Annotated in this window: 48 protein-coding genes, 1 other RNA gene, 1 pseudogene and 1 riboswitch (2 of these 51 only partly in view); of the genes and pseudogenes, 36 read left to right on the top strand and 14 right to left on the bottom strand. The window is 71.6% G+C overall.

Annotated elements, in window-relative coordinates; genetic code table 11:
* A protein-coding gene (locus PSEJ35_RS0103005) for an MlaE family lipid ABC transporter permease subunit (RefSeq protein ID WP_028916501.1) crosses the window boundary here: on the bottom strand, positions 1–617 show its 5' portion. It extends 502 nt beyond the left edge of the window; the window shows 617 of its 1,119 coding nt (coding positions 1–617); the start codon lies at positions 615–617; its stop codon lies off the left edge, out of view.
* Positions 618–724: 107 nt separating this feature from the next.
* On the opposite strand from PSEJ35_RS0103005, the gene PSEJ35_RS0103000 reads away from it, so the two are divergent.
* Positions 725–1,972: a threonine/serine exporter family protein gene (locus PSEJ35_RS0103000; RefSeq protein ID WP_028916500.1), complete on the top strand. Its 1,248-nt coding sequence runs from the start codon at positions 725–727 to the stop codon at positions 1,970–1,972.
* 112 nt (positions 1,973–2,084) lie between these two features.
* On the opposite strand, the gene PSEJ35_RS0102995 is transcribed toward PSEJ35_RS0103000, so the two are convergent.
* The 4 genes from PSEJ35_RS0102995 to PSEJ35_RS0102980 form a co-directional block, all read right to left on the bottom strand.
* Positions 2,085–2,495 (bottom strand): H-NS histone family protein, encoded by a 411-nt coding sequence (locus tag PSEJ35_RS0102995; RefSeq protein ID WP_028916499.1) that lies wholly within the window; start codon positions 2,493–2,495, stop codon positions 2,085–2,087.
* Between the two features lie 180 nt (positions 2,496–2,675).
* Positions 2,676–4,373 carry a proline--tRNA ligase gene (locus PSEJ35_RS0102990; RefSeq protein ID WP_028916498.1) on the bottom strand — a complete coding sequence of 566 codons (1,698 nt, stop codon included), beginning with the start codon at positions 4,371–4,373 and terminating at the stop codon, positions 2,676–2,678.
* A gap of 105 nt (positions 4,374–4,478) precedes the next feature.
* The gene (locus PSEJ35_RS0102985) at positions 4,479–4,754 is read right to left on the bottom strand and encodes a DUF4124 domain-containing protein (RefSeq protein ID WP_028916497.1); all 276 of its coding nucleotides are present in this window, start codon (positions 4,752–4,754) and stop codon (positions 4,479–4,481) included.
* A complete protein-coding gene (locus PSEJ35_RS0102980; protein ID WP_028916496.1) occupies positions 4,754–5,134 on the bottom strand; it encodes a DUF4124 domain-containing protein in 381 nt (126 codons plus the stop codon). Before PSEJ35_RS0102980 ends, PSEJ35_RS0102985 begins: the two co-directional genes overlap by 1 nt.
* A 108-nt stretch (positions 5,135–5,242) precedes the next feature.
* On the opposite strand from PSEJ35_RS0102980, the gene pssA reads away from it, so the two are divergent.
* The 3 genes from pssA to rimI are packed head-to-tail and all read left to right on the top strand — an operon-like array spanning position 5,243 to position 6,986.
* On the top strand, positions 5,243–6,019 hold the full coding sequence (gene pssA, locus PSEJ35_RS0102975) for a CDP-diacylglycerol--serine O-phosphatidyltransferase (protein WP_028916495.1): 777 nt from the start codon (positions 5,243–5,245) through the stop codon (positions 6,017–6,019).
* Entirely contained in the window at positions 6,016–6,486 is a 471-nt protein-coding gene (locus PSEJ35_RS0102970; protein WP_028916494.1) for a hypothetical protein, read from the top strand. The genes pssA and PSEJ35_RS0102970 overlap by 4 nt, the downstream gene beginning before the upstream one ends.
* Complete coding sequence (gene rimI, locus PSEJ35_RS0102965; protein WP_037082160.1) at positions 6,483–6,986, top strand: ribosomal protein S18-alanine N-acetyltransferase; 504 nt, start codon at positions 6,483–6,485, stop codon at positions 6,984–6,986. Before PSEJ35_RS0102970 ends, rimI begins: the two co-directional genes overlap by 4 nt.
* A gap of 701 nt (positions 6,987–7,687) precedes the next feature.
* Here the strand turns inward: rimI and PSEJ35_RS0102960 are convergent.
* The 3 genes from PSEJ35_RS0102960 to PSEJ35_RS0102950 form a co-directional block, all read right to left on the bottom strand.
* The gene (locus tag PSEJ35_RS0102960; protein WP_028916492.1) at positions 7,688–10,510 is read right to left on the bottom strand and encodes a valine--tRNA ligase; all 2,823 of its coding nucleotides are present in this window, start codon (positions 10,508–10,510) and stop codon (positions 7,688–7,690) included.
* Between the two features lie 129 nt (positions 10,511–10,639).
* Complete coding sequence (locus PSEJ35_RS0102955; protein ID WP_028916491.1) at positions 10,640–11,065, bottom strand: DNA polymerase III subunit chi; 426 nt, start codon at positions 11,063–11,065, stop codon at positions 10,640–10,642.
* 55 nt (positions 11,066–11,120) lie between these two features.
* Positions 11,121–12,596 (bottom strand): leucyl aminopeptidase, encoded by a 1,476-nt coding sequence (locus PSEJ35_RS0102950; protein ID WP_028916490.1) that lies wholly within the window; start codon positions 12,594–12,596, stop codon positions 11,121–11,123.
* 122 nt (positions 12,597–12,718) lie between these two features.
* On the opposite strand from PSEJ35_RS0102950, the gene lptF reads away from it, so the two are divergent.
* Both lptF and lptG read left to right on the top strand, forming a co-directional pair.
* Entirely contained in the window at positions 12,719–13,804 is a 1,086-nt protein-coding gene (gene lptF / locus PSEJ35_RS0102945) for an LPS export ABC transporter permease LptF (protein WP_028916489.1), read from the top strand.
* A complete protein-coding gene (lptG, locus tag PSEJ35_RS0102940; RefSeq protein ID WP_198014134.1) occupies positions 13,801–14,910 on the top strand; it encodes an LPS export ABC transporter permease LptG in 1,110 nt (369 codons plus the stop codon). Before lptF ends, lptG begins: the two co-directional genes overlap by 4 nt.
* Positions 14,911–15,061: 151 nt before the next feature.
* Here the strand turns inward: lptG and PSEJ35_RS0102935 are convergent, their stop codons facing one another.
* Entirely contained in the window at positions 15,062–15,559 is a 498-nt protein-coding gene (locus tag PSEJ35_RS0102935; RefSeq protein ID WP_028916487.1) for an RDD family protein, read from the bottom strand.
* A gap of 41 nt (positions 15,560–15,600) precedes the next feature.
* On the opposite strand from PSEJ35_RS0102935, the gene xerD reads away from it, so the two are divergent.
* From xerD to PSEJ35_RS0102845, 18 genes and pseudogenes are all read left to right on the top strand, one after another.
* On the top strand, positions 15,601–16,584 hold the full coding sequence (xerD, locus tag PSEJ35_RS0102930; RefSeq protein WP_028916486.1) for a site-specific tyrosine recombinase XerD: 984 nt from the start codon (positions 15,601–15,603) through the stop codon (positions 16,582–16,584).
* Positions 16,585–17,418: 834 nt separating this feature from the next.
* The gene (locus tag PSEJ35_RS0102925) at positions 17,419–18,219 is read left to right on the top strand and encodes a DsbC family protein (protein WP_028916485.1); all 801 of its coding nucleotides are present in this window, start codon (positions 17,419–17,421) and stop codon (positions 18,217–18,219) included.
* Between the two features lie 136 nt (positions 18,220–18,355).
* A complete protein-coding gene (purL, locus tag PSEJ35_RS0102920; protein WP_028916484.1) occupies positions 18,356–22,234 on the top strand; it encodes a phosphoribosylformylglycinamidine synthase in 3,879 nt (1,292 codons plus the stop codon).
* A gap of 149 nt (positions 22,235–22,383) precedes the next feature.
* Positions 22,384–23,235: a glycosyltransferase gene (locus PSEJ35_RS0102915; protein ID WP_028916483.1), complete on the top strand. Its 852-nt coding sequence runs from the start codon at positions 22,384–22,386 to the stop codon at positions 23,233–23,235.
* Complete coding sequence (locus PSEJ35_RS0102910; protein WP_051412443.1) at positions 23,232–24,092, top strand: glycosyltransferase family 2 protein; 861 nt, start codon at positions 23,232–23,234, stop codon at positions 24,090–24,092. The genes PSEJ35_RS0102915 and PSEJ35_RS0102910 overlap by 4 nt, the downstream gene beginning before the upstream one ends.
* Positions 24,093–24,109: 17 nt before the next feature.
* Positions 24,110–25,303: a nicotinate phosphoribosyltransferase gene (gene pncB, locus PSEJ35_RS0102905; RefSeq protein ID WP_028916481.1), complete on the top strand. Its 1,194-nt coding sequence runs from the start codon at positions 24,110–24,112 to the stop codon at positions 25,301–25,303.
* Between the two features lie 752 nt (positions 25,304–26,055).
* A complete protein-coding gene (locus PSEJ35_RS0102900; RefSeq protein ID WP_028916480.1) occupies positions 26,056–29,250 on the top strand; it encodes a TonB-dependent receptor in 3,195 nt (1,064 codons plus the stop codon).
* A gap of 195 nt (positions 29,251–29,445) precedes the next feature.
* Positions 29,446–30,198, top strand: coding sequence for a SapC family protein (locus PSEJ35_RS0102895; RefSeq protein ID WP_028916479.1), 753 nt, complete (start codon positions 29,446–29,448; stop codon positions 30,196–30,198).
* A 1-nt stretch (position 30,199) separates the two neighbouring features.
* Positions 30,200–31,222: a cupin-like domain-containing protein gene (locus tag PSEJ35_RS0102890; RefSeq protein WP_028916478.1), complete on the top strand. Its 1,023-nt coding sequence runs from the start codon at positions 30,200–30,202 to the stop codon at positions 31,220–31,222.
* A gap of 112 nt (positions 31,223–31,334) precedes the next feature.
* Positions 31,335–32,963, top strand: coding sequence for a tryptophan halogenase family protein (locus PSEJ35_RS15220; protein ID WP_051412442.1), 1,629 nt, complete (start codon positions 31,335–31,337; stop codon positions 32,961–32,963).
* Between the two features lie 7 nt (positions 32,964–32,970).
* Positions 32,971–33,672, top strand: coding sequence for a DUF6445 family protein (locus PSEJ35_RS0102880; RefSeq protein WP_028916477.1), 702 nt, complete (start codon positions 32,971–32,973; stop codon positions 33,670–33,672).
* Positions 33,673–33,990: 318 nt separating this feature from the next.
* Entirely contained in the window at positions 33,991–34,452 is a 462-nt protein-coding gene (locus tag PSEJ35_RS0102875; RefSeq protein WP_028916476.1) for a cellulose biosynthesis protein BcsD, read from the top strand.
* Entirely contained in the window at positions 34,452–34,931 is a 480-nt protein-coding gene (locus tag PSEJ35_RS0102870) for a hypothetical protein (RefSeq protein WP_028916475.1), read from the top strand. Before PSEJ35_RS0102875 ends, PSEJ35_RS0102870 begins: the two co-directional genes overlap by 1 nt.
* A gap of 106 nt (positions 34,932–35,037) precedes the next feature.
* A pseudogene (locus PSEJ35_RS15215) lies at positions 35,038–35,823 on the top strand (glycosyltransferase); the annotation flags it as partial.
* Complete coding sequence (locus tag PSEJ35_RS17555) at positions 35,715–36,038, top strand: cellulose synthase subunit BcsC-related outer membrane protein (RefSeq protein WP_232207564.1); 324 nt, start codon at positions 35,715–35,717, stop codon at positions 36,036–36,038. The pseudogene PSEJ35_RS15215 and the gene PSEJ35_RS17555, both read left to right, overlap by 109 nt.
* Before the next feature lie 290 nt (positions 36,039–36,328).
* Positions 36,329–37,591, top strand: a complete 1,263-nt coding sequence (locus PSEJ35_RS0102855; RefSeq protein ID WP_028916473.1) for a cation:proton antiporter — start codon at positions 36,329–36,331, stop codon at positions 37,589–37,591.
* 162 nt (positions 37,592–37,753) lie between these two features.
* A complete protein-coding gene (locus PSEJ35_RS0102850) occupies positions 37,754–38,005 on the top strand; it encodes a DUF3667 domain-containing protein (RefSeq protein WP_028916472.1) in 252 nt (83 codons plus the stop codon).
* Between the two features lie 56 nt (positions 38,006–38,061).
* Positions 38,062–38,496, top strand: a complete 435-nt coding sequence (locus PSEJ35_RS0102845; protein ID WP_156924711.1) for a hypothetical protein — start codon at positions 38,062–38,064, stop codon at positions 38,494–38,496.
* 58 nt (positions 38,497–38,554) lie between these two features.
* Here the strand turns inward: PSEJ35_RS0102845 and ettA are convergent, their stop codons facing one another.
* Positions 38,555–40,219 (bottom strand): energy-dependent translational throttle protein EttA, encoded by a 1,665-nt coding sequence (ettA, locus tag PSEJ35_RS0102840; protein WP_028916470.1) that lies wholly within the window; start codon positions 40,217–40,219, stop codon positions 38,555–38,557.
* A gap of 255 nt (positions 40,220–40,474) precedes the next feature.
* On the opposite strand from ettA, the gene PSEJ35_RS0102835 reads away from it, so the two are divergent.
* The 10 genes from PSEJ35_RS0102835 (at position 40,475) to thiL (ending at position 49,228) form a co-directional block, all read left to right on the top strand.
* Positions 40,475–40,927 (top strand): RcnB family protein, encoded by a 453-nt coding sequence (locus PSEJ35_RS0102835; protein ID WP_028916469.1) that lies wholly within the window; start codon positions 40,475–40,477, stop codon positions 40,925–40,927.
* 236 nt (positions 40,928–41,163) lie between these two features.
* Complete coding sequence (gene glyA / locus PSEJ35_RS0102830; protein ID WP_028916468.1) at positions 41,164–42,432, top strand: serine hydroxymethyltransferase; 1,269 nt, start codon at positions 41,164–41,166, stop codon at positions 42,430–42,432.
* Positions 42,433–42,555: 123 nt separating this feature from the next.
* Positions 42,556–43,095: a transcriptional regulator NrdR gene (nrdR, locus tag PSEJ35_RS0102825; RefSeq protein ID WP_028916467.1), complete on the top strand. Its 540-nt coding sequence runs from the start codon at positions 42,556–42,558 to the stop codon at positions 43,093–43,095.
* Between the two features lie 8 nt (positions 43,096–43,103).
* Positions 43,104–43,580, top strand: a complete 477-nt coding sequence (locus PSEJ35_RS0102820) for a GNAT family N-acetyltransferase (RefSeq protein WP_028916466.1) — start codon at positions 43,104–43,106, stop codon at positions 43,578–43,580.
* Positions 43,580–44,674, top strand: a complete 1,095-nt coding sequence (gene ribD / locus PSEJ35_RS0102815; protein ID WP_028916465.1) for a bifunctional diaminohydroxyphosphoribosylaminopyrimidine deaminase/5-amino-6-(5-phosphoribosylamino)uracil reductase RibD — start codon at positions 43,580–43,582, stop codon at positions 44,672–44,674. The genes PSEJ35_RS0102820 and ribD overlap by 1 nt, the downstream gene beginning before the upstream one ends.
* Positions 44,675–44,798: 124 nt before the next feature.
* Positions 44,799–44,981: riboswitch (FMN riboswitch) on the top strand.
* A 147-nt stretch (positions 44,982–45,128) separates the two neighbouring features.
* Positions 45,129–45,746, top strand: a complete 618-nt coding sequence (locus PSEJ35_RS0102810) for a riboflavin synthase (RefSeq protein WP_028916464.1) — start codon at positions 45,129–45,131, stop codon at positions 45,744–45,746.
* Complete coding sequence (ribB, locus tag PSEJ35_RS0102805) at positions 45,743–46,837, top strand: 3,4-dihydroxy-2-butanone-4-phosphate synthase (protein ID WP_028916463.1); 1,095 nt, start codon at positions 45,743–45,745, stop codon at positions 46,835–46,837. Before PSEJ35_RS0102810 ends, ribB begins: the two co-directional genes overlap by 4 nt.
* A 313-nt stretch (positions 46,838–47,150) precedes the next feature.
* Positions 47,151–47,618, top strand: coding sequence for a 6,7-dimethyl-8-ribityllumazine synthase (ribH, locus tag PSEJ35_RS0102800; RefSeq protein WP_028916462.1), 468 nt, complete (start codon positions 47,151–47,153; stop codon positions 47,616–47,618).
* The gene (gene nusB, locus PSEJ35_RS0102795; RefSeq protein ID WP_028916461.1) at positions 47,615–48,091 is read left to right on the top strand and encodes a transcription antitermination factor NusB; all 477 of its coding nucleotides are present in this window, start codon (positions 47,615–47,617) and stop codon (positions 48,089–48,091) included. Before ribH ends, nusB begins: the two co-directional genes overlap by 4 nt.
* 150 nt (positions 48,092–48,241) lie before the next feature.
* Positions 48,242–49,228: a thiamine-phosphate kinase gene (thiL, locus tag PSEJ35_RS0102790; protein WP_028916460.1), complete on the top strand. Its 987-nt coding sequence runs from the start codon at positions 48,242–48,244 to the stop codon at positions 49,226–49,228.
* Positions 49,229–49,255: 27 nt separating this feature from the next.
* Here thiL and PSEJ35_RS0102785 read toward each other — a convergent pair whose 3' ends face one another.
* The 4 genes from PSEJ35_RS0102785 to PSEJ35_RS0102770 form a co-directional block, all read right to left on the bottom strand.
* Positions 49,256–50,428 carry an aminotransferase class I/II-fold pyridoxal phosphate-dependent enzyme gene (locus tag PSEJ35_RS0102785; protein WP_028916459.1) on the bottom strand — a complete coding sequence of 391 codons (1,173 nt, stop codon included), beginning with the start codon at positions 50,426–50,428 and terminating at the stop codon, positions 49,256–49,258.
* 145 nt (positions 50,429–50,573) lie between these two features.
* On the bottom strand, positions 50,574–51,959 hold the full coding sequence (locus PSEJ35_RS0102780) for an FAD-linked oxidase C-terminal domain-containing protein (RefSeq protein ID WP_028916458.1): 1,386 nt from the start codon (positions 51,957–51,959) through the stop codon (positions 50,574–50,576).
* 60 nt (positions 51,960–52,019) lie between these two features.
* Positions 52,020–52,403: a YraN family protein gene (locus PSEJ35_RS0102775; RefSeq protein WP_028916457.1), complete on the bottom strand. Its 384-nt coding sequence runs from the start codon at positions 52,401–52,403 to the stop codon at positions 52,020–52,022.
* A gap of 4 nt (positions 52,404–52,407) precedes the next feature.
* Positions 52,408–54,162 carry a penicillin-binding protein activator gene (locus tag PSEJ35_RS0102770; RefSeq protein WP_084635409.1) on the bottom strand — a complete coding sequence of 585 codons (1,755 nt, stop codon included), beginning with the start codon at positions 54,160–54,162 and terminating at the stop codon, positions 52,408–52,410.
* A gap of 74 nt (positions 54,163–54,236) precedes the next feature.
* Here PSEJ35_RS0102770 and rsmI point away from each other — a divergent pair, with 74 nt between their 5' ends.
* Together rsmI and rnpB are read left to right on the top strand one after the other, a co-directional pair.
* Complete coding sequence (rsmI, locus tag PSEJ35_RS0102765) at positions 54,237–55,067, top strand: 16S rRNA (cytidine(1402)-2'-O)-methyltransferase (RefSeq protein WP_028916455.1); 831 nt, start codon at positions 54,237–54,239, stop codon at positions 55,065–55,067.
* 524 nt (positions 55,068–55,591) lie between these two features.
* Positions 55,592–55,965, top strand: an RNA gene (rnpB, locus tag PSEJ35_RS16555) — RNase P RNA component class A (it continues 29 nt past the right edge of the window).

Here is a 55,965-nt window from a genome sequence, read left to right as displayed (position 1 = left end):
AAGGCGATGCTGACCAGTTCGACCACGAAGATCTCCGCGCCGAAGTCGCGCAGGATGGTCGAGCCGAGGAAGGCGATCACCGCGCCGACCAGGTAGGACAGCAGCGCCACCAGCGGCACCGCGTCCAGGCCCACCTGCTCCATGTGCCAGACCGTGGCGGTGAAGCGGAAGCGGCGCGGCTGGCGCACGGTGCGCGCCAGCTTGGCCAGGTTCTCGCCGGTGAAGCCAAGCAGCTGGATGATGTCGCGCGCGGCCGCATGCACGGCGCGGCCCATGCGCTCCAGCGCCGCGGCGACGCCGTAGTCGCGGCGGCGCGGCGGGCGGTCGTCGGAGACGTCGTCGATCACCTGGACCAGGCGGGCGTGTTCCTCGCGGAAGCGCAGCCGGCCCTCGTCGAGGCCGCGCCGGGCGGTGAAGCGGGCCAGCTGCATCACCCCCGCCGAATCCAGCCGGCCGATGCCGGTGGCGTCGACGCTTGCGGTCTCCTGCGGCATCGCGCGCAGCTGGCCGGCCATGTCCAGCGCATGGTCCAGCGTCCAGTCCCCGGACAGGACGATGCTGCCGGGGTCGGCTGCGGCCTGCTGCCAGCGCGGTGGGGATCCGGTCGGTTCGGTCATGTGCGTTTCCGTGCGCGAGCATACCCGGAAGCCGGGTGCGCGCGGCGTGGTCGCGTGCCGGCGTCGCGGATGGGGCCCGCCATCGGGTTCCGGGCGATACTAGTGCGATGGACGCACCCGCACGCCCCCTGGCCAGCTACGCGCAGCGCATCGCCTTCGTTTCGGAGATGGCCGCGCGCCTGCACCGCTACGGCACCACCGCGCAGCGCCTGGAGGCGGCGATCACCGCGCTGTCGCAGCGGCTGGACCTGGAGTGCGAGGCCTGGTCCAACCCGACCGGGCTGATCCTCAGCTTCAGCGACCCCGGCAAGCCGCTGGGCAGCACCGACACCACCCGGGTGATCCGCCTGGCGCCGGGCGAGAACGACCTGCACAAGCTGTGCGAGGCCGACCGCATCGCCGAGGCGGTGGCCAGCGGGCAGATGAGCATCGCCCAGGGCCATACCGCGCTGCGCAGCCTGGACCGCGCGCCCTCGACCCCCTCGCGGGTCATGCAGGTGCTGGCCTTCGGCCTGGCGGCGGCGGCCGTGGCCGGGCTGTGGCGGCTGCCGTGGCTGGACATCGGCACCGCCGGGTTCATCGGCGTGCTGATCGGCGTGCTCGACCAGTACACCGGCGCGCGGCCGGGGCTGAAGGAGGCCTCCGAGGCGCTGGCCGGGCTGCTCGCCGGCGTGCTGGCGACCCTGGCCACGGTCCTGATCGCGCCGATGAACCTCAATACCGTGGTGATCGCCTCGCTGGTGGTGCTGCTGCCGGGTATGGCGATCACCAACGCGATGAACGAACTGAGCAGCCAGCACTGGGTATCCGGCACGGTGCGCTTCGCCGGGGCGCTGACCACGGTAATGAAGCTGACCGTGGGCGCGATGATCGCGGTGCAGCTGCTGGGCATCCTCGGCGTGGAGGCTCAGGTGCGCGCCTCGCGGCCGCAGCCGGACTGGGTGGAGTGGGCGGCGATCGTGCTGGCGGCCTTTTCCTTCGCCGTGCTGTTCAAGGCGCGGCGGCGCGACTATCCATGGGTGATGGGCGCGGCGGTAGCCGGCTACCTGATCGCCCGCTACGCGGGGCAGGCCTGGGGCAGCCCGGCGGGCATCTTCCTGTCGGCGCTGGTGCTGACCGCGGCCGGCAACGGTTTCGGGCGCTGGATCCAGCGGCCCGGCGCGCTGATCCGCTTGCCGGGCATCATCATGCTGGTCCCGGGCAGCGCGAGCCTGCGCGGGCTTCTGACCCTGGTGCAGCAGCAGGACGTGGATGCGGGGCAGAGCGCACTGCTGGTGGTCACCAATATCGTGCTGGCCCTGGTGGCGGGCCTGCTGTTCGGCAACCTCCTGATCCCGGCGCGGAAGAACCTGTAGCGGATCGCGTCGCCGGCGGCCGCATGCGCCGGCCGGTGGGGCGTGCCGCGCCGCCGGTCCAGCCGATGCAGCCGGCGACGCGGGCGCCGCATGGGAGCGGCGCCCGGATCGATTACTTCTTCTTGACCACGCGCTTGCGGGCGCCGGAGGCAGGCTTGGGCGTCAGCCTGGCGGTGCCCGGGATCAGGAACTCGCCCAGGTCGCGGCCCTTGGCGATATAGGCCGCCAGCCAGCGCGGCTGCTTGCCGCGGCCGGTCCAGGTTTCCTTGGGGTTTTCCGGGTTGCGGTACTTCGGCGGGACCTTGCCCAGCTTGCGGCCGGCGCGGGCCGGGGCGGCCTTGCGCGCGCCACCGCCACCGAACAGTTCCTCGATGGTGTACCCCTCGGCCTTGGCCAGGCGGGTCAGCTTGCTGCGGACCTGGTTGATCGGGGCGCGCTTGTTGAGCAGCGCCTGGCGCTTCTTCGCGGTGGCGATCAGCGAGTCGAGTTCCTTCGGGGAAAGAGAGCTGAGGTCGATCGTCATCGGGGGGTCTCCAGCACGGGGATTATGTCCTGAACGGACGATTGGCCCGAGGATAATCGATCGAAATAATCCGGGCAAACCGCAGGAAAAAACGCCGCGATTATCCGGAGATAAACGCGGCGCTTATCAGGCCGGTTTTGTCGCCGACGCGGCGTGAAGGACGCGTCAGCGGGGCCGCCTTCAGGCCGCGGCCAGGCGCTCCAGCAGCTGGGCCCGCGCCAGCGCCTCGGCTTCGCCGCCGCGGCGCGCGCGGTATTCGAAGGTGCCGGCGGCCAGGCCGCGTTCGGACACCACCACGCGGTGCGGGATGCCGATCAGTTCGATGTCGGCGAACATCGCGCCGGGGCGCAGGCCGCGGTCGTCCAGCACCGCGTCGATGCCGGCGTCCAGCAAGTCATCCAGCAGCGACTGCGCCGCCGCGTCCACCGCCGCGTCCTTCTTCGGGTTGATCACGCACACCGCCACGGTCCACGGTGCCATCGGCTCCGGCCAGACGATGCCGGCCTCGTCGTGGTTCTGCTCGATCGCCGCGGCGACGATGCGGGAAACACCAATGCCGTAGCAGCCCATCGCCGGGACGATCGCCTTGCCGTTCTCGTCCAGCACGGTGAAACCCATCGCCTCGGAGTACTTGCGGCCGAGCTGGAACACGTGGCCGACCTCGATGCCGCGGGCCAGGCGCAGTTCGCCGCCGTCGGCGGCGCGGTCGCCCTCGACCACGTTGCGGATGTCGGCGACCACGTCGGCCTCGGGCAGGTCGCGGCCCCAGTTGACGCCGGCCAGGTGGTAGCCGGCCTCGTTGGCGCCGACGACGAAGTCGGCCATCGCCGCGACCTCGCGGTCGGCGACCACGCGGATCGCCTGCTTCGGCCCGACCGGGCCGAGGAAGCCCGGCTCGCTGCCCAGGTGCTCGAGGATTTCCGCCTCGGTGGCCGGGCGGTATTCGCCGACGCCGGCGACCTTGGCCAGCTTGATCTCGTTGACCGAATGGTCGCCGCGGACCAGCGCCAGCACGAAGCCTTCCTCGCCGACCACGGCGACCGACTTGACCGTGCGCTGCAGCGGGATGCCCAGCAGCGCGGCCACGTCCTCGCAGGTCTTCTGGACCGGCGTCTCGACCTTGCGCATGTCCTCGGTGGCGGCCGGGCGCGGGGCCGGCGCGGCCGCCTGCGCGGCCTCGACATTGGCCGCGTAATCGGAGCCGGTGGAGAACGCCAGCGCATCCTCGCCGGACTCGGCCAGCACGTGGAATTCCTGCGAGGCGTCGCCGCCGATCGCGCCGGAGTCGGCCTGCACGGCGCGGAACTCCAGGCCCAGGCGGGTGAAGATGCGGGTGTAGGCCGCCTTCATGTTCTCGTACTCGCGCGCCAGGTCGGCGTCGGTGACGTGGAACGAGTAGGCGTCCTTCATCAGGAACTCGCGCGAGCGCATCACCCCGAAGCGCGGGCGGATCTCGTCGCGGAACTTGGTCTGCACCTGGTAGAAGTTGACCGGCAGCTGCTTGTAGCTGCTCAGCTCCTGGCGGGCGAAGTCGGTGATCGCTTCTTCCGCGGTCGGGCTGTAGCAGTACTCGGCTTCCTTGCGGTCCTTGATCTTCAGCAGCTGGCCGCCGAACTTCTCCCAGCGGCCGGTTTCCTCCCACAGCTCCTTCGGCTGGATGGTCGGCAGCTGCAGCTCGACCGCGCCGGCGCGGTCCATTTCCTCGCGCACCACGCGCTCCACCTTGCGCAGCACGCGCAGGCCCAGCGGCGCCCAGGTGTACAGGCCGGCGGCGAGCTTGCGGATCATGCCGGCGCGCAGCATCAGCTTGTGGCTGACCAGTTCGGCGTCGGCCGGGGTTTCCTTGGTGGTGTGCAGGTGGAAGCGGGACAGGCGCATCGCGGGGGCAGGTTCGTGGCGGGAAGCCGGACATTCTGCCAGCACCGGGCGCTGGCCGCCCGGTGGAACGCGCGATGCGGGGCGCCGGGGACCCGGCGCGGGGCCTCAGCCGCCGGACGTGACCCGGATCCCGGGTTGCGGCTCGCGGGCCAGGCGCTCGTAGGCGCGACCGGGCGGGGGCGGGGTGTCGGTGATGTGCAGGTGGCCGGCGTCATCGCGCCAGCGGTACAGCGGGCGCAGCGCGTCTTCGGCCGCTTCGGCGGCAGCCCGTTCGGCCCGTTCGCGGGCTTCGGGGGAGGGCGCGGCCTCCCCGTGGGTCAACCACCAGGCCAGGCCGCCCCCCACGGCCAGGCCGGCGAGGATCGCCCAGGCGGCGCGCATCAGGCCTGCTTGCAGTAGGCCTTGACCGCGGCCTCGGCGAGTTCCTTCTGCGCGGCGCGCTCGTCGTCGCCCAGGGTACGGTCGGGCTTGCCGTCGCCGTCGCTGTCCTGCTGCACGGCGCCGGCGCTGCCGAGGATCGCCAGGTTCCGGCGGGCGCTCACGCACTGCGGGCTCGGCGCCTCCTCGGCCTGCGGGACGGTGTCCACCTCCGGGCCGCTGCCGTCGATCCGGCGGGTCTCGTAGGCCCGGCCCGGCGGCGGCTGGTCGGAAGAGTGGGTGACGCCGTTGGCGTCCTTCCAGGTGTAGACGTTGGCAGCCGAAGCGCCGCCACAGAGGCCGAGGGCCAGGAGCAGCAGGCAGGACCGGGAGGTGAAGCGCATCGGCGGGTCTCCGGTGGACGGGGTGACGGACGGGGCGATTGCAGCACCCCGGCCCGGGACTGGCAAGTCGAGGTTCGCAGGCGGGCGGGCGGCCCGTACACTGGCGGGATGGAACACGACCGTCCCCCGCCGCGCTCGCGCGGCATCTACCTGCTGCCGAACCTGTTCACCACCTGCGGGCTGTTCGCGGGCTTTTACGCGATCATCGCCGCCGCCAACAGCCACTTCACCGCGGCCGCGATCGCGGTGTTCGTCGCCGGCCTGGCCGACGGGCTGGACGGGCGGGTGGCGCGGCTGACCGGCACCAGCAGCGAATTCGGCGTGCAGTACGACTCGCTGGCCGACCTGGTCAGCTTCGGCCTGGCCCCGGCGCTGGTGATGTACCACTGGTCGCTGTCGGCGCTGAAGCTCGACGGCGGCATGCTCGGCCGGGTCGGCTGGGCGGTGGCCTTCCTCTACGCGGCCTGCGCGGCGCTGCGCCTGGCCCGCTTCAACACCCAGGTCGGCATCGTCGACAAGCGCTGGTTCGTCGGCCTGGCCAGCCCGGCCGCGGCCGGGCTGATGATGTCCTTCGTCTGGGCCTTCGCCGACGGCGAGCTGGGCTGGAGTGGCGAGGAGCTGCGTTACGTCGCCCTGGCCGTGACCCTGGTGGCGGCGCTGCTGATGGTCAGCCGGATCCGCTACTGGAGCTTCAAGGGCAGCGGCGAAGGCGGGGCCCGGGCCGACCGGGTGCCGTTCACGGTGTTGCTGGTCGTGCCGGTGGCCATCGCCCTGCTGGTGATCGACCTGCCGCGGGTGCTGCTGGCCGTGGGCGTGATCTACGCGCTGTCGGGCCCGGCCATGGCGCTGTGGCAGCGCCTGCGGCCTTCGGAGCCGGCGGTGTGAACACGGGCGCTTCCGCCTGGAGTCCGCAGCAGCGGCGCTGGCTGCAGGCGCTGGGTTACAGCGTGCTGCGCCTGGGGGGCGGTGGGGACGCGGCGGAAGCCGCGCCGGAGCCGGCGGCCGTGGCCGCTCCGGAGCACGCGCCGCCCCGGGAGCGCAGGCCGGTCGACGAGTACCGGCATGACCGCGACGTGGCGCCGGTGCGTCGTGCGCCGCCGCCACCGGTGACCCCGGCTGCACCCGAACCGGACAACGCGCCCGCCGCGCCGGTGCGCGGAGCGCTGCGTCGGCCGCCGCGCCTGCCGGACCGGCTGCAGCTGGCGATGCTGCGCGCGTCCGGCCTGGATCCCGCGGATCCTGCCGCGCAGGCGCTCATGGCCGGGTGGCCGGTCGACGAGCTGCGCGGCAATCCGGCGGCCAAGCGTGCGTTCTGGCCGAAGCTGCGCGCGCTGCGCAGGCGGTCGCCATGAGCGCGGCGCTGCGCGAGCCGGAGCGTGCCTGGCGCCTGCGCGCGATGCGCGAGGGCGACCTGGACGCGGTGATGTCGATCGAGAAGCGGGCCTATCCGTTCCCGTGGACACGGGGCATCTTCCGCGACTGCCTGCTGGCGGGCTATCCGGCGCTGCTGGCGCTGGAGGACGATTCGCCGGCCGGCTACGGGGTGATGAGCATCGCCGCCGACGAGGCGCACCTACTGAACCTGTGCACGGCGCCGGAGCGGCAGTCGCGCGGGCTCGGCCGGCATATCCTGCGCGCGCTACTGCGCACGGCGCGCGACCGTGGGGCGCAGCGCATCTTCCTGGAAGTGCGCCCGTCCAATCCGGCGGCGATCGCGCTGTACCACAGCGAGGGCTTCAACGAGATCGGCCGCCGCCCCCGCTACTACCCGGCGGTGGACGGCCGCGAGGACGCGCTGGTGATGGCCAAGGAGCTGCTGCCTGACGTCGTCGACCGGATGCCGCCGCTGTAAGGGCCGCGGGAACAGCAACAGCACAGCAACCGCAACAGCCCAGCAACCGCAACGGCACAGCAACCGCAACGGCACAGCAACCGCAACGGCATCAGCGTGTGCGGGCTTCGGAGGGAGCCGCGGCAGCGCGGGGGTATGCCGCATCGCGCGGTTCCGCGTCCTGCTCCAACGCGCGAGCGCAGCACATCCATGTGCTGCTTGCGGCATACCCCTGCGCTACCGCGTCTTCGGGCGCGTTCGGGTCGTGGCTTTGCTCTTGTTGCCTGTCCCACCGGGAGAAGGGGCAGCTTTCGTAGCCCGGATAAGCGAAGCGCATCCGGGAGACAGGCACGCGACATGCGCGTGATCGGAAGTGGTGGATGGGTCTCCCTGGATGCGGCCCGGAGGCTTGTCCGGCTCCACGGGCTATCCGACCGTCTCCAACGGCAGAAAAAAACGGCGTGCCATGGCAAGCCGTTCTGCCAGCCTCCATGGGGCACGCGATCCTCTCCCGAACCCCCTTGCCCCAGGACAGGGGGCCAGCGCCCGGCGCCTTTCCTGTAGAGCGGGGCTTGCCCCGCTGCTTTTCGTGCGCGCCGGGGTACCGGGCGTGGGAGTCGGGCAAGCCCGACTCTACGGGCGGCTGGAGCGGACTGGTGGCACCGTCGTTCCCGGGTGCCGCGGAAGCGCGGCACCCGGGCGGCTGGGGCCGGCGGCGCGGATCAGAACCGCGCGCGCTGTTCGGTCAGGGCGGCGAGCTTGGTGGTCCAGTCGGCCAGGCGCTGGCGTTCCTGCTCGACCACCGCCGGCGGGACCTTGTCGCTGAACTTCGCCAGCTTGGCCTCGCTCCTTTCCTTCTCGCCGGCGATGCGGGCGATTTCCTTGTCCAGGCGCGCGCGCTCCGCCTCGAGGTCGACCAGGCCTTCCAGCGGCACCAGCAGCTTCAGTTCGCCGACCACCGCCGCGGCGGAGGCAGGCGCCGTGGCGCCGTCCAGCCATTCGACCGATTCCAGGCGCAGCAGGAAGCGCAGCTGCGAATCGAAGCGGGCGATGCGGGCGCGGTCGGCGTCGACGCCGTCGGCCAGCAGCAGGCGCACCGGCTTGCCGGGCGACACGCCCAGCTCGCTGCGCACGCGGCGCAGTGCCGAGACCATCGCCTTCAGCCATTCGATGTCGGCTTCGGCGGCGGCATGGTCCTGGCCGGCGAAGTCGGCCGGGGTCGGGTAGGGCTGCAGCGAGATGGAGCGGCCGTCGATGCCCAGGCGCGGCGCGACCTGGCGCCACAACTCCTCGGTCACGAACGGCACCAGCGGGTGCAGCAGGCGCAGCAGCGCTTCGAGCACGTACAGCAGGGTGTGGCGGGTGCTGGCGGCAGCCGCGGCGTCCTCGCCGTTGAGCGCCGGCTTGGCCAGCTCCACGAACCAGTCGCAGAACTCGTTCCAGGCGAACTCGTACAGCGCCTGCGCGAGCAGGTCGAAGCGGTACGCGGCGAACTGCTCCTGCGCCTGCGCGGTGACCGCGGCCAGGCGCGCCAGGATCCACTTCTCGGCGTCGGTCACCGGCTGCGGCGCGCCGTTGAAGTCCGCGCCGCCGGTGTTCATCAGCACGAAGCGGGTGGCGTTCCACAGCTTGTTGCAGAAGTTCTTGTAGCCCTCGGCGCGGCCGAGGTCGAACTTGATGTCGCGGCCGTGGCCGGCCAGCGCGGCGATGGTGAAGCGCAGCGCGTCGGCGCCGTGCGCCGGGATGCCGTCCGGGAACTCCTTGCGCGTGGCCTTCTCGATCTTCTCGGCCAGCTTCGGCTGCATCAGCCCGGTGGTGCGCTTGGCGACCAGGTCCTCCAGCGAGATGCCGTCGATGATGTCCAGCGGGTCGAGGACGTTGCCCTTGGACTTGGACATCTTCTGGCCCTGCGCGTCGCGGATCAGGCCGGTGATGTAGACGTCGCGGAACGGCACCTTCCCGGTGAAGCTGTCGGTGGCCATGATCATGCGCGCCACCCAGAAGAAGATGATGTCGAAGCCGGTGACCAGCACCGAGGACGGCAGGTAGCGGTCGAAGCCGCGTTCGGCCATCGCCTGCTCGTCCGGCCAGCCCATGGTCGAGAACGGCCACAGCTGCGAGGAGAACCAGGTCTCCAGCACGTCGCTGTCCTGGTTGAGGACGACGTCGGGGCCCAGGCCGTGCTTCTGCCGCACCTCGGCCTCGCTGCGGCCGACGTAGCAGTTGCCGGCCTCGTCGAACCACGCCGGGATGCGATGGCCCCACCACAGCTGGCGGCTGATGCACCAGTCCTGGATGTTCTCCATCCAGTGGCGGTAGGTGTTGATCCAGTTCGGCGGGACGAACTTCACTTCGCCGGACTCGACGAGTTCGAGGCCGCGCCTGGCCAGCGCGTCCATCTTCACGAACCACTGGTCGGTCAGGTACGGCTCGATCACCTGGCCGGTGCGGTCGCCGCGCGGCACCTGCAGCTTGTGGGGCTTCGTCTCGACCAGCAGGCCGAGGTCCTCGAGGTCGGCGAGCACGGCCTTGCGCGCGTCGTAGCGGTCCAGGCCGCGGTACTTCTCCGGCGCGTTGTCGTTGAGCGCGGCCTCGGGGGTGAACAGGTTGATCATCGGCAGGCCGTGGCGCACGCCGACCTGGTAGTCGTTGAAGTCGTGCGCCGGGGTCACCTTGACCACGCCGGTGCCGAAGGCGCGGTCGACGTAGTCGTCGCCGATCACCGGGATGCGGCGGCCGGTCAGCGGCAGCACCACTTCCTTGCCGATCAGGCCGGGGTAGCGCGGGTCTTCCGGATGGATCATCACCGCGGTGTCGCCGAGCATGGTCTCCGGGCGGGTGGTGGCGACCACCAGGTAGTCGCGGACCTCGCGCAGGACCTCGTTGCCGTCGGCGTCGACTTCCACGTGCTCGTAGGTCACGCCGTCGGCCAGCGGGTAGCGGATCGACCAGAGGAAGCCGTCCTCCTCGACGTTCTCCACTTCCAGGTCGGAGATCGCGGTCTTCAGCACCGGGTCCCAGTTGACCAGGCGCTGGCCGCGGTAGATCAGGCCCTGCTCGTGCCAGCGCACGAAGGCCTCGACCACCGCCGCCGAGGGCTGCGGGTCCATGGTGAAGGTGCTGCGCGACCAGTCGCCGGAGGCGCCGAGGCGGCGCATCTGCCGCTCGATGGTGTCGCCGGACTTGCCCTTCCACTCCCAGACCTTGGCGATGAAGCCTTCGCGGCCCAGCGAATCGCGGGTCTCGCCATTGCCTTCCAGGGCCAGGTTGCGGCTGACCACCATTTCGGTGGCGATGCCGGCGTGGTCGGTGCCCATCTGCCACAGCACGTCGAAGCCGCGCATGCGGTGGTAGCGGACCAGCGCGTCCATCAGCGTGTGCTGGAAGGCGTGGCCCATGTGCAGGGTGCCGGTCACGTTCGGCGGCGGCAGCAGGATCGAGTACGGCTGGCCCTGGCCGGACGGCTTGAAGCAGCCGCTGGCCTCCCATTCGGCGTACAGGCGCGATTCGAAGGTCTTGGGTTCGTAGCCGGAGGGAAGAGTCATGGGAGCGGTGGTTCGGGATTCGTGATTCGGGATTGGTAAAGAGCAGTGCTTCGCGGGTCCGGGATGGTCGGGCGGTGTGGCTGTTGCCCTTTCGAATCACCAATCCCGAATCCCGAATCACGGCTCCTCTCACATATCGTGCTTGTTCAGTTCGTAGCCCATCGCCTGGTACTGCTTCCAGCGCGCGCGCAGCGGGCCGCGCGCGGCCGGGTCGGCCGGCACGACCTCGAGGACGCGCTCGCAGGGCTGCTGCCAGGCTTCGTCGCGCAGATTCAGCACCAGCGGCCTTGCCGGCGCCTCGGTGCCAGGGGCGACGATCAGCACCGGGGTGAGCTCGTCTTCCTCGTCGGTGCCGGCGATCTGGTGCGGGATGAAGGCGTCGGGCTCGAACGACCACAGCAGGTCGTCGATCTCCTCGGCCTGGGCCGCGTCGCGCGCCAGGATCAGGGTGAACTGGTTGGCGGCGCAGGCGCGCTTGGCCAGTTCGCAGACCAGCAGCAGCGGCTGGTCCGCGAAGCGCGGCTTGGCGATCAGGTAGAAGTCGGCGCGGGGCATGGGCGATCCGGGATGAGGGGCGGGGCGGCGTGCGGGATGCGGCCGGCCCGACCGCTCAACCGACCCGGTCCAGCAGCCACTGGCTCAGCAGGCCGACCGGGCGGCCGGTGGCCATGCCGCGCTTGCCTTCGTCGCTGGCCGAGCCGGCGATGTCCAGGTGCGCCCAGCGCTGGCCCTCGGTGAAGCGCGCCAGGAAGCAGCCGGCGGTGATCGCGCCGCCCCAGCGGCCGCCGATGTTGTAGACGTCGGCGAAGCTGGATTCCAGCAGGGTCTGGTACTCGTCCCACAGCGGCAGGCGCCAGGCGCGGTCGAACACCTGCTCGCCGGCGTCCAGCAGCTCCTGGGCCAGGTCGTCGTGCTTGCTCATCAGGCCGGAGGCGAACTTGCCCAGCGCGACCATGCAGGCGCCGGTGAGGGTGGCCACGTCGACCAGCGCGGCCGGCTCGAAGCGCTGCGCGTAGGTCAGCGCGTCGCACAGGATCAGGCGGCCCTCGGCGTCGGTGTTACCGACCTCGATGGTCTTGCCGGACATGGAGGTGATGACGTCCGACGGGCGGTAGCTGTTGCCGTCGATCGCGTTCTCCACCGCAGGAGCAATAACCACCAGGTTCAGCGGCAGCTGCATCTTCACCGCGGCGACGAAGGTGCCCATGACGCTGCCGGCGCCGAGCATGTCGTACTTCATCTCTTCGATGCCGCCCTGGGTCTTCAGGTTGACGCCGCCGGAGTCGAAGGTGATGCCCTTGCCGACCAGCACGTAGGGCCTGGCCGCCTTGTCGGCCGCGCCGTTCCACTTGAGCACCACCAGCTTCGGCCGGTTGGCCGAACCGCGGGCCACGGCCAGCAGCGAGCCCATGCCCAGCGCTTCCATCTGCTGCTCGTCCAGCACCTCGCACTCGGCACCCGCGTGGGCCGCGGCGAAGGCCTGCGCCTGCGCGGCCAGGTAGGCCGGGTTGCAGATGTTCGGCGGCAGGTTGCCCAGCTCGCGGGTGAAGGCCACGCCGGCGGCGATGGCCTCGCCCTGGGCCAGCGCGGTGGCGTCCTCGCCGGCGATGGCCAGCTCGCGCAGGCCCGGCTCGTCCTTCTTCTTGCCCAGGGTGGCGGTGTAACGGTAGGCGGCGTGGTCGGCGGCGACCGCGGCCTGGCGGATGTTCCAGGCGGCGTCGCGGCCGGCGACGGGCACCTCGCTCAGGGTCAGCAGCGCCTTGCCGACCGGGCCGGTCTTCAGCGTGCGCACCGTGTCGGCGACGGCCTTGAGGTACTGCGGCACGCCGAACTTGGCGGCTTCGCCCAGGCCCACCACCAGCACGCGGGGTGCGGCCACGCCCGGCAGGTCGTGCAGGACCAGGGTGCGGCCGGTGCGGCCGCTGAGGTCGCCGCGCTCCAGCAGGGCGCGCAGGCGGCCACCGCTGGCTGCGTCGATCGCCTGGCCCGCGGGCGTGAGGGTCTTGTCGGCAAAGGCGCCGGCCACGACGCAGTCGAAGGCGGCTGCGGCGGCGGCTTCCCGGTTCAGGGTGAATTGCAGGGCCATTGAGCAGATTCCTGGAACGAAGCGACAGGTACAATCGCGGATCGCCTCGGTCCGGCCCCCGTCTCGGGGCCCGCCCGGGTGTCCACAAGCGAATCCGGGATTTTATAGGACTGCCCAGCCAGATGCCGAAGCTCGACCGATACCTGCTGGGCGACTTCCTCCAGAGCTTCCTGGCGACCCTGATCGTCCTGCTGGTGGTGAGCCTGGGTGGCGTGCTGGTCGACGTGCTGGGCGAAATCGCCGACGGCGGCCTGCCGGCGCGCCTGCTGCTGTCCCAGCTGGGCCTGCAGCTGCTGGTCTACCTGCCCCTGGTCCTGCCGCTGGCGCTGATGCTGGGGCTGATGCTCTCGGTGGCCCGGCTGTACCGGGATTCGGAGATGGCGGTCCTGAACGCCGTGGGCGTGGGCCCGCGCCGGCTGCTGCGCCCGCTGCTGCTGGTCGCCCTGCCGGTGGCCGTGGCGGTGGGGGTGTGCTCGCTGTGGCTGGGGCCCTGGGCCCAGCGCACCGGCGCGCAGATGGTCGAGCAGGCCAACCGCAGCCTGATCGTGGCCGGCCTGGAGCCGGGCCGTTTCACCTCGCTGCCCGGCGACGGGGGCATCGTCTACGTCGACGCCATGGCCGAGGACGGGACCACCCTGCGCGGCGTGTTCCTGCAGCGCGAGCGTGAAGGCCGGATCGACGTGATGACCGCCCGCGAGGGCGTCCTGCAGTTCGAGGGCGAGCGCAGCCGCTACCTGCAGCTGCGCGAGGGCCACCGCCTGGAAGGCCCGCTGGACGGGGGCCTGGATTTCCGCCTGATGCGCTACGCCATCAACGAGGTGGCCCTGCCGGACCGCGCCGAGACCCGCGACCGCGACGACCCGGCCCTGGCGACCACGGCGGAACTGCTGGGCGATGTCCGTCCGGAGGCCGTGGCCGAACTGCACGCCCGCCTGGCCCCGCCGCTGCTGGCGCTGGGCTTCGCCCTGCTGACCCTGCCGCTGGGGCGCAGTTCGCCCCGCCAGCAGCGCTACGGCCGGCTGATGCTGGGCTTCCTGGCCTACCTGGTGTGCGTGAACCTGATGTTCATCGGCACCCGCATGCTGGCCGAGGGCGAGCTGCCGGGCCTGGTCGGCCTGTGGTGGCTGACCCTGCCGCTGCTGGCGCTGGCGTCCTGGCTGTACCTGCGTGACGGCCGCCTGTCGCGGCCGCGGAGGAGCGCGGCATGATCGCCCTGCGTCCGCGCATCCACGACCTCTACATCGGCCGCGTGGTCCTGGCCACGGTGCTGCTGACCTGGGCGGTGCTGCTGGGCTTCGACGTGGTCATGGCCATCTCCGGCCAGGTTGGCGACCTGGGCAAGGGCAGCTACGACTTCCCGACCGCGCTGGCGGTGGTGGCCTACAGCGTGCCGCGCCGCGCCTACGTCATCTTCCCGTACGCGGCGGTGATCGGCTCGCTGATGGGCCTGGGCCAGCTGGCGGCCACGTCCGAGCTGACCGCGCTGCGCGCCCTGGGCCTGTCGCGGCGCCGGCTCAGCGTCTCGGTGGCCGCGGCGCTGGTGATCCTGACCGCGCTGATGGTGCTCAACGGCGAGACCCTGGCCCCCTGGGGACAGCGCCAGGCCGACCAGCTCAAGCTCGCCGCCAAGACCAACAACGTGGCCATGGCCCGCTATTCCGGGCTGTGGGCGCGCGAGGGCGACACCTTCCTCAACGCCATCGACGGCAGCGAGCGGGTGGTCGACGGCCAGCGCACCCTGGAGCTGCGCGACGTGCGCCTGTACCAGCTCGCTCCCGAGGGCGGCTTGCAGACCCTCACCCGCGCCGCCGTGGCCGAGCACGACAGCCAGGGCTGGCGCCTGCGCGACGTGCGCCGGATCCACTTCGCCTTCAGCCCGGGCAGCGCCCGCGAGGAGCGGGTGACCGAGGAGCGCTGGGATTCGCAGCTGGACCCGGCCGCGCTGGCCGCCGGCGTGACCCGGCCGCGCAACCTCTCCGCCGCCGACCTGCGCGCCAGCATCGACTACCGCACGCGCAACAACCTCGACGCGCGCGAGTACGAGGACATCTACTGGAGCCGCTGGTTCTACCCGCTGAACGTGCTGGCGCTGTGCCTGGCCGCGGTGCCGTTCGCCTTCGGCAGCCTGCGCAGCGGCGGAATGGGCAAGCGCCTGTTCCTGGGCATCCTGTTCTCGCTGGGCTTCATGCTGCTGCAGATGCAGTTCGGCCGGCTGGCCGGCGCGTTCCGCTTCGACTACCGCATCGCTTACGCGCTGCCGCCGATCCTGATGATGGCTACCTCGTGGTGGCTGTTCCGGCGCAAGTCCGGCTGAGCCGCGCGCCGGCGGGGCTCGATCCCGCTCCCAAGCCGGGATGCGCCGTGTAGAGCGGGGCTTGCCCCGCTGCTTTTCACCCGGCGCGGGGATGGCAGGCGGGGGAGTCGGGCAAGCCCGACTCTACCGGGCGGGGCGGGCAAGCCCGACTCTACGGGGCGGCGCGGCGGGGCTTGGGCAGGCGCACCAGGCGGGTGTTGCTCGCGCGGTCGTGCCAGGCCAGGCGCCCGCGGTCGAACCCGGCCCACCAGAAGCCCAGCCCGCCGGCCAGAAGCGACACCGCGCCGACCAGGTAGCGCAGCCACAGCGCGCCCCAGCCAGGCACGCCGCCGTCGGCGGCGACCACCTTCAGCCGCCACGGACGCATGCCCAGGGTCTGCCCGCCGCGGCGCCAGCTGCCGGTCGCGTACAGCCCGGTCACGCCCACGCAGGCCAGGAACAGCAGCCAGCTCAGCAGGCTGCCCGGCGGGATGTTCTCGCGTTCCGGGTGGTGGCCGAGGACGGTGTAGCCGAGGTTGAACAGCAGCGAGACCAGCATCCACATCGCCGCGCACGGCCAGAAGTCATAGAACAGCGACAGCAGGCGCCAGAGGATCCAGGTGCGTGGGCGGGTGGAGGTATCGGCGGATTCGGGGGCGGTGTCTTCCATCGGCGCACAGGATAGCCGCTGGCGCCGGCTATCCTTGCAGCATGGTCCAACGCGACAGTCCCAGCACCGCCGACCGCCGCCGCCTCGCCCGCAGCCTGCCGCCCTTGCGCGAGGAGGACGCGCGGGCGATCGAACACTTCATCGAGGCCGCGTGGGCCGAGCACGGCCTGGCCCGGCAGACCCAGGCCGCCTACCGCCGCGACCTGGAGCAGCTGGCGCGCTGGCGCGACGGCGCCGGCGGCGGGCTGGTCCGGATCGACCACGCCGGCCTGTTCGACTACCTGCGCTGGCGCGCCGGACACGGCTACAAGCCGCGCAGCAACGCCCGCCTGCGCGCCAGCCTGCGTGCGTTCTTCGCCCACCTGGTCCGCGCCGGCGTGCGCGCCGACGACCCGGCCGCCCTGATCGAGCCGCCGCGCCTGCCGCGGCCGCTGCCCAAGGCGCTGACCGAATCGCAGGTCGAGGCGCTGCTGGCCGCGCCCGACCTGACCACGCCCGAAGGCCTGCGCGACCGCGCCATGCTCGAGCTGATGTACGCCGCCGGCCTGCGCGTGAGCGAGCTGGTCGACCTGCCGGCCAACGCGGTGAACCTGCGCCAGGGCGTGGTGCGGGTGCTGGGCAAGGGCGGCAAGGAGCGGCTGGTGCCCCTGGGCGAGGAATCGCAGCACTGGCTGGAGCGCTACCTGGCCGAGGCGCGGCCGCGGCTGGCCGGCGGCAAGCCGGTCCCGCCGGACGCCCACGGCAGCGTGCCGCTCTTCCTGACCCCGGAACGCCGCGCGCCGAGCCGCCAGGCGTACTGGCAGGCGCTCAAGCGCCACGCCGCCGCCGCCGGCATCGACCCGGCCACGGTCACCCCGCACGGCGTCCGCCACAGTTTCGCCACCCACCTGCTCAACCACGGCGCCGACCTGCGCGCGCTGCAGCTCCTGCTCGGCCACGCCAGCCTCTCGACCACCCAGATCTACACCCTGGTCGCGCGTGAACACCTGCAGACCCTCCACGCCCGCCACCACCCCCGCGGCTGAGCCGCCCGCTCTTCGTTCTTCCAGGGCCTCGGGTACGCCGGCTCCGGAAGGAGCCGCTGCCCAGGCACGGGCTGCGGACGGGGCCGTCGCACCCGAGCGTCTGGCGCATCGGCCGGCTCCGTCGTCCATGGTTCCGACAGCCGACCGCAGGCCATCCAGGCCTGCTTGCGCCAGCCCCCCGGGTACGGTGTCCTCGGGCACCTCGGGCTCGCGCCTGCGACCGGTGCCCGGATCGCGTAGCCCGGACAAGGCCGCAGGCCGCATCCGGGGTAACGCTTCCAGCGCACCTGACCCAACCCCTGCCGGAGCCGGTTCCCGGATGCGCTCCGCTTATCCGGGCTACGCCGTGGACCGCCGTGAGAGGGGTAGGGAGAGGGCAGGTATCCCGACGCCGCGGGGCCCCGATCCTCATCCCGGGCCCCCTCGCCGCGGCCGTTCGACGGCATGCGCGCCAGTGGCGCGCAAACATGCCGTCCACCCCGGAGGGAGAGGGAGAAAGAACGAAGCCATGCTCTCCAAGCGCCGAAAGACGCGGTAGCGCGGGGGGATGCCGCAAGCAGCACATGGATGTGCTGCGTTCGCGCGTTGGAGCAGGACGCGGAACCGCGCGATGCGGCATCCCCCCGCGCTGCCGCGGCTCCCTCCGAAGCCCGCACGCTGATGCCGCTGCCGCTGCCGCTGCCGTTGCCGTTGCTGTTGCTGTTGCTGTTGCTGCCTCCGCGCCTCCACGACCCAGTCGCCGCCCCGCTGAAGCGTGAACCACAGCCGGCGCCACGCAGGCCACCCCGGTCCGATATGCCAGAATCCGCCGATCTTTCCCCGATGGTGCGCCGCATGTTCCGATCCCTCGCCACCGCGCTGCTCTGCGCGATCAGCCTCGGCGCCTGCGCCCAGCCCGCCACCCCCGCCGCCGGCCAGGCCAAGGCCCCGGCCGCCGCCAAGCAGGCCTCCGCCCCCGCCGCCGGCAGCGCGGAGGCGCGCGTGCGCGCCGCCCTGCAGGGCGTGGCCCCGGACATCGCCCCCGAATACATCGGCCCCGCCCCCTTTGCCGGCTTCCGCGAAGTCCTGCTCGGCGGCCAGGTCGTGTACGTCTCCGACGACGGCCGCTACCTGATGCAGGCCCAGCCGTTCGACCTGCAGGAGCGCAAGCAGGCCACCAGCGCCGGCCTGATGGCCCACCGCGCCAGGCTGATCGCCAGCATCCCGCAGCAGGACCGGATCGTGTTCGCCCCGCCGAACGCGAAGCACACCGTCACCGTGTTCACCGACATCGAATGCGGCTACTGCCGGCGCATGCACCAGCAGATCGCCGAGTACAACAAGCTCGGCATCGCCGTCGAATACGTCGCCTTCCCGCGCATGGGCCCGGCCAGCCAGGACTTCATCGACATGGAGTCGGTCTGGTGCGCCTCCGACCGCAAGCAGGCCCTGTCCAGCGCCAAGGCCGGCAACCCGGTGCAGAAGAAGCGCTGCACCAACCCGGTGGCGATGCAGTACGCCATCGGCGAACGCGTCGGCGTGGGCGGCACCCCGGCGGTCTTCGCCGCCGACGGCACCCAGCTGGGCGGCTACGTCCCGCCGCAGCAGCTGCTGCAGGCCCTGGAAGGCAACGCCCAGGCCGGCGGCTCGCGCTGAACCGGGCCCCGGGCGGCCCCGGCCGCCCTCTGGCCCGCCGCTGCGCAACCTGTCCTGACGGCCCCCGGCGGCCGCCCCGGAACCGGCCCGCGCGCTCCGGTACAATGGCGGGCCTTTCCCTGCGACTTCCCCGGACATGATCGTCCTCGAGGGCGCGCCCGCCCTTTCGCCGTTCCGCCGGCAGCGGCTCGAAACCCGCCTGCAGTCCCTGGTCCCCGGCCTGCGCATCGAAGGCGCCTGGCACGTCTACTTCGTCCAGCCGGGCGAGGCCACGCCCGACCGCGAGGCCCTGCACCGCATCCTCCAGGCCGGCGAGGCCCAGGCCCCGCTGGCCGCCGGCGCGCAGTCGCGCTTCGTGGTGCCGCGCCTGGGCACCCGCTCGCCCTGGTCGAGCAAGGCCACCGAACTGCTGCAGGGCGCCGGCCTGCCGGTCGCCCGCGTCGAGCGCGGCATGCGCCTGGACCTGGTGGGCTGGCCGTCCGACCCGGCCATCGCCGCCGCAGCCGCGCGCCTGCTGCACGACCCCATGACCCAGTCGCTGCTGGAGTCGCGCGACGGCGCCGGCGCGCTGTTCGCCACGCCGGCGCGCAAGCCGCTGGAGCGCATCCCGCTGGCCGAACTGGAAAGCGCCAACCGCCGCCTGGGCCTGGCCCTGGCCGAGGACGAGATCGAGTACCTACGCGCCCGCTATACCGAGCTGGGCCGCGAGCCGTCCGACGTCGAGCTGATGATGTTCGCGCAGGCCAATTCCGAGCACTGCCGGCACAAGATCTTCAACGCCAGCTGGACCATCGACGGCGAGGAACAGGACCGCTCCCTGTTCCGGATGATCAAGAACACCCACCAGAAGACCCCGCAGCACACGCTCAGCGCGTACAGCGACAACGCCGCGGTGATCGAGGGCCACGTCGCCTCGCGCTACCGCCCCGACCCGGCCACCGGCGAATACCGGGTCGAGCCGGCGGTGCCGTCGGCGTTCCAGATCAAGGTCGAGACCCACAACCACCCGACCGCGATCTCGCCGTTCCCGGGCGCCTCCACCGGCGCCGGCGGCGAGATCCGCGACGAGGGCGCCACCGGCCGCGGCGGCAAGCCCAAGGCCGGCCTGACCGGCTTCACCGTCTCCCACCTGCGCATCCCCACGCTGCCGCAGCCGTGGGAAGGCGAGCGCGCGCTGAACCCGCGCATGGCCCCGGCGCTGGAGATCATGACCGACGGCCCGCTGGGCGGCGCCGCGTTCAACAACGAGTTCGGCCGGCCGAACCTGCTCGGCTATTTCCGCAGCTTCGAGCTGCCAGAAGGCGAGGGCCTCGTCCGCGCCTACGACAAGCCGATCATGCTGGCCGGCGGCCTGGGCGCGATCGACCGCGTGCAGGTGCAGAAGATCCCGCTCAAGCCCGGCGACGCGGTGATCGTGCTCGGCGGCCCGGCGATGCTGATCGGCCTGGGCGGCGGCGCGGCCAGTTCGGTGGCCTCCGGCGAGAGCGCCGAGGACCTGGACTTCGCCAGCGTGCAGCGCGACAACCCGGAGATGGAGCGCCGCTGCCAGGAGGTCATCGACCGCTGCGTGGCCCTGGGCGAGCGCAACCCGATCCACTTCTTCCACGACGTCGGCGCCGGCGGCCTGTCCAACGCCATCCCCGAACTGCTGCACGACTCGGGCGTGGGCGGCGTGATCGACCTGGCCAAGGTGCCGACCGACGATCCCTCGCTGTCGCCGCTGGAACTGTGGTGCAACGAGTCGCAGGAACGCTACGTGCTCGGCGTGCCGGCCGAGCGCCTGCAGGAGTTCGCCGATATCTGCGCGCGCGAGCGCTGCCCGTTCGCCGCCGTGGGCGTGGCCACCGCCGAGGAGCGGCTGGTCGTGGCCTACGGCGCGACCCCGGGCAACATCCCCGCCGACGCCCCGATCGACCTGCCGATGGACGTGCTGTTCGGCAAGCCGCCGAAGATGCACCGCGACACCGCGCATCCGCCGGCGGCGCCGTGGCCGGCGCTGGCCACTACCTCGCTGGACCTGCGCGAGGCCGGCCTGCGCGTGCTCGCCCACCCGACCGTGGCCGCCAAGAGCTTCCTGGTCACCATCGGCGACCGCAGCGTCGGCGGCCTGACCGCGCGCGACCAGATGGTCGGCCCGTGGCAGCTGCCGGTGGCCGACTGCGCGATCACCCTGGCCGACTACGAAGGTTACGCCGGCGAGGCGATGGCCATCGGCGAGCGCACCCCGCTGGCCCTGCTGGATTCGGCCGCCGCCGCGCGCATGGCCGTGGGCGAGGCGATCACCAATCTGTGCGCCGCGCCGGTCGAGGCGCTGGAGCAGGTCAAGCTGTCGGCCAACTGGATGGCCGCCGCCGGCCACCCGGGCGAGGACGCGCTGCTGTACGACGCGGTCCGCGCCGTGGGCATGGAGCTGTGCCCGGCGCTGGATGTCAGCATCCCGGTGGGCAAGGACTCGCTGTCGATGCAGGCGCAGTGGCAGGCCGACGGCCAGGCCCACAAGTCGGTCTCGCCGGTATCGCTGGTGATCTCGGCGTTCGCGCCGGTGGCCGACGTGCGCGGCCAGCTGACCCCGCTGCTGGCCGACGAGCCTGAAAGCGACCTGTGGCTGATCGGCCTGGGCGGCGGTCGCCAGCGCCTGGGCGGTTCGGTGCTGGCCCAGGTGCATGCCGAGGGCGAACTGCCGGCGTTCGGCGGCGAAGTGCCCGACCTGGACGACCCGGAGCGCCTGCGCAACTTCTTCGCGCTCATCCGCGACGCGCGCGAAGCCGGCCTGCTGCTGGCCTACCACGACCGCAGCGACGGCGGCGCCTTCGCGGCGATGTGCGAGATGGCCTTCGCCTCGCGGCGCGGCCTGGACATCGTCCTCGACGGCTGGGGCGAGGATCCGTTCCGCACCCTGTTCAACGAGGAACTGGGCGCGGTGGTGCAGGTCGCCGACGAGGACCGCGCCGCCTTCGCCGACCTGGTCGAACGCCACGCCCTGACCGAATGCGCGCAGCGCATCGCCCGCCCGGCCAGCATGCCGAAGGTGCGCGTGCGCCATGACGGCGAACTGCTGGTCGAGTGGCGCTGGGAAGAGCTGTTCGACGCCTGGTGGTCGGTCACCCACGCCATGCAGAAGCTGCGCGACAACCCCGAAGGCGCCGACGAGGAGCGCGCGGTGGCGCGCGATTTCGCCGCGCCGGGGCTGCAGGCGAAGCTGTCCTTCGATCCGGCCGAGGACGTGGCCGCGCCGTTCATCAATACCGGCGCGCGCCCGCGCGTGGCGATCCTGCGCGAGCAGGGCGTCAACAGCCACATCGAGATGGCGCGCGCGTTCGACCGCGCCGGCTTCATCCCGGTCGACGTGCATATGAGCGACCTGATCGCCGGCCGCATCGCCCTGGACGGCTTCAAGGGCCTGGCCGCCTGCGGCGGCTTCAGCTACGGCGACGTGCTCGGCGCCGGCCGCGGCTGGGCGACCTCGATCCTGGAACGCGCGGAACTGCGCGCGGCCTTCGCCGCGTTCTTCGCCCGGCCGGACACCTTCTCGCTGGGCGTGTGCAACGGCTGCCAGATGATGAGCCAGCTCAAGGACATCATCCCCGGGGCGCAGCACTGGCCGAAGTTCCTGCGCAACCGCAGCGAGCAGTTCGAAGGCCGCACCTCGCTGCTGGAGGTGGTGGAGTCGCCGTCGATCCTGCTGCGCGGGATGGCCGGTTCGCGCATCCCGGTGGCGGTGGCGCACGGCGAAGGCCGGGCCGAGTTCGATTCGCCGCTGGACCAGGCCGCCGCGCGCGTGGCCCTGCGCTACGTCGACGGCAACGGCCAGGTGGCCACGGCCTATCCGCTGAACCCGAACGGTTCGCCGGAAGGCATCACCGGCCTGTCCAGCGAGGACGGCCGCGCCACCATCCTGATGCCGCATCCGGAACGCGTCGCCCGCACCGTGAACCTGTCCTGGCACCCGGCCGAGTGGGGCAACGACTCGCCGTGGATGCGCATGTTCCGCAACGCGCGGGTCTGGGTCGGCTGAGCGCCGGCCCCGGCGTCGCCCTCCATGGTGGCGACGCCGGTCTCGAGGAAGAAGCAGGGCGGGCACGGCGTGTCCCGCCCGCGTGCATGGGCCGCGGTTGGGCGGCCTGCTAAAGTCTGCGCCGAGTCCAGAGGAGTCCGCGCCGAACCGTGAGGGACCTGCCCATCGTGCTGCTGCCGCTCGCCGCCGACGAGGATGCGCTGGATGCCTGCCTGGCCGCGCTGGACGCGGCCACGCCCGCCGGCACCGCGGTATGGCTGGCCGACGACGCCCAGGCCGGGCCGCGCGGCATCGCCCTGGTCGAACGCTGGCTTGGATGCACCCGGCTGCGCGCCGAATACACCCGCCGCAACCATCCCATCGGCGAGGTCGCGCACCTGCAGGAAATGCTGCAGGCCTGCGGCGACCAGGACGTGGTCGTGCTCGCCCCCGACGCGCAGCCGCTGCCCGGCTGGCTGACCCAGCTGGCCGCCTGCCTGGCCCGTGATGCCGCCATCGCCACCGCCACGCCCTGGTGCAATGCCGGCGAGACCGCCGGCTGGCCGACGCTGGGCGAGATCGCGCCGCCGCCGGCCGATGCGGCGCTGATGGCGCAGGCCTGCGGGGCGATGCCGCCCCACCATCCGGAGCTCCCGGCCGCGGTCGACCACGCGGTGGCCCTGCGCGGGAGCGCCCGCAAGCGTGCCGGCGGACTGGATACGGCCAGCTTCGCCTCGCGCTATGCCGCACTGATCGACCTCTCGCTGCGCCTGTCCGGGCTGGGCTGGCGCAACGTGCTGTGCGAGACCGCGTTCGTGGCGCGTGGCGGCGAGGGCGGTCCGGCCGATGGCGACATGGACGCGCTGGCCGCGCGCTGGCCCGCCTGGCATCCGCGCCTGGCCGGCTTCCTGATGCACGATCCGCTGCGCGCCACCCGCGAACAGCTGCAGGCGCTGCACGAGCGCCTGCGCAGCACGCCGCAGCACGACCTGTTCCACGCCAGCGCGGAGCCGGCCGCATGAGCCCGGCGAACGCGACCGCGCCCGCCGACGGCATCGCCGTGGTGGTGGTCAGCTACCGCAGCGCGCCGACCCTGGACGATTGCCTGGTGCGCCTGCGCAGTGCGCGCGACGTGGTCCAGATCCGCGTGGTCGACAACGGTTCGGACGATGCCAGCCTGGAGATCCTGCAGCGCCACGCGCTGGCCGACCCGCGCCTGCGCTTCATCGCCAACCCGGACAACCCCGGCTTCGGCGTGGCCTGCAACCAGGGCGCGGCCGACAGTGACGCGCCATGGCTGGCCTTCGTCAATCCGGACCTGCGGGTGGCGGCGGATTCGCTGCAGCGGCTGCGGATGCACGCCGCGGCGCATGGCAGCGAGGTCCTGCTGGGCGCCGACCTGATGGGCGAGGACGGCGTGCGCGACGGCGCGGCACGGCGCCGCGACCCGGATTTCGCCGCGATGCTGCGCGCGCCGGCGGCCGCGGCGAAGCTGGACGTGGCGATCGATCCCGGCCGGGCCGTGCAGGCGGTGGACGCGGTCTCCGGCGCGCTGATGCTGATGCCGCGCGCGCTGTTCCAGCGCCTGGGCGGCTTCGACGAGGGCTACCGCCTGCACGCCGAGGACCTGGACCTGTGCCGGCGCGCGCGCTTGGCCGGCGCCACCGTGGCGGTGGCCAACGACGTGTCCGTGGTCCACGTGCGCGGCGTGTCCAGCCGTTCGCGACCGGTATTCGTCGAATGGCACAAGCACCGCGGCCTGTGGCGGTACTTTTCCAGGTTCGAGGCGCCGCGCCGCGGCGCCTTCGTCCGCGCGGCGGTGTTCGCCGCGATCTGGGCGCACTTCGCCGCCACCGTGCCGCGCGTGCTGCTGCGCTGACTCCCCCGGAGCGTTCCATGCCGATCATTCCCTCGCTGCTCGACACCGACCTGTACAAGTTCACGATGATGCAGGCGGTGCTGCACCAGCACCCCGGCGCGCAGGTCGAATACCTGTTCCGCTGCCGCAGCACCGGCGTGGACCTGGTGCCGTACCTGGGCCAGATCTCCGACGCGATCGACGAGCTGTGCACGCTGCGCATGCAGCCGGACGAGCTGGACTACCTGCGCGGCCTGCGCTTCATGAAGCCGGACTTCGTCGACTTCCTCGGCCTGTTCCACTTCGACCGCAAGTACGTGCAGCTGCGTGCCAACCCCGACGAGAACGGCGGCATCGAGCTGCGCCTGAAGGGGCCGTGGCTGCATACCATCCTGTTCGAGGTGCCGCTGCTGGCGATCATCAGCGAGGTCTACATGCACGGCACCTACGGCCCGCCGGACCGCGAGGAAGGCCTGCGCCGGATGCGCGCCAAGACCGCGCGGCTGCGCGAGGCGGTGGGCTACGAGGACTGCGTGATCACCGACTTCGGCACCCGCCGCCGCTATTCGCACGCCTGGCAGGGCGAGCTGCTGCCGCACCTGCGTGCCGAACTGGGCGCGCAGTTCGTCGGCACCTCCAACGTCCACTTCGCGCGCATGCACGGCCTGGTGCCGCAGGGCACGATGGCCCACGAGTGGGTGCAGGCGCACCAGGCGCTGGGCCCGCGCCTGCGCGACTCGCAGGTGGTGGCGTTCGAGACCTGGGCGCGCGAGTACCGCGGCGACCTCGGCATCGCCCTGACCGACACCATCGGCCTGGAGGCGTTCCTGCGCGACTTCGACATGTACTTCTGCAAGCTGTTCGACGGCGTGCGCCACGATTCGGGCGATCCGTTCGAGTGGGCCGAGCGGATGATCGCCCACCTGCAGGCCAACCGCGTCGACCCGCGGACCAAGACCCTGGTGTTCAGCGACGGCCTGGACATCGAGCGGGTCATGGCGCTGTACCAGCACTTCAAGGGCCGCTGCCGCATGTCCTTCGGCGTGGGCACCAACCTGACCAACGACCTCGGCCCGAAGCCGCTGCAGATCGTGCTGAAGATGGTCCGCTGCAATGGCCAGCCGGTGGCCAAGCTCAGCGACACGCCCGGCAAGACCATGGTCGACGACGAAGGCTACCTGGCCTACCTGCGGCAGGTGTTCCAGACGCCGGAGCCGGCGGGGCAGGGCTGAAAACCCGCGGGAAAACGCTGTCCAGAAGGAGGGCGCGCGGGCGTTCGCGGCCCCGTCGTCGTGTCTTCGCCTGCCGGAATGTTTGCGAACTCGCTGAAACGGCGGCGCAAATCGTGCACTGCCGCACGAACCGGGGGTCAGGTAACCGGTAGCAGCAGGAACGAAACTTTTACGCACGACAGCGCTGGCCAAATCTTTTTTTGCGCGCATCCGTGGTGCCAATCGAGGAAGCGCGGCCCTCGTCCGGTGCGGCTTTGGTCGTAAACGCCGGCGTATGGCATACCCGCAGGGAATAAATCCGCGAGGTGCCATTGCCTGCTGAAAATCCAGTTGTCCGCGTAACGGATTTCGTGCTGCGCTGCACTGTGACAGCCCCGATCCGTGCGTGCTATCCCTTTCCCCGCTTCAGGATGTTAGCGCTATCAAGGGTGGCAACACCGCCCACGACGACAGGCCGGCAGCGGCCCCGTCGCGCTCCACCGCTTTCGATCGGTTTCGCCGGCGGAACCCCGACCCGCCGGTTCGCAGCAAGGACTCCCGGTCCAGTTGCACAGGCCCACCGCGGCCTGCCAGGCCCCCGCCGGGGCGCCATCCACAAAAATCGAAGCAGCAGAAGGGGAGGGTAGGCAGATGAGTAGTTGCAGGTTGCGGTGTCCCGCGCTGTCAACGACCGCGCCGGCGCATGCCGCGTCGTGGATCAAGGACGACGTGCCCTTGGCCGTCCAACACCCGAGCAGCTGAGGACAGCACCCATGACTTCCAGGATCAAGCGCTTCAAGTCGAAGGCGATGTTCACCATCGTCGGCGGCGTCATCATCATCAACCCGGCGTTCGCCCAGGATCCGCAGCAGCCCGCCACCGCGGCGCAGTCGGCGGCCCAGGACGATCCGACCACGCTGGACACCGTCACGGTCACGGGCATGCGCAGCAGCCTCGACCACGCGATGAACATCAAGCGCGACACCCCCGGCATCGTCGACGCGATCAGCGCCGAGGACATCGGCAAGTTCCCGGACACCAACCTGGCCGAGTCGCTGCAGCGCGTTACCGGCATCTCGATCGAGCGCCGCGACGGCGAGGGCGCAACCATCACCGCGCGCGGCTTCGGCCCCAACTTCAACATGGTCACCCTCAACGGCCGGCAGATCCCCGGCGCCGACGGCTTCGGCAGCGGCGGCCTTGAGATCGGCGGCGTCGGCTCGGGCACCCGCGGCTTCAACTTCGCCCAGCTGGCTTCCGAAGCGATCAGCGGCGTGACCGTGTACAAGACCGGCCGCGCGAACGTGGCCAGCGGCGGCATCGGCGCGACCATCGACATCCTCACCGACCGGCCGTTGAACCATGCCGGCGGCGACATCGTCGCCAACATCGGCGCCAAGGCCGTGTCCGACCAGTCGCAGATCTTCGGCAGCGACGCGACCCCGGAGATCTCCGGCATCTTCAGCTACGCCAACCCGGACAAGACCTGGGGCATCGGCGTCAACGCCAGCTACCAGAAGCGCCACGGCGGTTCGGTGCAGGCCACCGAGAACGCCTGGAACGTGGCCCGCTGGACCGGCACCGACTCGCGCCTGCGCCCGGGCGCGATCGTGGAGAACGCGCCGGCGATCGGCCAGCTGTACAGCATGCCGAACGACCTGCGCTACGCCTTCCAGGACTTCGAGCGCGAGCGCATCAACGGCCAGGCGATCCTGCAGTTCGCCCCGAACGACGCGTTCACCTTCACCCTGGACTACACCTACTCGACCAACGAGATCGCGCAGAACCGTGGCGAGCAGACCATGTGGCTGCAGAACAGCCTCAGCCACGTGACCTTCGACGACGACCCGGACGTGGCCACGCCGGTCTACATCCGCGACATCGCCGGCGCCGGCAAGGACTTCGGCTTCGAGCAGCAGCGCGACGAGCAGAAGTACAAGCTCGGTTCGCTGGGCCTGAACGTGCAGTGGCAGGTCAGCGACCGCTTCTCCCTGAACTTCGACGCGCACAACACCAAGAACGAGAGCCGGCCGAACGACCCGATCACCGGCGGCAGCTCCACCGCCTTCAGCTTCGCCGGCCTGGCCCCGGATCGCCTCAACAACAACTGGACCCAGGAGTACTGGTTCAACAGCGGCCTTCCGATCATGAAGCGCACGCTGTTCCCGTCCACCGCCGACGCGATCGCCAACACCAACGGCATCATCAACCCGGACTTCGCCCCCGACCAGCTGGGCTCGCAGATCCTGCGCATCTGGTCGACGCGCCAGGACAGCGAGGTCAAGCAGGGCAGGCTGGACGGCGTGCTCGACTTCGATAACGGCCGCTTCAAGTTCGGCGTCGATTCGTCCGAGGTGTCGATGCGGCGCCTGAACGTGGACGGCCACGCCCACCTGATGACCCTGGGCAACTGGAGCGCGAACGACACCGGCCAGGTGCCGGGCATGGCCGCGCTGCTCAAGGCCTTCAGCATCGTCGACCTGTTCAAGGACTACGACACCACCGATGCCGCGCGCGGCGCGTGGTGGGGCCAGGCCAGCGCCCTGGCGCAGTGGGCCGAGGAGGCCTGCGCCAACGGCACCGCCCCGGCCTCGTGGCCGGAGTGCGACACGCTCAGCTCGAAGGTGCGCACGGTCTACGACAATGACAACCTGGTGGAGGAGGAGACCCGGTCGGTCTACATCCAGTGGGAGCAGGACGGCCACCTCGGCAGCATGCCGACCTACACCGTCATCGGCCTGCGCTACGAGAAGACCGAGCTGACCTCGACCTCGGTGATCCAGGTCCCGAACGGCATCCGCTGGATGTCCAACAACGACTTCGTGATCAACCGTTCGGACGAGGCCCAGCCGTTCTCGGAGAAGAACGAGTACGACTACCTGCTGCCGAACCTGGACTTCAGCATCGACTTCACCGACGACCTGAAGGGCCGCTTCTCGGCGAGCAAGACCATCGCCCGGGCGCCGTACGGCAACCTCTACGCCGGTCCCAACCCCGGCGCGCCCAGCGGTTCGATCCTGTTCGGCGAGCAGTTCCGCGGCACCGGCAACGCCGAGAACCCGTCGCTGCTGCCGCTGGAGTCGCGCAACATCGACCTCGGCCTGGAGTGGTACTTCGCGCCGTCCAGCTTCGTCGGCGTGACGTACTGGAACAAGGACGTCAAGAACTTCATCGGCAACACGGTGGTCCGCGAGAACCTGTACGGCATCACCGACCCGACCTCGGGCCCGGACGCGCAGGCGGCGCTGGCGTTCCTCAACAGCGCCGCGTGCCAGACCCAGGTCACCGCCGCGGGTAACGACCCGGCCGAGGGCTGCGTGGGGAACTACACCACGCTGTTCACCGCCCTGGCGATGCTGCGCAACGAGGCCGCGACTGGCGGCCTGGCCGCCTACGACGGCAGCAACGCCCAGGTCCTGGACATGGAGAACCGCTTCGACATCGTCGGCACGTCCGCCGACCCGCTGTACGAGTTCGACGTCAACCGCCCGATCAACCAGCGCTCGGCCAGGCTGCACGGCTGGGAGATCGGCGGCCAGTACTTCTTCGGCGACAGTGGTTTCGGCCTGCTGGCCAACTACACCATCGTCAAGGGCGACGTCGGCATCGACCGCGCGGCCGACCCGGGCGCCAACGTGTTCGCGTTGACCGGGCTGAGCGACACCGCCAACGCCGTGCTGATGTTCGAGAAGTACGGCTGGTCGGCGCGACTGGCCTGGAACTGGCGCGACGAGTACCTGCTGGCGGCCAACCAGAACGGCAACAACCGCAACCCGTACTTCGTCGAGGAGTACGAGCAGATCGACTTCTCGGTGGCGTACAGCTTCAACGACAACTTCACCGTGTCGCTCGAGGCGATCAACCTCACCGGCGAGGATATCCGCTGGAGCGCCCGTTCGCACAACCAGATGGTCCGCCTGCTCGACCAGTCGCCGCGCTACATGGTGGGCGTGCGCTACACGTTCTGACCGATGCCGCCCGTACGCTTGTCGCAATGAAGCAGAGGGACCGCTGCCCCGCAGCGGTCCCTTTTTTCACCCCCGGGGATGCCGTCGCGGCGCAGCTTGCGGCCCGCGCGGGATTGCCGATATGGTCGCGCCGTGGCCTGCGCGCGGCCCGGGCAGGCCGGCACCACCGGGGCCGACGAATCCAATGGAGCCGAGATGGCCCGATACGAACTGCTCGACAACATCGCGCACGCGAACCTGCGCGTGACCACACGCTTCGGCGCGCAGTTCGGCGACGACGTCGGCATGGTCCAGGCTTTCCCCACCGAGTTCGCCGAGCTGCAGCGCGAATACCCGATCTTCCTGCGCAAGGACGCCGACGGCCAGTTCCACGCGATCGCCCTGCTGGGCTTCGAGCAGCGCGAGAACCTGTACCTGGACGGCGACCGCTGGAACGCCACCTACCTGCCCGGCGCGGTGGCGCGCGGGCCGTTCCTGATCGGCTTCCAGGAGCGGCAGGTCGACGGCCAGCTGCGCGCCGAGCCGGTGGTCCACGTGGACCTGGAGCACCCGCGCGTCGCCGGCGGCGAGGGCGAGCCGGTGTTCACCGAGCACGGCGGCAACACGCCCTACCTGGACCGGGTCATCGCCGTGCTGCGCGGCATCAACGACGGCGTGCAGGCCGGGCGCGAGATGTTCGCCGCGCTCGACGCGCTGCAGCTGGTCCAGCCGGTGACCCTGGAGATCCGCTTCGACGACGCCCACCAGGTCAAGCTGACCGGCCTTTACGGCATCGACCGCGAGCGCCTGGCGGCGCTGGATGCCGAGGCGCTGCACGGCCTGTACCGCTCCGGCTGGCTGGAAGGCGCCTACCTGGTGCTGAGCTCGCTGTACAACATGCGCCGGCTGATCGCCGAGAAGCAGCGCCGCATCCGCGAACAGGAAGGCAGGCAGGAGCAGGCAGCCTGAGATGCTCGACCAGCTGGCAAGCGTGCGTGTGATCGAGGGCTGCCGCCCGGATGCGCTGCCCCTGGAAACGCTGCTGCGCGACAACCTGCCCACCGTGCTCAAGGGGCTGGCCCGCGACTGGACCCTGGTCCAGGCGGGCCTGCGTTCGCCACAGGCGGCGATGGACGAGCTGCGCGCGCACTACAACGGCCGTCCGGTGCAGTACAACTGGGGCGAGCCGGAGACCGCGGGCCGCCCGTTCTACAGGCCCGGGTTCACCGGGCTCAACTGCGAGGTCCGCCGCGGCACTCTCGACCAGGTGCTGGACGAGCTGGCCGGCTTCCAGGACGATCCGCGTCCGCCCACCTATTACGTCGCCTCGCTGCTGGTCGACTACTGCCTGCCGGGCCTGCGCGCCGGCAACGACCTGGACTTCGCCGCGCACGGCGTCGAGGCGCCGCCGGCGATCTGGATCGGCAACCGGGTCACCGCCTCGTGCCATTACGACGCGCCGAACAACATCGCCTGCTGCGCCGTGGGCCGGCGCCGCTTCACCCTGTTCCCGCCGGACCAGATCGGCAACCTCTACCCGGGGCCGCTGGAACCCACGCCGGGCGGGCAGGCGGTGAGCGTGGTCGATTTCAACGCGCCGGACCTGGAGCGCTTCCCGCGCTTCCGCGAGGCGATGGCGGTCGGCCAGAGCGTGGTGCTGGAGCCGGGCGACGCGATCTTCATCCCGAGCATGTGGTGGCACCACGTGCAGGGACTGGACCCGTTCACCGTGCTGGTGAACTACTGGTGGGGCAGCATGCCGGCGTGGATCCCCACGCCGATGCACGCGCTTTACCACGCGATCTGGGCGTTGCGCGACCGGCCCGAGAACGAGAAGCAGGCCTGGCGCGAAGTGTTCGAGTACTACGTGTTCGGCCCTGCAGGACGGTCCGTGGAGCACCTGCCCGAGGCCGCGCGCGGTTTCCTCGGGCCGTTCGACGAGATGACCGCGCGCCGCATGCGCGCGCTGCTGATGGGCAAGCTCAACCGCTGATCCGCGCGGCGACGCGCGCTCGCGGAGCGGGACAGGGGCAGGCGGCGCAAGCGACGCCGGTGGGACGAACGGGCCGCGCGACGCGGCAATGCAATGCTGAGGGGAGGGAGTCTTGGAGAACAACAGGATCCGCAAGGTCGTCATCGCCGGCGGCGGTACCGCCGGATGGGTGGCCGCGTGCGCGTTGACCCACCAGTTCCGCGACCTGCTGGACGTCACCCTGGTGGAGTCCGAGCAGGTCGGCACCGTCGGCGTGGGCGAGTCCACGATCCCGACCATCCGCACGTTCCACCGCCTGCTGCAGATCGACGAGCGCGAATTCCTCAGCTCGGTCGCCGGCAGCTTCAAGCTGGCGATCTCGTTCGAGAACTGGCTCCGCCCGGGGTCGCGCTACATCCATCCGTTCGGCACCACCGGCGTGAACACCTGGTCGTGCGACTTCCACCAGTTCTGGCTGGAAAGCCGCCGCCGCGGCATGCAGAGCGAACTGGGCGACTACTGCCTGGAAACCGTCGCCGCGCTCCAGGACCGGTTCGCCCTGTTCGATGCCGGCCAGAACGCCCAGCAGTGGTCGATGCGCTGGACCAAGGCGGCCACGGCGGAGCGTCGCGAGGTGAGCTACGCCTACCACTTCGACGCCGGGCTGTATGCGGCGTTCATGCGGGTCAAGTGCGAGGGCCGCGGGCTCAGGCGCGTCGAGGGCAAGATCGCGCAGGTGCGCCAGGATCCGGACAGCGGCTACGTGCAGGCGCTGGTGCTGGAGGACGGGCAGGTCATCGAGGGCGACCTGTTCATCGACTGCACCGGCGCGCGCGCGGTGCTGAGCGAGCAGGCGCTGCACACCGGCTACGAGGACTGGAACCACTGGCTGCCAAGCAACCGCGCGGTGGCGCTGCAGACCGAAGCCGACGGGCCGCCGGTGCCGTACACGCGCGCGATCGCGCACGAGGCCGGCTGGCACTGGAAGATCTCGCTCCAGCACCGGATCGGGTGCGGCATCGTGTTTTCCGATGCGCACATGTCCGACGACGAGGCGACCGCCAGGCTGCTCGCCGAGAACCCGGCCAAGCCGCTGCGCGACCCGTGGATCATCCCGTTCCGCACCGGTCGCCGGCGCAAGACCTGGAACAAGAACGTGATCGCGCTCGGGCTGGCGAGCGGCTTCATCGAACCGCTGGAGTCCACCAGCATCCACCTGACCCTGAGCGCGGTCACCCGCCTGGTGCAGTTCTTCCCCTCCGAGGGCATCAGCCAGGCGGCGGTGGACCGCTTCAACGAGGTCAGTCGCCAGGAGCTGGAGCACGTCCGCGATTTCGTCGTGATGCATTACCACCTCAACCAGCGCGACGAGCCGCTGTGGAAGCAGTGCCGCGAAATGGAACTGCCACCCGGCCTGGGCGAGCGCATCCAGGTGTTCCGCGAGACCGGCTACGCGTGGCAGGGGGAAGACGAACTGTTCCGCCTCGATTCCTGGACCCACTGCATGCTCGGCCAGGGCGTGATGCCGCGCAGCCACCATCCGCTGACCCGCGCGCTGTCGGACGCCGACCTCAAGCGCCTGCTCGAGGGCGTGCGCAGGCCGATCGAAGCCGCCGTGGCGGCCATGCCCAGCCAGGAGCAGTTCATCGCGAGCTACTGCAAGGCGCCGCCCTCGGCCTGGGAGGAGATGTACGCACGCGCCCGGCAGCACGAGAAGGTGACCGGCAGGATCGCCGGCCTCGGCGGCGGCCTGGTCCGGTGATGCGCCGATGCTGATCGAGGCGCATCCCGGGCTGCACCTCCAGGTACGGCGGATCGGCGCCGAGGGCGCACCGCTGCTGGTCATCGACCAGCTGGTGGCCGATCCCGACCGGCTCGTGCGCAAGGCCGAGCGCGGCCACTTCACCCCGCAGGGGGCGATGTTCCCCGGGATCCGCATGCGCGCGCCGCTGTCCTACGAGGCCTTCCTAGAGAAACTGCTGCGGCCGCTCATGGGCGAGGTGTTCGGACTGCCGCCGCAGGCGCGACTGGCCTTCCCGATGTGCCACTACTCGCTGGTGACCCAGCCACCGGAGAAGCTGGTGTTCCTGCAGCGGATCCCGCACATCGACTCGGCCACCGGGCGCGGCCTGGCCACGGTGCACTACCTGTTCCACGAGGGCTGGGGCGGCACCGCCTTCTACCGCCACCGCAGCACCGGCTACGAGTACGTGGACGAGGACCGGGAGCTGGCCTACTTCACCCGCCTGCAGATGGAGAGCCTCGGCCCGGACGCGCCCAGCCCGGGCTACATCGGCGAGGACACGCCACTGTTCGAGCGGATCGACAAGGTCGACGGCGTCTACAACCGGATGCTGGTGTACCGGCGCAATTCCCTGCATTCGGCGACCATCGACAACAGCCGCGTCCCGCCGCCGGACCCGCGCAACGGGCGGCTGTCGATCAACACGTTCATCGACGTGTTTCCCTGAAGCCCGCTGCCGGCCGGGTCGCGATCCGTCGTCGGTCCCGGCCGGTCCGGCCGCGCAGGCGGGGGTCATTGAGCAGGATCAAGGATTCCCCGATAGGGGCCTGCTAGCCTGCATCCGAGGCAATCCGCGGCAGGGGAGGCGGGGCACCCGTCCTCCTGCCAAAGGGCGTCAGCGCGGCAGGTGCGGAGAGGGTCCGTTGCCGGCCGTTACTGGAATTTTGAGACGAATTTCTCATCTTCTTAAGGCTTCGCCACCCAGGGACGGGCCCGGGACCGCATTTCGGTTGCCGGCGGGAGGCGTCGGGCTGTTCTTGGGTTCATGAATCTGAACAATACGCTGGACTACTACCGCTCGCAGTCCTGTTCGCCCCAGTGGCGCGGGTTCGTCCGTGCGCTGGCGGAAGAGGTGGCACAAGCCCTCGACGAGGACGACCAGGCGCGGCTGATGGCCCGCATCGGTCGCCGCTTCGCCCAGGCCCACCCGCTGCCCAGGGCCGCCACCCTCCAGGAACTCCAGGCCCATGTCGACGCCCTCTGGTCCTCGCTGGACTGGGGCTTCGCCGTGTTCGAGGAGCAGCCGGACCAGGTGGTGATCCGCCACGTCGCCTCGCCGCTGGCCGCGGTGCTGGGGCAGACGTCGCTGGCCACGGGCTTCCTGGAAGGGGTCTACCGCGAATGGTTCCGGGCCGCCGGCATGTCCGCGCGCCTGGATGTCAGCACCGGCGCGGCCGAATCCCCGGACGTGCCTTCTGTGTCGTGTGTCGTGAGCAGGTCCCATTGATGAGCAGCAGCAAGTCCCAGGCCGGCGTTCCACTCGACGATGTAGCCGGCCTGTTCGCCCGGGTGGGCGTGCAGGGTGACGCGCCCGTCGGCTACCAGGTGTTCTCCCTGGCCGCGTTGAAGGCTCCGTCCGCCCCGGCTGCGTCGGCTTCCGCCGCGGCCGCTGTGCCCGCCGACCCGGTCGAGCCCGCGCCCCAGGCGCCGGCCCTGGAGGCCGTGCAGGAACCGGCCCCGGTCACCACCGCCGTGCAGGCGCCGACGACCGGCACCCTCCCGGGGATGCTGGCCGGGTCGGCCGCACCCCGTGCGCCGGCTGCCGGCCCGGCGCCGGCGCGCGGCACCGTGGTCCTGATCGATCCCGCGCGGACCACGGCCAAGCCTGCCAGGACGCCGCTGGAACAGCTGTTCCAGCGCCTGGCCGAAGGCGGGCGGAGCGAGTCCGGCGGCGAGGAAAGCCCGCTGCGCCGCCTGTTCCGCTGAGCGCACTTCCCGGGGTTGCGCGACGCCGGAGCATCGGGCCGGCGGCAGCCCCCCATTCCCGATGAGAACGCGACCGGCCGCCCGCGCGGCCGGTGAAGGAGAATCGATGGATCCGCAACGGGGCCCGAAGGGCCAGGCGCCAGGCGCCTGGAGCGCCCGCGTCGTGCTGTGGGCGAGCGCCCTGCCGGTGCTGGCGTTCGTGGCCACCGTCCCGCTCGCGGCCGGTCCGCAGCTGGTGTTCTCGGCGGTGGTGTTCATCGCCGCGCTGCTCCTGCGTCGCAATGGCAGCCGCCTGGCGGTGCTGGCGATGATGGGCCTGTCCCTGGCCATGTCCACCCGCTACATGTGGTGGCGGCTGACCGAGACCATGGGCTGGAGCAGCTTCGTCGACCTCACCCTCGGCCTGGGCCTGGTGCTGGCCGAGGTCTACGCCTACCTGATCCTGGTGCTGGGCTACTTCCAGGTGGCCTGGCCGCTGAACCGCAAGCCGTTGCCGCTGCCGGCGGACCAGTCGCAGTGGCCGACGGTGGACGTGTTCATCCCCACCTACAACGAGCCGCTGGCGGTGGTGCGCACCACCGTGCTGGCCGCCACCGTGCTGGACTGGCCGGTGGACAAGCTCAACATCCACGTGCTCGACGACGGCCGCCGCGAGGAGTTCCGCGAGTTCTGCGAGCAGGTCGGCGTGCACTACGTCACCCGCACCAACAACAACCATGCCAAGGCCGGCAACATCAACGCCGCGCTGAAGAAGTCCAGCGGCGAGTTCGTCGCCATCTTCGACTGCGACCACATCCCGGCGCGCTCGTTCCTGCAGGTGTCGATGGGCTGGTTCCTGCGCGACCCGAAGCTGGCGGTGGTGCAGACCCCGCACTACTTCTTCTCGCCGGACCGGCGCAGAGCCATACCGGCCAGTCCTACAACCTCAGCGCCGCGGCCGAGTGGCAGCTGTCGCGGCAGCTGTTCCTGGGTGGCCGGGTGGACCTGAACAACGCCCGCGACTACCGCCAGTACGGCACCAACCTGTACCTGCGTTTCCTGCTCGACCGCTTCGGCGCCAACCTCGGCCGGCAGCCGCAGCCGGTGCGTTCGCCTTACGCCGACTGAGCCGTTCAGCCGGTCCCGGCCGCCTCGCGCTGCCGGGACCGCCGCCGACGCGCGCGCTGCGCGTCGTGCCGTCATGGCCCAGCGGGCACGGCCGCTCCTGCCCTCCGTACTCGCTTTCCGACGAAACCTTCCGGGTCGCCGGCGTGCCGTCGTACCGCGCCCGTGGACCCGGCACTTCCGCTTCGCGTCGTGCCAATATCCGCTGGCCAGCATGGCCCGGTTCCGGTCGACCGGACCGCTCCATGCCCCGGGTGCGGTTGCCGGGATCCAGTACCTGCGCAGAGGGCTGCATGAATCCCACCACCGTGCTGTTGCTGCAGCTGGTCACCATCCTGGCGCTGGCGCGGCTGTGCGGATGGGTGTTGCGCCGGTTCGGCCAGCCGCCGGTGATCGGCGAGATGGCCGCGGGCCTGCTGCTGGGGCCGATGGTGTTCGGCGCGCTGCTTCCCGACGCGCATGCGGTGCTGTTCTCGGCCGGCTCGCTGCCGGCGCTTTCGGGGCTGGGCACGATCGGCGTGGCGTTCTTCATGTTCATCGTCGGCGCCGAACTGCGCGCGCCGGAGGGCGACCGCCGCCAGGTGCGCGCGGCGGTGTCGATCGGTGTGCTGGGCATCGCCTTCCCGCTGCTGCTGTCGCTGGCGCTGGCGCCGTGGCTGTACCGGCGGATGGCCCCCGACGGGGTGGGCTACTGGCCGTTCGCGCTGTTCATCGCGGCGGTGATGTCGGTGACCGCGTTCCCGGTGCTGGCGCGGATCCTCAAGGACCGCGGCCTGGCGCGGAGCACGCCCGGCCGGCTGGCGTTGAGCGCCGCGGTCATCGACGACGCCTGCGTGTGGATCTTCCTCGCCCTGGTGCTGGCGCTGTCGGGCGGCGGCCCGGGCAACAGCGTGGTGCTGGCGATCGGCGGCGGCGTGGCGCTCGTCGCGGTCGTGTTCGTGCTGCTGGAGCCGCTCTATGCGCGCCTGCTGCGTCCGCACCCGGGCGCCACCGAGCCGCCGCCGTGGGTGATGGTGTGGCTGCTGGTCGGCGTGCTGGCCTGCGCAGCCGCGGCGGAGTGGGTCGGCCTGCATGCGGTGCTGGGCGCGTTCCTGTTCGGCCTGTGCCTGCCGCGCGAGGAATGGCTGCTGCACTACCTGGTCCGCCGCATCGAGCCGATGGCGGTGCTGCTGCTGATGCCGGTGGTGTTCGCGCTGGCCGGGCAGAACACCACCAGCCAGGCCTTCGCCGGCGCCGGCCCCGGTGCGCTGGCGCTGATCCTGCTGGTGGCGGTGGCCGGCAAGATCATCGGCTGCGCCGCCGGCGCGCGCCTCAACGGCTACGGCTGGGGCGACAGCCTGGCGGTGGGTTCGCTGATGAACGCGCGCGGGCTGATGGAGCTGATCGTGATCAGGATCGGTTTCGATGCGGGCCTGATCGGGCCGGAGCTGTTCACCCTGCTGTTCGCGATGACCCTGGTCACCACGTTGATGTCCTCGCCGCTGCTGAGCCTGTTCTACGGGCGTGGGCGGCTGGCGGCGACCGACGCCGCGCACGGGCTGCAACCGGACCGCTAGCGGACGCCTGTTTCCCGATGCGGCACGCCCGGAGCCGGACAGGGCAGGGCAGGGCAGGACGTGTCTCGCGGCCCTGCCTGCGGCAGCAGGTATGATGCGCGGCCAGTGCGCGGGGAGACGCGGATGTCGGATGCAGTGCGGTGCGTGGAGTGCGGACACGCCGTGGGCGGTCCCGTGCGCAACTTCTGTCCGGGCTGCGGCCAGCCGGCGACGGCACGCCGCATCGACTGGACCTACCTGGTCGAACAGGTCCGTTACGGCATCCTCAATCTCGACCGCGGCCTGGGGTACTCGCTGCGCAACCTGCTGCTGCGCCCCGGCCGGTTGATGCGCGACTACGTCGAGGGCCGCCGTGCGCGCCAGGTCAAACCGCTGCCGTTGTGCTGCTGGGGGCCGCGGCGGTGGTACTCGTAGGGCGCCTCGCCGCCGGCGGCGACGTCATCGGCTCGGCCGTGCTCGCGGGCGTCGAAATGTCCGGCAATCCGGATCCGGATGCGGTGCTCGCGGCGCAGGATTCGGCGAGGGCGGTGCAGGCCTGGGCGAACCACCACTTCGCGGCCATCACCCTGCTGTTGCTGCCGGTGGAAGCGCTGGCCCTCCGGGTCGCGTTCCACCGCGTCGGCGGCCTCAACTATCCCGAGTGGCTGGTGATCAGCACCTTCGTCACCGTGCAGGCCTTCATGTTCTGGATCGCCGGGCTGCTGTTGCAGCGCTGGGTCCCGGGCGCGCCGGGCTGGGCGATGTCCTTCGCGATCGTCTTCCAGCTGTTCTCTCTGGCGCAGTTCTTCGCCGGTTACCCGTGGTGGAAGTCCGTGTTGCGCGGCGTGCTCGGCCTGTGCCTGTACGCGGTGGTGCAGTCGGTCCTCACCGTGGTCGCGTTCGAACTGGCCGCGCTCGTGGGCTGAGCGTTGCGCCGTCCCCGAAGAAGAACGCCCGCCGAGTGGCGGGCATTCCGTGCAGCGCTTACTTCAGGGCCTTGAAGCGCAGGCGCTTCGGGCCGGCGTCGTCGCCGAGGCGGCGCTTCTTGTCTTCCTCGTACTCGCGGTAGTTGCCCTGGAAGAACTCCACGTGCGAATCGCCCTCGAAGGCGAGGATGTGGGTGGCGATGCGGTCCAGGAACCAGCGGTCGTGCGAGATCACGAAGGCGTTGCCCGGGAACTCCAGCAACGCGTCTTCCAGCGCGCGCAGGGTCTCGATGTCCAGGTCGTTCGACGGTTCGTCGAGCAGCAGCACGTTGCCGCCCTGCAGCAGGGTCTTGGCCATGTGCAGGCGGCCGCGTTCGCCGCCGGACAGCGAACCGACCAGCTTCTGCTGGTCCGGGCCCTTGAAGTTGAAGCGGCCGATGTAGGCGCGCGACTGGATCTCGATGCCGTTGATGTTGAGGATGTCCAGGCCCCCGGAGACCTCCTGGAACACGGTGTTGTTCGGGTTCAGCGCGCCGCGGCTCTGGTCCACGTAGGCCAGGTTCACGGTCGGGCCGATCACGATCTCGCCGCTGTCCGGCTTCTCCTGGCCGGTGATCATCTTGAACAGGGTCGACTTGCCGGCGCCGTTGGGGCCGATGATGCCGACGATCGCGCCGGCCGGCACGATGAAGCTCAGGTCGTCGATCAGCAGGCGCTCGCCGAACTTCTTGGAGACGTTCCTGAACTCGATCACCGAGTTGCCCAGGCGCTCGCCCGGCGGGATGAAGATCTCGTTGGTCTCGTTGCGCTTCTGGTACTCGACCGACTGCAGTTCCTCGAGGCGGGCCAGGCGCGCCTTGCCCTTGGAGCGGCCGCCCTTGGCGTTCTGCCGCGCCCACTCCAGTTCCTTGGCGATCGCCTTCTGCCGCGCCTTCTCCTGGTTCTCTTCCTGCTTGAGGCGCTCTTCCTTCTGCTGCAGCCACTCGGTGTAGTTGCCCTTCCACGGGATGCCGCGGCCGCGGTCCAGCTCGAGGATCCACTCGGCGGCGTTGTCGAGGAAGTAGCGGTCGTGGGTCACCGCGACCACGGTGCCGGTGTAGCGGGCCAGGAACTGCTCGAGCCACTCGACCGACTCGGCGTCGAGGTGGTTGGTCGGTTCGTCGAGCAGCAGCATGTCCGGCTTCTGCAGCAGCAGGCGGCACAGGGCGACGCGGCGCTTCTCGCCGCCGGACAGCTTGCCGATCTTCGCGTCCCACGGCGGCAGGCGCAGCGCGTCGGCGGCCACGTCCAGCTGCTGCTCGAGGGTGTGGGCGTCGCCCGAGGCCAGGATCGCCTCCAGGCGCTCCTGCTCCTTGGCCAGCGCGTCGAAGTCGGCGCCTTCCTCGGCGTAGGCGGCGTAGACCTTCTCCAGCGCGGCCTGCGCCTGCAGGACCTCGCCGACGCCTTCCTCGACCGCTTCGCGGACGGTCATCTCCGGATCCAGCTCCGGTTCCTGCGGCAGGTAGCCGACCTTGATGCCGGGCTGCGGGCGGGCCTCGCCCTCGAAGTCCTGGTCGACGCCGGCCATGATCCGCAGCACGGTGGACTTGCCGGCGCCATTGAGGCCCAGCAGGCCGATCTTGGCCCCCGGGAAGAAGCTCAGCGAGATGTCCTTGATGATCTGCCGCTTCGGCGGGACCACCTTGGACACCCGGTTCATGGTGTAGATGTATTGCGAGGACATGCTGTCTCCGTAGCGCGCGACCGCGTCCCGGCCGGCGTACGGACGGGATCCCGGCTGGAAAGGGAACGCGCGATTATAGCCCGATCGCGGGCCAGGCCCCGGCGTCGCCGGATCGGCCGCAGGCCCTGCCGGGGCGGGATTTCCGCCGGCTGAACGGTCAGGGAGAAGGCGTTGACGGGAAACGGTTCCAGTCGGAAACCGTTCATGCGCCGTGAACAAGATTGGACTCGCCCATCCACACCAGCGAGTGCCGCCATGAAGATGAACCGAGTGATTGCCGTCGCGATGACCTCGATGCTCGCGCTGGGCGTCGCGGCCCCGGCCCTGGCGGCTGGCGGCCCCGGCCACGACCGCGGCCACCACGGCTGGAACGAGCGTGGCCACGGCCATGGCAAGCATCACGGGCGCCACGACCACGACCGCCGCGACGACCGCCGCCACTACAGCAAGGGCTACAAGGACGGCTACCGCGATGCCCGCTACCACGAACCGCGGGTGGTCTACCGGCCGGCGCCGTCGTACGGCTGGGTCCGCGGCCACCGCTACCGCGACTACTACCGGGGCCCGGTCTACGTGGTGCACGACTACGACCGCTACCACCTGCGCCGCCCGCCGCACGGCCACCACTGGATCCGCGACGACCGCGGCGACATGCTCCTGGTGGCCGTGGCCACCGGCATCATCGCCGACATCATCCTGCACCACTGACCGGTTCGCGCCGGGCTCCATCCAGACGCCGTCCCGCAGACCTGCGGGGCGGCGTTTCCGTTTCCGGGGCACGGCAGGGACGGGCGAGGGGGGCAAGAAAGGGCGGCCCGGGTGCCCGGCAAGCGTCCACGGCGGCCGGGCGCCGGATTCCGCGACCCCCTTCAATGGCGGCAACCTGCGGCCGGGCTTACAATTTCGGGTCTGAGCACCCCTGCCTGCCCGCCCCTGGAGAGCCGATGTACCCGCGCGACGCCCGAATCGAAGCCTACGATCCCGAACTGGCCAAGGCGATCGCCGACGAGGCCCGGCGCCAGGAAGACCATGTCGAGCTGATCGCCAGCGAGAACTATGCCAGCCCGCGGGTCATGGAAGCGCAGGGCAGCGTGCTGACCAACAAGTACGCCGAGGGCTACCCGCACAAGCGCTACTACGGCGGCTGCGAATACGTCGACGTCGCCGAGCAGCTGGCGATCGACCGGGTCAAGCAGCTGTTCGGGGCGGACTACGCCAACGTGCAGCCGCATTCCGGCTCGCAGGCCAACCAGGCCGTGTACTTCGCCCTGCTGCAGCCGGGCGACACCATCCTCGGCATGTCGCTGGCCCACGGCGGCCACCTGACCCACGGCGCCAAGGTGAATGCCTCCGGCAAGCTGTTCAACGCCATCCAGTACGGCGTCAACGACGAAGGCCTGATCGACTACGACGAGGTCGAGCGCCTGGCCGTGGAACACAAGCCGAAGATGGTCGTGGCCGGCTTCTCCGCCTATTCGCAGGTGATCGACTGGGCGCGCTTCCGCGCCATCGCCGACAAGGTCGGCGCGTACCTGTTCGTGGACATGGCCCACGTCGCCGGCCTGGTTGCCGCCGGCGTGTACCCGAACCCGCTGCCGCACGCGCACGTGGTCACCTCCACCACCCACAAGACCCTGCGCGGCCCGCGCGGCGGCATCATCCTGTCCGCGACCCAGGGCGCCGGCGAGCAGTTCGAGGAGATCTCCAAGAAGCTCCAGTCGATCGTGTTCCCGGGCATCCAGGGCGGTCCGCTGATGCACGTGATCGCGGCCAAGGCGGTGGCCTTCAAGGAGGCGCTGGAGCCGGAGTTCAAGGCCTACCAGCAGCAGGTCGTGAAGAATGCCCAGGCCATGGCCGGCACGCTGATCGCGCGCGGTTACAAGATCGTCTCCGGCGGCACGCAGAACCACCTGATGCTGGTCGACATGATCGGCAAGGACGTGTCCGGCAAGGACGCGGAGGCGGCGCTGGGCAAGGCCCACATCACCGTCAACAAGAACTCGGTGCCCAACGACCCGCGCTCGCCGTTCGTGACCTCGGGCCTGCGCCTGGGCACCCCGGCGGTGACCACCCGCGGCTACACCGAGCAGGATTGCATCGACCTGGCCAACTGGATCGCCGACGTGCTCGACGCGCCGAACGACGACAGCGTGATCGAAGCCGTCAAGGCGAAGGTCACCGAGCAGTGCCGCAAGTACCCGGTCTACGGCTGAGCAGGACCGGTCGGGATGGAGCACGGCCGGGCGCCGGCATGGTGGGCGGTGGGGGTCTCCCGGGCCATCGCCGCTGACCTGGCCGCCATCCCCTTCGAGTGCGGGGCCCGCTGAGGAAGTCCGATGCATTGTCCGTACTGCCAGCACAACGATACCCGCGTGATCGATTCGCGCGTGTCCGAGGACGGCGCGACGATCCGCCGCCGGCGCGGCTGCGAGGCCTGCGGCGAGCGCTTCAGCACCCTGGAAACGGTGGAGCTGAAGCTGCCGGCGATCATCAAGAGCGACGGCCGCCGCGAGCAGTTCGACGCCAAGAAGCTGCGCCAGGGCTTCGACCGCGCGCTGCAGAAGCGCCCGGTGTCCGAGGAGCAGATCGAAGCGGCGGTGCGCGCGGTCGTGCACGGGGTGCGCATGAGCGGCGAGCGCGAGTTGGCGTCGCGGCGCATCGGCGAGTTCGTGATGGACGAGCTGCGCAAGCTCGACCACGTCGGCTACGTGCGCTTCGCCTCGGTCTACCGCAGCTTCGAGGACGTGGCCGACTTCCGCGAGGAGATCGAGAAACTCGAGCGCGACCTGCCGCCGGGCAGCGGCCAGCTGCCGCTGCTGCAGGGCGGCGAGGTCGTGCCGATCGACCGGCACGCCGACCGCAACCGGAAGCGCTGACCGCCGCCATGCGCATCGAGTGGCTGCGTGACCACCCGCGGCACATCGACGCGCTCGCCGCCGCGCACGTCGAGGCCTTCGGCCGGCTGCTGCCGGACTGGACCGTGGCGCAGGCCGCCGGCGAACTGCGTTCGCACAGGCAGGCGCGGGCGATCCCGAGCACCCTGCTGGCGCTGGACGACGCCGGCGGCTGGCTCGGTTCGGTCAGCCTGCTGCAGGAGGACCACCAGGACATCCGCCAGTACTCGCCGTGGCTGGCCAGCCTGTACGTGCGCCCGGAGGCGCGCGGGCAGGGCGTGGGCGCGGCGCTGGTCGCGCACTGCGTGGCCGAAGCCGGTGCGCTGGGCGTGCGGCAGCTGTACCTGTACTGCACGCCGGCGCTGGTCGACTGGTACCGCGCGCGGGGCTGGCGCGAGCACGCGCAGGTGACGCTGGGCCTGCTGCACGTGCAGGTGATGGCGACCGAATGCATGGGGGAAGCCTGATGGACGGTTTCGACGCCCGCGACCGCGAACTGATGGCGCGCGCGCTGCAGCTGGCCGGACGCGGCCTGTGGACCGCGCGCCCGAACCCGATGGTCGGCTGCGTGCTCGCCCGCGACGGCGAAATCGTCGGCGAGGGCTGGCATCCGCGCACCGGCGAGCCGCACGCGGAAGTGTTCGCCCTGCGCGAGGCCGGCGAACGCGCGCGCGGCGCCACCGCCTACGTGACCCTGGAACCCTGCGCCCACCACGGACGCACGCCGCCGTGCGCGGACGCGCTGGTGGCTGCCGGCGTCGCCCGGGTGGTGGCGGCGATGCGCGATCCGTTCCCGCGCGTCGACGGCGCCGGTTTCGCCCGCCTGCGCGCGGCCGGGATCGAGGTGGCCTCCGGGCTGCTGGAGGCCGAAGCGCGCGAGCTCAACCGCGGCTTCCTGTCGCGGGTGCAGCGCGGGCGGCCGTGGCTGCGGATCAAGCTGGCTGCCAGCCTCGACGGGCGCACGGCGATGGCCAGCGGCGAGTCGAAGTGGATCACCGGCGAGACTGCGCGCGCCGACGTGCAGCGCTGGCGCGCGCGCAGCGGCGCCATCCTCACCGGCGCCGACACGGTGCTGGCCGACGACCCGGCGCTGACCGCGCGGGTCGGCGAGGGCGCCGATCTCGTACCGCCGCTGCGCGTGGTCCTCGACCGCCGCCTGCGCAGCCTGGCCAGCGTGAAGGTCCGCGACGGCAGCGCGCCGACGCTGTACCTGCACGGCCCCGATGCCGTGCCGCCGCCGGGCGTGGAGGCGGAATTCGCGGCCGTACCACTGCGCGACGGCCACCTCGACCTGGAGGCGGCGCTGCGCCTGCTCGGTGCGCGCGGGATCAACGAGGCCCAGGTCGAGGCCGGCCCGGTGCTCTGCGGGGCGCTGCTGCGCGCCGGCGTGGTCGACGAGCTGCTGCTGTACCAGGCGCCGCTGCTGCTGGGCGACGAGGCGCGCCCGCTGTTCGCCGGGCTTGGCCTCGGCAGCATGGCCCAGGCCCTGCGCTTCGACGTGGTCGACGAGGCCGCCTTCGACCCGGACCGGCGCCTGCTGCTGCGGCCGCGCCAGGCCTGAGGGCGGTCGCCGGCCCGTCCCGGCCGGTCCATGGATGCACTGTTCCGGCCACCGACCGGAGGGCATTCAGCCGCCTGCGGTAGAATGCGCGGGCCGGTTCGCCGGCATTCCCGACAACCAGAAACAACGTCTTCAGGGCGGGGTGGAATTCCCCACCGGCGGTAGGCGCGGTGCTTCGGCATGGCGCGAGCCCGCGAGCGCTTCCGGCCGGCAACCGGCGGAAGGCAGCAGATCCGGTCCAATGCCGGAGCCGACGGTCGAGGCGTGGCGAGTCCACGCCCTAGAGTCCGGATGAAAGAAGACGCAGCCGCCCGGCCCGTGCCGGGCGTCCGCCCGTGCCCCGGGACGTTTTTCGCGAGCAACAGGCGGAAAACGCAATGAAGTTCCACCCAGTGTCCCGCGCCGGCGGCGTGGTCCAGGCGCAGCCCCGATGCCTCCTGCCGGAGGTGCGCTGATGTTCACCGGCATCATCGAAGGCGTCGGCCGCCTGGCCGCGCGCGAACCGCGCGGCGGCGACGTCCGCTTTACCTTCGCCACCGGCAGCCTGCCGTTCGCCGACGTGCGCCTCGGCGAGAGCATCGCGGTCAACGGCGTGTGCCTGACCGTGATCGCGTTCGATGCTTCGTCCTTCCAGGCCGACGCCTCCACCGAAACCCTGTCGCTGACCACCCTCGGCACGCTGGCCGAAGGCGCCGCGCTGAACCTGGAACGCGCCATGCGCCCGGACGACCGCCTTGGCGGCCACCTGGTCAGCGGCCACGTGGACGGCATCGGCAAGGTGCTGTCGGTGCACGAGGACGCACGCGCGCAGCGCTGGCGCTTCTCCGCGCCGGCGCCGCTGCTGAAGTACATCGCGAAGAAGGGCTCGATCTGCGTCGACGGCGTCAGCCTCACCGTCAACGAGGTCGACGAAGAGGGCTTCGAGGTCGCGCTGATCCCGCACACCGTCGCCCATACCCGCTTCGCCGAGACGCAGTTGGGCGATGCGGTGAACCTGGAGATCGACCTGGTCGCCCGCTACGTCGAGCGCCTGCTCGGCGCGCGTGCCGGCGGCGAAGGAGCAGCGGCATGAACTTCGCGCCCATCCCCGAACTGCTGGAGGAGATCCGCGCCGGCCGCATGGTGGTGATCGTCGACGACGAGGACCGCGAGAACGAAGGCGACCTGATCATGGCCGCCGAGCTGGTGCGCCCGGCCGACATCAACTTCATGGTCACCCACGCCCGCGGCCTGGTGTGCCTGTCGCTGACCCGCGAGCGTTGCGGCCAGCTGGGGCTGGCGCCGATGGTCCAGCGCAACACCGCGCAGTTCCAGACCAACTTCACCGTCAGCATCGAGGCCGCCGAAGGCGTCACCACCGGCATCTCGGCCTACGACCGCGCCCACACCATCCGCACCGCGGTGCGCCCGGACGCCAAGCCGAGCGACCTGAGCCAGCCGGGCCACGTGTTCCCGCTGATCGCCCAGCCCGGCGGCGTGCTGACCCGAGCCGGCCACACCGAGGCCGCCAGCGACCTGCCGATGCTCGCCGGCCTGGAGCCGGCCGGCGTGCTGGTCGAGATCATGAACCCCGACGGCACCATGGCCCGGCGCCCCGAGCTGGAAGTGTTCGCGCGCGAGCACGGCCTGAAGATGGGCTCGATCGCCGACCTGATCGCCTGGCGCCTGGCCAACGAGCACACGGTCGAGCGCGTCGACGAACGCGAGATCGACACCGAGTTCGGCCCGTTCCGCCTGCTGACCTACCGCGACCGCATCGCCCACGAGCTGCACTTCGCCCTGGTCCGCGGCACCCCCGGCAAAGCCACCCCGACCCTGGTCCGCGTGCAGGTCGAGAACCCGCTGAGCGACCTGCTGCACTGGCGCCGCGACGACTTCGGCGTGGCCGCCACCGACGCCCTGCGCGCGATCGCCGCCGAAGGGCAGGGGGTGATGGTGGTGCTGTCCGAGCCGCGCGACCCCGAGGCCCTGCTGGCGCGCCTGCGCAAGCAGCCGGAGATCCAGGCCAACCGCAAGGACGTCGGCCAGTGGCGGCGCAACGGCGCCGGCGCGCAGATCCTGGCCGACCTCGGCCTGGGCAGGTTGCGCGTGCTGGGCACCCCGCGCCGCCAGGTAGGCCTGGCCGGCTACGGCCTGGAGGTCGTCGAGTACGTCACCCCGTAAGTGGCCTGAACTGGCCTGCCGCAGCAACATGGCGAGGCCCGCTCTCCTGGAAGTCCGCCACCCGTCAAAGCGTCGCCTAGGCGCCCCTGACGGGAGGTGAAGGAGGAGGCGCCGGCCCTGGCCGGCGCCGGGGGACACGAGCGGCAGGGGCGCCAGGGCGGCGCTCCTCCAGCCACGTTTCCGCCGCTTCCGCTCCGGATCCAGCCACGCCGCTCCCGCTCCCGCCACGCCTTCCAGTACCTGATCGGCCTACCCCGGACGCCCCTCGCACCCGCGTCCGGTAAACTGTGCGACCCCCGAGGACCCGTAACCCATGACCCTCTACGAAGGCGACCTCCGCCTGCCGGCCGGCGCCCGCATCGCGATCCTGGCCAGCCGCTGGAACGCCCGCATCACCGACGCCCTCGTCGCCGGCGCCCGCCGCTGCCTGGCCGACCACGGCGTGCCCGAGGATGCCGTCGACGTCGTCCGCATGCCCGGCGCCTGGGAACTGCCGGTCGCCGCCCGCCAGCTCGCCCTCGCCGGCGGCCACCGCGCCCTGGTCGTACTGGGCTGCGTCGTCCGCGGCGATACCCGCCACTACGAACACGTCGCCGACCTCTGCGCCGAAGGCCTGATGCGCGTCGCCCTGGACACCGGCGTGCCGGTGCTCAACGGCGTGCTGGCCGTCGAACGCTTCGAGGACGCCGAGGCCCGCGCCGGCGGCAGCCACGGCAACAAGGGCGAGGAAGTCGCGCTTGCCGCGCTGGAAATGATCAACCTGCTGGAGCGCCTGCCATGAACCGTCCCCATCGTTCCCGCCCCGGCGTCGACCCGGTGCTGCGTGCCCGCGCCCGCCGCCGCGCCCTGCAGGCGATCTACGCCTGGCAGATCTCCGGCGGCAACGCCCAGCAGGTGATCGCCCAGTTCGCCCACGAACAGGCCCACGAAGTGGCCGACCTCGAGTATTTCGAGGACCTGGTGCGCGGCGTGATCGCCGAGCGCGCCGGCCTGGACGTGGCCCTGGCCCCGCACCTGGACCGCGGCGTCGAGGAAGTCGACGCGATCGAGCGCGCCGTGCTGCGCCTGGCCGCGTACGAACTGCTGCACCGCCCGGACGTGCCCTACCGCGTGGTGATCAACGAGGCCATCGAGACCGCCAAGCGCTTCGGTTCCGAACACGGCCACACCTACGTCAACGGGGTGCTCGACCGCGCCAGCGCGCAGTGGCGTCCGCTGGAAATGCAGGCCGGCCGCAACGGCAACGGCCGCTGAGGCCGCGGCGGGCGCGCTGGCGATCGCCGCCGCGCTGCGTCCCCCTCGTGCGGCCGCCGGCAGGCCGCGCATCCGCACGCTCCACGACCGCGTCCGCCCGCAGGCCTATGGCGTAGCCGCGCGGCGCCCGTAGCGGGCAAGATGGCAGGCATGGCCGAATTCGACCTCATCGACCTGGTCCGCGCGCGCACCGGTGCCGCCGCCGGACGCGGCGACGTGGCCCTGGGCATCGGCGACGATGCCGCGCTGCTGCGCGTGCCACCCGGCCACGAGCTGGTGGTTACCGCCGATACGCTCAATGCCGGCGTGCACTTCCCGCCCGACGCCGCGCCGGCCGATACCGGCTGGAAGGCGCTGGCGGTGAACCTGTCCGACCTGGCCTCGATGGGTGCGCGCCCGGCCTGGTGCACACTGTCGCTCTCGCTGCCGGAAGCCGATGAGGCGTGGCTGCGCGCCTTCGTCGACGGCTTCGCGGAACTGGCCGGGATACACGGCATCGCCCTTGTCGGCGGCGACACCACGCGCGGCCCGCTGTCGATCGCGGTCACCGCAATGGGCCTGGTTGAAACCGGTGCAGCGCTGCGCCGCGACCGCGCCCGCGCCGGCGACGACGTATGGGTGACCGGCACGCTGGGGGATGCCGCGGCGGCGCTGGTGCTGGGCGGGCACATCCCCGCGGATGGCGAAGTGCCGCCCGTGTCCGCGGACGTGGCCGCGCCCCTGCACGCGCGGCTGGCGCGCCCGACGCCGCGCGTGGAAGCCGGCCGCCGCCTGCTCGGCCTGGCCCGCGCCTGCGTCGATGTCTCCGACGGCCTGCTCGCCGACCTCGGCCATGTCTGCGCGCGCAGTGCCGTCGGCGCGGAGATCGATATCGCCCGGCTGCCGGCATCGCCGGCGCTCTCCGCCGCGTTCGACAGACCGTCACGCAGCGCCCTGCAGGCCGGTGGCGGCGACGACTACGAGCTGTGCTTCACGGCCGATCCGGCGCTGCGCGACCATGTCGCCGCGGCGCTGGAACTGGCGTGCGTGGACGCCACCCGCATCGGCCGCATCGTCGCCGGCAGCGGCGTGCGCGCGCTGGATGCGCACGGCCGGCCGTGGCAGCCGCCACGCAGCGGGTACGTGCATTTCGGCTGAGCGGATTCCGCTGCGCGACGCCCCGGGTCAGAGCCGCGCCACCGCCGCCGCCATCCGTTCCACCGCTTCCTGCAGCAGCGGACGCGGCATCGCGAAGTTGAGCCGCACATGGCCTTCGCCCCCTTCGCCGCACTCGGCGCCATCGGTCAGCGCGACCTGGGCGTGGCGTCGGAAGAACGTGGCCGGTGCGGTATCCAGCGGCAACGCGCGGCAGTCCAGCCAGGCCAGGTAGGTACCCTGTGGCTCGATACAGCCGACCTGCGGGAGCTTCCCGCGCAGCAGTCGGCCGAGCAGCTCGCGGTTGCCGTGCAGGTAGTCCAGCACCAACGCCAGCCACGGATCGCCCTCGCGCCAGGCGGCGGTGTGCGCGATCACGCCGGGCGTGGACGTGCTGTTGCCGGCGAAGTGGCCGATCGCGCGCCAGCGTTGCAGGTCTTCGGCGCGGGTGAACACCAGCTGCGCGCACTTGAGCCCGGCCAGGTTCCAGGCCTTCGAGGCCGACACCGCGGTGATCGCCTGGCGTGCGGCTTCGTCGGACAGGCTGGCGTAGGGCACGTGACGATGGCCCGGATAGACCAGCGGCGCATGGATCTCGTCGGCGAACACCCGTGCGTCGTGGCGCGCGGCAATGGCAGCGATCCGGCGCAGCTCGTCTTCGGTGTAGACCTTGCCGATCGGGTTGTGCGGATTGCACAGCAGCAGCATGCGCGCGCCGTCGGCGAAGGCGTGGGCCAGCGCGTCCTCGTCCAGCGTCCAGCCTTCGTCGCCGCGCAGCATCGGCACCTGCCGCACCGGATGGCCGAGCAACGCCAGCAGCGGCAGGAACGGCATGTAGCACGGTACCGGCACCGCGACCATCGCCCCGGCCGGCAGGTAGTGGCGGCACACCGTCTCCAGCGCGCCGAGCACGTCTGGCACGGCGCGGATCGCGTCCGGGGAAACGTCCCAGCCGTGGTGGCGGCGCTGCCAGTCGGCGCAGGCCTCGGCCATCGCCCGCAGCGGCGTGGCGGAAAGGTAGCCGAGCTGGCTGCTTTCCACCGCGGCGTGCAGGGCCTGGCGGATCGGCGCGGCGATGCCGAAGTCCATCTCGGCGACGAAGGCGCCGATGCAGTCCGGGAACGCGCGCCACTTCAGCCCGCCGTGCGCGCGCAGCTGCTCGAGGGTGATCGAATCGAACGCCAAGGTATCGGGGGTGTCCAAGCTGTCGCTCCGCCGTGTGCGCCGGCATTCTCGCATCCGTCGCGCATGCGCGGCGTGGCGGCGCTTCGCCGCCGTAGAGCGGGGCTTGCCCCGCTGCTTTTCCCCGCTGTTCCTGCAAATGAAAGGCAGCGGGGCAAGCCCCGCTCTACACGGGCGGGAGCACCTTGCCGGGATTGAGGATGCCGTCCGGATCCAGCGCCGCCTTCACCGCGCGCATCGCCGCCAGCGTGGCGGCATCGAGGGCGCGCGGCATCCAGTCGCGCTTGGCCACGCCGATGCCATGTTCGCCCGACAGCGTGCCCTGCAGCGACAGCACCAGCGCGAACACCTGCTCCAGCGCCGCGTGCGCGCGTGCGCTCTCGGCGGCGTCGTCCGGGTGGTACATGATGTTGACGTGCAGGTTGCCGTTGCCCGCATGGCCGAACACCACGATCGGCAGCGCATGCGCCGCCGCCAGCGCCTCCACCCCCGACACCAGCCCGGGGATCCGCGACACCGGCACCACCACGTCCTCGTTGATCTTGCCCGGGGCGATGCTGCGCAGCGCAGGCGACAGTGCGCGCCGCGCCGCCCACAGCCGGTCGCGGGCACTGCCATCGGTGGCCACGTCCAGCGCCAGCATGCCGTCGCCGGTGGCGGCGTCGGCCAGCGCCTGCAGCGCGTAGGGCAGGGTGTCGTGGTCGCCGTCGGCCTCGACCAGCAGCATCGCGCCGGCCTCCGGCACCTCGGCGCCGTTGCGGCGGAGCAGGGCGATGGCGCTGGCGTCCATGAACTCCAGCATGGCCGGCACCTGCGGCTGGCGCATCAGCCGCGATACCGCGGCGGTGGCGGCGGCCGCGTCGCGGTACAGCGCACGCAGCCCGGCCTGCGCGGCCGGGCGCGGCACCAGGCGCAGCGTGGCTTCCACGACCAGGGCGAGGGTGCCTTCGCTGCCGATGACGAGGTGGGTGAGGTCGTAGCCGGTGGCGTCCTTGGTCCAGGGCCCGCCGCAGCGGATCACTTTGCCGCTGCCGGTCACCGCGACCAGGCCGAGCACGTTGTCGCGGGTGGCGCCGTACTTCACCGCGCGCGGGCCGCCGGCGTTGCAGGCGAGGTTGCCGCCGATGGTGCAGCGTTCGTAGCTGCCCGGGTCCGGTGGCCAGAACAGGCCGTGCGGCTGCAGCGCCTGCTGCAGGTCGCCGTTGAGCACGCCCGGCTCGACGACCGCGCAGCGGTCGCCGGGGCGGATCTCCAGGATCCGGTCCATGCGCGCGAACGACACCACCACGCCGCCTTGGAACGGCACCGCGCCGCCGGCGGTGCCGGTGCCGGCGCCGCGCGCCACGATCGGCACGCGGTGTTCGCGGCAGGCGCGCACGATCGCCGCGACCTGTTCGCGGTCGCGCGGCAGCGCCACCGCGGCGGGCAAGGCCGACATGCGCGAATCGTCCTCGCCGTGCGCGCGCCGCGCCGCTTCGCCGGTCAGCCAGCCTTCGGGGCCGAGCAGGTCGGCAAGGGTGGCGTCGAGCGCGGGGGGCAGGGCGGCGGTCATCGGCCGATTGTAGGCCCGCACGCCAGCAGCATCGAACGACGCGCAGTGGGTATGCGCCGGCTAGACGTCATCCAGGCGGAACGCATCGCGCAGCCATTCCAGTTCCGGCGCGCCCGGATCGCCGCGCGCCTCGACCACGTCGAAGCGGCAGGGCAGCTGCGCCAGCCGTGGATGCGCGCCCAGGTACAGCTGCGCGGCGCGGACCAGCCTGCGCCGCTTGCCATGGTCGACCGAGGCCAGGCCCCCGCCGAAGGCCGCGCCGGCGCGGTAGCGCACTTCCACGAACACCACGGTGTCGCCGGAAGCGCCGCGTTCGAGCATCACCAGGTCGAGCTCGCCGCCGCGATAGCCGACGTTGGCGGCCAGCGTGCGCAGGCCGGCGCGCTCGAGGCGTCCGCGCGCGGCGGCCTCGACCCGCTGCCCGCGCGCGCGACGGTCGAACATCGCCTCAGTAGCCGCCGCCGGACACCGGCACCACGACGCCCTCGCGGAAGGTCGACCACTGCGGCTGGCGCACGATGTTGCCGAAGCCGTCCGAGCGCAGGGTGCCAGTGGCGCCGGCCAGCTCGCCGTCGCTGCTGCGCAGCAGCCGTTCGAGGAAGGCGGTGATCAGCCAGGCATCGTGGCCGAAGGCGAACAGGCGCGCGGCCGGACCGCGCGCGGTCGGCAGCATGTCCGAGACCTGGCTGTACGACGGCAGCCCGGCGACGCCGCGCGCCTGCCAGGCCTCGCCCGGGAACACGATGCCGTCGAGCACCACGTCCTCCTCGGCCTTGCCGGTGCCGGAGGTCAGTTGCGAGCCGGCCACGCGGGTGCGCGCGGCGAAGCCGGCCAGGGCCAGCTGCGGCGCCAGCGCCCGGGCCTGCGGGCCGCGCACCGCCAGGAACACCGCATCGGCGCCGGCCGCGGAGGCCTGCACCAGCTGCGCGGAGACATCGCCCGGCTCCTCGCCCACGCTGACCACGCCGGCGATGCTGCCGCCGCGTTCCTGGAGGCGGGTACGGAACGCTTCCACCGCGCGGCGGCCGTTGTCGTCGCTGCCGGCGATCACCAGCACGTTGCGGTGCTCGCGCGCCAGCAGGTAGTCGGCGGCGACGATGCCGTCGTCCTCCGGCGCCAGCGAGAAGGCCAGGTGGCCCGGCGGCGGGGCGACGGTGCCGCGGTTGAGCGCGAGGCTGGAGACGCCGGCATCGGCGCCGGCGAACACCGCGCCGACCTCGTCGCGGCCCAGCGGCCCGACCACGAAGTCGTTGCCTTCGGCCACGGCGCGGGCGTAGGCCGCCTGGGCGCCGGCCGGGGTGCCGCCGGTGTCGTAGAAGGTGATGGCCGGACGCGGGCGGCGTTCGGCGTAATAGCCGGCGAGCAGGCCGTCGCGGACCGGGCCGGCGGCGGTGGCCAGCTGGCCGGTCAGCGGCAGCAGCACCGCCAGCTTGCGCGGCGGGCGGTAACCGTCGGCCGCGGCCGGGGCGCGCTGGTCGAAGTTCCAGGCCTGGGCAGTGTCGAACGGGCGCGGCAGCGGCAGGCCGCGGCGGACCAGGGCGCGGCCGGCGAAGTTGTACAGCGGGTCGCCGGCCGGCAGGGCGGCGGCACGGGAGGAGAGGGTGGCGTCGTCGAGGCCGGCCAGCAGGCGCTCGATCGCTTCGCGGTTGGCGTTGCGCGCCTCGCCCTGCAGGCCGGCATCGGCACGGGCGCGGGCGGCGGCCGCGCCGACCGCGTCGCCGGTGGCTTCCAGGCCGCGGGCCTGGGCCAGGCGCCAGCGCGCCTGCAGCGGCGCGCCCAGCAGCGCCGGATCGCTGCCGGCCAGCAGCGCGGGGACGTTGGCCGGCTGGTTCCCGGCGATCGCCCACTCGGCCTGCAGCAGGCCCAGGCGGGCGCGGCTGGCGCCGGTGACCCGGCGCGGGTCGACCTGGGCGGCCAGGCTGCGGGCGCGGGCCTCGTCGCCGGCTTCCTGCCAGGCGAAGGCGGCATCGGCGAGCAGGGCATTGCGCTGGGTGCCACGGGCACCGGCCGCCAGCGTCTCCAGCCGCTGCGCGGCTTCGCGCGCCTGGCCCTGTTCCAGCTGGGCCAGCGCGGCGGCATGTTCCGGCGCCGCCGGGGGCGCGGTGGCCACGCTGGCGCAGCCGGCGGCCAGCAGGGTGGCCAGGCAGGGCGCCAGCCAGCGCAGGCGGAAGGGGCGCGTCGCGGGGGCGTTCTGGTTCTGCATGTCCATCCGTCGGGGCCGGGCCGGTCGGTGAAAGAGCTTAGGATTCTACCTTTCCCCCCGGACCTGGACCTGTGATGCCCGCCGCCACCCTGCATGTCGTCGCCACGCCCATCGGCAACCTCGGCGACCTTTCGCCGCGGGCCCAGCAGGTGCTGCGCGAGGTGGCCGCGATCTGCGCCGAGGACACCCGCCGCAGCGCGCAGCTGCTGGGGCACTTCGGTATCGGCACGCCCCTGCTGGCCCTGCACGAGCACAACGAGCAGCAGGTGGCCGAGCGGCTGGTGGCGCGGCTGCTGGCCGGGGAGTCGCTGGCCCTGATCAGCGACGCGGGCACGCCGCTGGTCAGCGACCCGGGCTACCGGCTGGTGCGGGCGGCGCGGCAGGCGGGGGTGCGGGTAAGCCCGGTGCCGGGGCCGTCGGCGCTGATCGCGGCGCTGAGCGTGGCAGGGTTGCCCAGCGACCGCTTCGCCTTCGAGGGCTTCCTGCCGGCCAAGGCCTCGGCGCGGCGGGAGCGGCTGGCGGCGCTGGCCGGGGAGCCGCGCACGCTGGTGTTCTACGAGTCGGCGCACCGCATCGACGAGTCGCTGGCCGACCTGCGCGCGGCCTTCGGCGATGGCCGGCCGGCGGTGCTGGCGCGCGAGCTGACCAAGCTCTTCGAGACGGTGCTGGACGGCGACCTGGCCGGGCTCCACGAACGCGTGCTGGCCGACGCGGACCAGCGCAAGGGCGAGTTCGTGCTGGTCGTGCAGGGCGTGGGCGAGGACGCCGACGCGAAGCTGGCCGAGGGGCGCCGCGTCCACGCCATCCTGGCGAAGCAGCTCCCGCCCTCCGCCGCCGCCAGGCTCGCCGCGGAGATCACCGGCGCCCCGCGCAAGGCCCTTTACGGTGGCGGTTCGGACGAGTGAGCGGCCCTTCCGGGCACGGGGTACAAGTAGCAGGTAGTGCAGCGGTAAGGTCCCGGGAATGAACGAGGGCGCTGGCGAGGTTCGGCGCGTCGCCACGCGCCAGCTTCCCAGTCGCATCACCCAGCGAGATGCTTCTGGCGACCCGCGTTACCGCATCTTCGGGCGCGTTCCGGTCGTGGCTTCGTGCGATGTTTCCCTCTCCCGGCGGGAGGGACTATCGGCCGCGTCGCTGTTGTAGAGCGGGGCTTGCCCCGCTGCTCTTTCACGCGGGCAGGGACATCGGGCGGGGGAGTCGGGCAAGCCCGACTCTACAAAAAAGCCCCGGCACCGCGGTGGCGCCCGGGGCTACCCTGGTTCCGACCGTGCCGAAGGCGCGCAGCCACGTGTCTGCTGCCGAAGCCCCCGTTGGTACGGGCGGGGCGCCCCGGCTGCAGGGGATCGGAGGCAAAGCTCGCCGGAGCCCACGCTTCGCTTCAGCGAAGCGTGGGGTATTCATACGGCTGAGCGTAGAATGCGTCCCTGGCGGAGCCGGTCAGACAGTCGCGTCATGCGCAAGCATGCCGAGGAAAGTCCGGGCTCCACAGGGCACGGTGCCAGGTAACGCCTGGGCGGCGCGAGCCGACGGAAAGTGCAACAGAAAGATACCGCCAGCGGTCCGGGGCGCGGGACGGACGCAAGTCCGGCAACGTGCTCCCGCCTCGCCGAAAGGGGGGCAGGAAGCGGGCAAGGGTGAAATGGTGCGGTAAGAGCGCACCGCGAGCCTGGTAACAGGCCGGCACGGCAAACCCCACCGGGAGCAAGACCAAATAGGGACCCCATGGCGCTGCCCGCGTCGGGTCCGGGTAGGTTGCTTGAGCGTAGCGGTGACGCTGCGCCTAGAGGAATGACTGTCCACGAC

It is taken from the genome of Pseudoxanthomonas sp. J35, from assembly GCF_000513995.1.
In the GTDB taxonomy this organism is placed as follows: Bacteria; Pseudomonadota; Gammaproteobacteria; order Xanthomonadales; family Xanthomonadaceae; genus Pseudoxanthomonas.
This window is presented reverse-complemented; position numbering and strand designations above follow the sequence as displayed.

What these genes read in the sequence shown, in the direction of transcription:
- PSEJ35_RS0103000 (WP_028916500.1), top strand. Translation starts at nt 725, where the DNA reads ATGGACGCACCCGCACGCCCCCTGGCCAGCTACGCGCAGCGCATCGCC.
- PSEJ35_RS0102995 (WP_028916499.1), bottom strand. Translation starts at nt 2,495, where the DNA reads ATGACGATCGACCTCAGCTCTCTTTCCCCGAAGGAACTCGACTCGCTG.
- PSEJ35_RS0102990 (WP_028916498.1), bottom strand. Translation starts at nt 4,373, where the DNA reads ATGCGCCTGTCCCGCTTCCACCTGCACACCACCAAGGAAACCCCGGCC.
- PSEJ35_RS0102985 (WP_028916497.1), bottom strand. Translation starts at nt 4,754, where the DNA reads ATGCGCGCCGCCTGGGCGATCCTCGCCGGCCTGGCCGTGGGGGGCGGC.
- PSEJ35_RS0102980 (WP_028916496.1), bottom strand. Translation starts at nt 5,134, where the DNA reads ATGCGCTTCACCTCCCGGTCCTGCCTGCTGCTCCTGGCCCTCGGCCTC.
- pssA (WP_028916495.1), top strand. Translation starts at nt 5,243, where the DNA reads ATGGAACACGACCGTCCCCCGCCGCGCTCGCGCGGCATCTACCTGCTG.
- rimI (WP_037082160.1), top strand. Translation starts at nt 6,483, where the DNA reads ATGAGCGCGGCGCTGCGCGAGCCGGAGCGTGCCTGGCGCCTGCGCGCG.
- PSEJ35_RS0102960 (WP_028916492.1), bottom strand. Translation starts at nt 10,510, where the DNA reads ATGACTCTTCCCTCCGGCTACGAACCCAAGACCTTCGAATCGCGCCTG.
- PSEJ35_RS0102955 (WP_028916491.1), bottom strand. Translation starts at nt 11,065, where the DNA reads ATGCCCCGCGCCGACTTCTACCTGATCGCCAAGCCGCGCTTCGCGGAC.
- PSEJ35_RS0102950 (WP_028916490.1), bottom strand. Translation starts at nt 12,596, where the DNA reads ATGGCCCTGCAATTCACCCTGAACCGGGAAGCCGCCGCCGCAGCCGCC.
- lptF (WP_028916489.1), top strand. Translation starts at nt 12,719, where the DNA reads ATGCCGAAGCTCGACCGATACCTGCTGGGCGACTTCCTCCAGAGCTTC.
- lptG (WP_198014134.1), top strand. Translation starts at nt 13,801, where the DNA reads ATGATCGCCCTGCGTCCGCGCATCCACGACCTCTACATCGGCCGCGTG.
- PSEJ35_RS0102935 (WP_028916487.1), bottom strand. Translation starts at nt 15,559, where the DNA reads ATGGAAGACACCGCCCCCGAATCCGCCGATACCTCCACCCGCCCACGC.
- xerD (WP_028916486.1), top strand. Translation starts at nt 15,601, where the DNA reads ATGGTCCAACGCGACAGTCCCAGCACCGCCGACCGCCGCCGCCTCGCC.
- PSEJ35_RS0102925 (WP_028916485.1), top strand. Translation starts at nt 17,419, where the DNA reads ATGTTCCGATCCCTCGCCACCGCGCTGCTCTGCGCGATCAGCCTCGGC.
- purL (WP_028916484.1), top strand. Translation starts at nt 18,356, where the DNA reads ATGATCGTCCTCGAGGGCGCGCCCGCCCTTTCGCCGTTCCGCCGGCAG.
- PSEJ35_RS0102910 (WP_051412443.1), top strand. Translation starts at nt 23,232, where the DNA reads ATGAGCCCGGCGAACGCGACCGCGCCCGCCGACGGCATCGCCGTGGTG.
- pncB (WP_028916481.1), top strand. Translation starts at nt 24,110, where the DNA reads ATGCCGATCATTCCCTCGCTGCTCGACACCGACCTGTACAAGTTCACG.
- PSEJ35_RS0102900 (WP_028916480.1), top strand. Translation starts at nt 26,056, where the DNA reads ATGACTTCCAGGATCAAGCGCTTCAAGTCGAAGGCGATGTTCACCATC.
- PSEJ35_RS0102895 (WP_028916479.1), top strand. Translation starts at nt 29,446, where the DNA reads ATGGCCCGATACGAACTGCTCGACAACATCGCGCACGCGAACCTGCGC.
- PSEJ35_RS0102890 (WP_028916478.1), top strand. Translation starts at nt 30,200, where the DNA reads ATGCTCGACCAGCTGGCAAGCGTGCGTGTGATCGAGGGCTGCCGCCCG.
- PSEJ35_RS0102880 (WP_028916477.1), top strand. Translation starts at nt 32,971, where the DNA reads ATGCTGATCGAGGCGCATCCCGGGCTGCACCTCCAGGTACGGCGGATC.
- PSEJ35_RS0102875 (WP_028916476.1), top strand. Translation starts at nt 33,991, where the DNA reads ATGAATCTGAACAATACGCTGGACTACTACCGCTCGCAGTCCTGTTCG.
- PSEJ35_RS0102870 (WP_028916475.1), top strand. Translation starts at nt 34,452, where the DNA reads ATGAGCAGCAGCAAGTCCCAGGCCGGCGTTCCACTCGACGATGTAGCC.
- PSEJ35_RS0102855 (WP_028916473.1), top strand. Translation starts at nt 36,329, where the DNA reads ATGAATCCCACCACCGTGCTGTTGCTGCAGCTGGTCACCATCCTGGCG.
- PSEJ35_RS0102845 (WP_156924711.1), top strand. Translation starts at nt 38,062, where the DNA reads ATGTCCGGCAATCCGGATCCGGATGCGGTGCTCGCGGCGCAGGATTCG.
- ettA (WP_028916470.1), bottom strand. Translation starts at nt 40,219, where the DNA reads ATGTCCTCGCAATACATCTACACCATGAACCGGGTGTCCAAGGTGGTC.
- PSEJ35_RS0102835 (WP_028916469.1), top strand. Translation starts at nt 40,475, where the DNA reads ATGAAGATGAACCGAGTGATTGCCGTCGCGATGACCTCGATGCTCGCG.
- glyA (WP_028916468.1), top strand. Translation starts at nt 41,164, where the DNA reads ATGTACCCGCGCGACGCCCGAATCGAAGCCTACGATCCCGAACTGGCC.
- nrdR (WP_028916467.1), top strand. Translation starts at nt 42,556, where the DNA reads ATGCATTGTCCGTACTGCCAGCACAACGATACCCGCGTGATCGATTCG.
- PSEJ35_RS0102820 (WP_028916466.1), top strand. Translation starts at nt 43,104, where the DNA reads ATGCGCATCGAGTGGCTGCGTGACCACCCGCGGCACATCGACGCGCTC.
- ribD (WP_028916465.1), top strand. Translation starts at nt 43,580, where the DNA reads ATGGACGGTTTCGACGCCCGCGACCGCGAACTGATGGCGCGCGCGCTG.
- PSEJ35_RS0102810 (WP_028916464.1), top strand. Translation starts at nt 45,129, where the DNA reads ATGTTCACCGGCATCATCGAAGGCGTCGGCCGCCTGGCCGCGCGCGAA.
- ribB (WP_028916463.1), top strand. Translation starts at nt 45,743, where the DNA reads ATGAACTTCGCGCCCATCCCCGAACTGCTGGAGGAGATCCGCGCCGGC.
- ribH (WP_028916462.1), top strand. Translation starts at nt 47,151, where the DNA reads ATGACCCTCTACGAAGGCGACCTCCGCCTGCCGGCCGGCGCCCGCATC.
- nusB (WP_028916461.1), top strand. Translation starts at nt 47,615, where the DNA reads ATGAACCGTCCCCATCGTTCCCGCCCCGGCGTCGACCCGGTGCTGCGT.
- thiL (WP_028916460.1), top strand. Translation starts at nt 48,242, where the DNA reads ATGGCCGAATTCGACCTCATCGACCTGGTCCGCGCGCGCACCGGTGCC.
- PSEJ35_RS0102780 (WP_028916458.1), bottom strand. Translation starts at nt 51,959, where the DNA reads ATGACCGCCGCCCTGCCCCCCGCGCTCGACGCCACCCTTGCCGACCTG.
- PSEJ35_RS0102775 (WP_028916457.1), bottom strand. Translation starts at nt 52,403, where the DNA reads ATGTTCGACCGTCGCGCGCGCGGGCAGCGGGTCGAGGCCGCCGCGCGC.
- PSEJ35_RS0102770 (WP_084635409.1), bottom strand. Translation starts at nt 54,162, where the DNA reads ATGCAGAACCAGAACGCCCCCGCGACGCGCCCCTTCCGCCTGCGCTGG.
- rsmI (WP_028916455.1), top strand. Translation starts at nt 54,237, where the DNA reads ATGCCCGCCGCCACCCTGCATGTCGTCGCCACGCCCATCGGCAACCTC.